This window comes from Kitasatospora sp. NPDC058048 (assembly GCF_042885555.1).
GTDB lineage: Bacteria > Actinomycetota > Actinomycetes > Streptomycetales > Streptomycetaceae > Kitasatospora > Kitasatospora lactacystinica.
In genome coordinates this window covers 170,058-227,728 of sequence record NZ_JBHVRT010000012.1, presented here as the reverse complement: position 1 = coordinate 227,728, position 57,671 = coordinate 170,058, and the positions used below count along the sequence as shown (strand labels likewise).

Sequence of the window (57,671 nt, the reverse complement as noted above, 5' to 3'; positions counted from 1 at the left end):
ATCCGGGTGCGGGGCTCCGCCGACGGTTTCACTACTCGCAACCACTGGTGTGCTGGGCGCACGTCTTTCCTCTCAGCCTCGGTCTCGATGGCACCCCGGGGGCCCGCGGTGCGCGGGCCGGCCTCACCGCGCGGCGGCCGCGGCCTGCTCCCGGACGAAGCCGGCCAGCCGGTCCAGCCCCTCGTCGATCTCCGCGGGGAGCAGGTGGCTGAAGGACAGCCGCATCACCCGGCGCGGCTCGGAGTCCGCGTAGAAGTGGTGCAGCGGCGTCCACAGCACGCGGTGCCCGCCGGCGCTGAGCTCCAGCAGTTCGTCGCTCGTCGCGAAGGGCACGGTGAGCAGCAGGAAGAACCCGCCGCTCGGGGTGTTCCAGGAGACGCCGGGCACCTGTCCGGCGCCGAACCGCGCGGCCAGGCCGTCCAGCATCAGCCGGAGGTTCGCGCGGTACGTCTCCCGCTCGCGCGCGTTGGCCGCCCGCAGGCTGTGCCCGTTCTCCAGCAGCTTCCCGGCGATGACGGCCTGGGCGATCGGCGAGGTGTTCACCGTCGTCATGCTCTTGATCTTCGCCAGCTCGTCGGCCAGCAGGCCGGCCCCGCCCCGCGGGCCGGTGACGGGCTGGTCCGCGACCACGTAGCCGACCCGGGCGCCGGGGAGCCCGGTCTTGGCGAACGAGCCGAGGTAGACGACGCGTCCGTCGGTGTCGAGGGCCTTCATGGTCGGGGGCCCGTCGGGGTCGCCGAGCAGGCCGTACGGGTTGTCCTCCAGCACCAGGAGGTCGAGTTCCGCGGCGGCGCGCAGGGTCCGCAGCCGGTCCTCCCGGCTCATCCGCACCCCGCCGGGGTTGGCGAAGTCCGGTACGAGGTAGAGGGCCCGCGGACGCCGGCCCGCCGCCCTGGCCTCCCGCACCACGGCGGTGAGGTCCGCCAGGTCGACGCCCGCCGCGGACTCCCGGACCGGGAGCAGCGGCATGTCGACGAGCTGGGCGGCCCCGTGCACCCCGACGTAGCTCGGCGTCACCGCGAGCAGCACGTCCTCGGGGGTGGCGCGCAGCGCCCGCAGGGTCAGGTAGAGCGCCTCCTGGCAGCCAACGGTGACCACGACGGCCTCCGGGTCCACCACGATGCCCTCGTCGACGGCCAGGTGGGTCGCGACCAGTTCGTGGATGACGCCCTTGGTGCGGCCGTACTGGAGGACGGTGCGCCGGACCTTCGCCTCGTCACCGTCGAAACGCTCGGAGAGGTGGCGGCGGTAGACGTCGAGGTGGCGGTGGACGTCGTCGAGGTCGAAGTAGCCCTCGAACGGTCGGCCCGCGGCGAAGGACACCGCGTCCGGGTAGTCCTGGGACACCTCGTTGAGAAAGTTCATCGACGCGCTCACCGGGGAGCCCAGCGATTCGTGCAGGTCCCGGACGTCGAGGGGCAGGGACGAGCCTGCCACGGTGCGGTTGCCCAACGGGCCCACTTCCCTTCTGACGGTTCGGCTCGGAGGTTCCGGCTCAGCGCACGGAGGCGACGGCGCGCGGTCGGCTGCCGGTCGCGAAGGCGTCCAGCACGCGCGCCGCGACCTCGTCGGGGGAGTCGCCGCGCGACACCAGCCACGCCCGCGGCGCGGCGGCCGGGGCGTCGGCGTGCAGCCTGCGGCGTCCGCCGCCCGTCACGTTGAGCAGGCAGGTCGCGTCCGGCGCGAGCCGCCCGTCCCGGACGGCGTCGCGCAGCGCCGCCACGGCGACGGCGGCCGCCGGCTCGATGTCGATGCCCTCCAGCTCCTCGAACACCGCCCGGGCCGCCTCCGCCTCCGCGCGGCCGGCGACCAGCATGTCGCCGGAGCCGGCGCGCAGGACGTCCCGGACACCGCCGCCGACGAGGTAGGGGGGCGTCGCGTTGGCCAGCTCCGGGGCGTAGAGGTCGAGCGGTGCCGCGGCCCGTGCCGGGTCCTCCGGCTGCCCCTGCCACGCCCGGCCGAGCGGGGCGAAGTCCGCGTTCTGGCACAGGAGCATCCGCGGGACCGACTGCCCGTCGGCGGCACCGGAGGCGATGAGGCGCTCGGCGGCCTCGTGGACGGCGATCGCCCCGGCGCCGCTTCCCACGGCCTGGACGTAGACCTCGGGAAGGACCCCCATCTCCTCGAAGGCGGCGAGGGCGACCACGCCCAGCCCGTCGCGGCGGCCGACGTTGCGGACCCCGCCCTCGGCGAAGAACCCGGGACCGCAGGCGATCAGCTTCCGGCTGAAGTCGATCGCGTCGTTGTACGTGGCATCTTCGAGCGCGACCACCTGGACGTCCGCCGACCCCGCGTCGGCGGCCGCCACGGTCGGCAGCGCCCGGCTCGGGACCACCAGCAGCCGGGGGACTCCCTCGCTCCCGGCCGCGGCGAAGGCCGCCGCGGTGTTGCCGGCCGAGGCGATGACCATCACACCGGCCTGCTCGGGGGTGCGTCCCAGCACCGCGAAGGCCTCGAGCTCCTTGAAGGAGCCGGAGGTCATCCGGCAGCCGCGTTCGGGCCAGTACCCGCTGAAGGAGATCCACAGGTCGGTCAGGCCGAGGGCCTTCCCGAGCCCCGCGCTCCGGTAGACGGCCGGCCGGTGGGAGCCCTCGACCTCGCGTCGGACCGGCAGCCAGTCGTAGCGGAAGATGCCGGACCGCTCCGGCGTGACGGTGAACCGCTGTTCCGCGTACTCGCTGCGCAGCAGGGTGTCGTCCCCGCATCGCGGGCAGCTCAGGCAGAGCCCGTCGTCGGAGCTCCGCCAGTCGCAGCCGGCGCAAACGAGCAGGTAGGTACAAGCAGGATCCACGAGGGTGCGTTCCTTTCGCGTCGAACGGCGTCCCCGCCGCGGGCGCACCTGTCCGCGGACATCGCGGACCGGCCCCTGCCGCACGGTCGGAGGCATGCGTGTTCAGCCCTTTTCCGGCGCGCACCGGGACCTGCCGGGCACGCCGAAGTGCGACGCGCGACAATCGCGGCGTCGATATCCGGAAAAAGGGAAAAGACTGCCTGATAAACGCCTCGGCGGCCTTCTAAGGAAGGGGACCGATGGGCTTTATGACATGTTCAGGACAGATTTCAGAGGGGCGTGGCCCCGAAAAGAAGGATTGCTGTGGACCCTGTTGGAATGGGTCGAAAACTGTTCATCATACCCCGTTGTCCCCCGACGTGTGCAGCAAGCGTGTTCTGCGGGCTTGCGAGTGACCAGCATAGACGCCGCAATCGCAGTTTTCCTGTGACCGGGCTCACATTGCAGGGCTTCTGAAGATCGACTTTACTGTCCTGACGCCTGCTCAGGAGCCCGTCGGATGTTGGCCGAGTCTGCCATCCGGACGCGGGAGCGGCGATCGCCGCGCATGGTTCATCATGTGCGCTTCGCGTGGCGAAGTGTCGGCAATACGGGGGAAAGTCAATGTGTGAGCGTTGTGGCGGGAATGGTCTCGCCAGATGTACCGAAGAGGGTCCTTCGATTCGCGGGCGGGGCCGTCGGCCCATTCCACGCAGGGGGGGTTCTGCGTCAATGCCCGCCGTTTTCTCCACACTTCTTTCGCCGGCGGTTCACTGACGCGTCGGCCGGTCCGCGCCAGGATTGATCCGAAAAGCGGACAGACCATGACCGGTCGCCCGGGATTCCCGCGGTTCCGGTTTCCCCGAGGGGGCGGCTCGGGCTGCCCGGCGCCGGAGCGGCCGCCGTCCGGCCCGCCCGCGTCCCCCGTCGCCCGCCCGCCCGATTCCGCGCCCGGCCGTCCCTCCTCCGCAGGGTCAGGCCGAGGCCTCGGCCTGCCGTCGCGGCGGCCTCCCGGCGCCGGCACCTCCCCCGGGAGGCCCCTGCCCCGAGGCCGGACGACCCCGGGCCCCGCACGCACGCACGCGTGGAAACACGCTCACAACGGGACGATGGAGTGGTATGAGCACGTCAGAAGTCGGCGTCGCGTACAAGGAGCTCTCTGCCGCGCAGCGAGGCATCTGGAACGCTCAGCAACTCGACCCGGACAACCCCGTCTACAGCGTGGCCCAGTGCCTGGAGATCGAAGGGGACCTGGACCAGCAGCTGTTCGAGCGGGCCGTACGGGAGATCACCGCACGGGTCGAACCCCTCCACGTGCGCTTCACCGGATCGGGCACCTCGCTGCGCCAGTACGTGGCCGCCCCGGACGACTGGCCGCTGCACACCTTCGACGTCAGCGCCGAGCACGACCCGGTCGCCGCCGCCGAGGCCTGGATGCGCGCCGACCTGGCCCGGCCCATGCGGCTGGACCGCGACCGCCTCTTCACCTACGCCCTGTTCCGCGTCGCCGCCGACCGCCACCTCTGGTACCAGCGCGGCCACCACATCGCCGCCGACGGCTTCAGTGGCGCCATCGTCGCCTCCCGGGTGGCCGCCCACTACACCGCCCTCGCGGCCGGCGGCCCGGTGCCCGAGCCGCGGACGGTGCCGCTGGACACCCTCCTGGACAAGGACACCGAGTACCGCGCCTCGGCGAGCTTCGCCGAGGACCGCGCCTACTGGGCCGAAACCCTGGCCGACCGGCCGGACATGCCCAGCCTCAGCGGCGGACGCCCGCCCGTCGACACCCCGCACACCCTGGCCCGGCACGCCGAGACCGTCGACGCCGAGACCTCCGCGCACCTCCGCACGGCCGCACGCGGTCTGCGGACCACCGTCTCCGGCCTGGCCATCGCCGCCTCCGTGCTCTGCTTCCACCGCCTGACCGGCGTCGAGGACGTCGTCATCGGCGTCCCCGTCCTCGGCCGGAGCCGCCAGGAACTCGACGTCCCCGGCATGGCGGCCAACATGCTGCCGATCCGGGTGGCCGTGTCGGACGACCTCACCCTCCAGCAACTCGTCCGGCGGGTCGGGACCGCGATCCGCACCGCGCTGCGCCACCAGCGGTACCGCTACGAGGACATCCTCCGGGACCTCGGGCTGGTCGGCCGCGGCAACCTGTTCAGCCTGGTCATGAGCGCCATGCCGTTCGACTACGACCTCGCCTTCGGCACCTGCTCGGTCCGGCTGAAGCCGCTGGGCGGCGGCCACTTCAACGACTTCTCGCTGTCGCTCTACGACAACTCCACCGACGGCCTCATCGGCATCGCCTCGGACGTCAACCCCGAGCTCTACAGCGACGACACCAACCGCGCCAAGGTGGCGCTCTTCCGCAACACCCTGCTGGCGATGGCCGCCGCCCCCGCCGACACCCCGCTCCGGCGGATCGAGGTGTTGGGCGAGGCGGAGCGGGAGCTGATGCTGTGGGGGTGGAACGACACGGCGCGTGAGGTGCCGGCGGTGACGCTGCCGGAGCTGTTCGAGGCGCAGGTGGTGCGGTCGCCGGGTGCGGTGGCGGTGTCGGACGCGGCGGGTGGTGTGACGTACGGGGAGTTGAACGAGCGGGCGAACCGGTTGGCGCATCTGCTGGTCGCCGAGGGTGTGGGGCCGGAGGACCTGGTCGCGGTGTGCCTGCCGCGCTCGGTGGAGCTGGTGGTGTCGCTGCTGGCGGTGGGGAAGGCGGGGGCGGCGTACCTGCCGCTGGATCCGGAGTACCCGGTCGAGCGGCTGGCGGCGACGGTGGCGGACGCCCGGCCGTCGGTGCTGGTCGCCTCCGGTGCGACGGCGGGGCCGGGCCTGGGCGTCGACGCCGGGGTGCGGCGGATCGACCTGGACGCCGCGGAGAGCGCCGATGCGCTTGGTGTGCTGTCGACTTCGAATCCGGTGCGTGCGGGTCACTGTCCGGAGAGTCCGGCGTATGTCATTTACACCTCGGGGTCGACGGGTCGGCCGAAGGGTGTGGTGGTGACGCAGGCGGGCCTGGTGAATTACGTGGTCCGGTGTGTGGAGGTGTATCCGGAGGTTTCGGGGCTGACGGTGCTGCACGCGTCGGTGTCGTTCGACGCGGGTGTGACGGGTCTGTACGGGGCTCTGGTGTGCGGTGGCGAGGTGGTGGTCGCCGCGTTGGACGACGGGTTGCCGGGTGTGTTGGGTGGTCGGCGTCCGTCGTTCATGAAGGTGACGCCGAGCGCGTTGGCGGTGCTGGACTCGCTGGGCGATCGGGTGAGCCCGTCGGGTCGGCTGATGGTGGGCGGTGAGGCGGTCCAGGCGGCGGCGGTGGCGCAGTGGCGTGAGCGTCATCCGGGTGTCGCGGTGGTGGACCACTACGGTCCGACGGAGGCGACGGTCGGGTGCACCGACTTCCTGCTTCCGGAGGAGCTGGACGGGTCGGAGGTCGTGCCGATCGGCCGGCCGATGTGGAACACCCGGGCGTACGTGCTGGATTCCGGGCTGCGTCCGGTCCCGGTGGGTGCGGCGGGTGAGCTGTACATCGCCGGTGTGCAGCTGGCGCGCGGCTACCTGGGCCGTCCGGGTCTGACGGCGGAGCGTTTCGTGGCCTGCCCGTTCGGCGGGGCAGGTGAGCGGATGTACCGCACCGGTGACCTGGCCCGTTGGCGTGAGGACGGGGCGCTGGAGTACCTGGGGCGCACCGACGACCAGGTGAAGGTGCGCGGTTACCGGATCGAGCTGGGCGAGATCGAGTCCGTCCTGCTCGGTCGGGCGGGTGTGGTCCAGGGTGTGGTGATCGTCCGCGAGGACGTCCCCGGCGACAGGCGGCTGACCGCCTACGCCGTCCCGGACACGGATGCGGACGTGGAGCTGGATGCCGTCGCGCTGCGGGATGCGCTCGCGACGGCGCTTCCCGACTACATGGTCCCATCCGCGGTCGTGCTGCTGGAGGCGCTGCCGCTGACCGTCAACGGCAAGCTGGACCGCCGTGCCCTGCCGGCCCCGGACCGGACCGCCGAACTGGAGGCCTCCTACCGGGCGCCCCGGACGCCCGAGGAGACGCTCCTGTGCGAGGCGTTCGCCGAGGTCCTCGGACTGGAGCGGGTCGGCATCGACGACAACTTCTTCGAACTCGGCGGGCATTCGCTGCTGGCGGTGACGCTGGTGGAGCGGCTGCGGGCGAGCGGTGTGTCGGTGTCGGTGCGGGCGCTGTTCCAGGCGCCGACTCCGGCCGGGCTGGCGGCCGTTGACGCAGGTCAGGCGTTCGTGGTGCCGGAGAGCCGGATCCCGCGGGACGCGACCGCTCTCACCCCGGACATGGTCACGCTGGCCGAGGTCACCGAGGACGATCTCGCGCGGATCGTGGAGCAGGTGCCGGGCGGTGCGGCGAACGTCGCCGACGTCTACCCGCTGGCGCCGCTGCAGGAGGGCATCTTCTTCCACCACCTGCTGGACGCCGACCAGGGTCGTGACGTCTACACGCTGCCGACCGTGCTGGCCTTCGACTCGCGGGAGCGGGTCGACGGATTCGTGTCCGCGCTGCAGTCCGTGGTGGACCGGCACGACATCCTGCGGACGGCCGTGCTCTGGGAGGGACTGTCCCAGCCGCTCCAGGTCGTCCTGCGGCAGGCTCCGCTGGTGGTGTCCGAGATCGCCCCGGCGGCCGATGCCGGTGACGACGCGGTCGCCCGGCTGCTGGCGGCGTGCCCGCCGTCGATGGACATCCGACGGGCACCACTTCTTGACCTGACTGTCACTCAGGGGACCGCTGGTGGCCGATGGTTGGTCGTTCTGCGCAGCCACCACCTGATCCGGGACCACCAAGCGCTGGAAGTCCTGCTGGACGAGGTGCGCGCGCACCTGGACCAGGACGTCGAGCGCCTGCCGGAACCGGCGCCGTACCGCGACTTCGTCGCGCACGCGCGCCTGGCGGTCACCGCCGAGCAGCACCGCGCGTACTTCGAGCGGGCGCTCGGTGACGTCGAGGAGCCGACCGCGCCGTACGGCGTGCTCGACACCCACGGCGACGGCGGCGAGGTCGGTGAGACGATCGTCGAGCTGTCGGACGAATTGGCCGCTCATGTCCGGAAGTTGGCGCGCCTGAACGGTGTGAGTGCGGCGGCGTTCTTCCACCTGGCGTGGGCGCGGGTCGCGGCGGCGACGACCGGGCAGACGCACCCGGTGTTCGGCACCGTGCTGCTCGGCCGGATGGACGCGGGAGGTGCGGCAAGCCGTACGCCGGGTCTGTACATCAACACGCTGCCGATCCGGGTCGACGCCACCCAGCGACTGGGCGAAGGACTGCGGGCGGCGCAGGCGCAGTTGGCCGAACTGCTGAACCATGAGCATGCCCCGCTGTCCCTCGCCCAGCAGGCGACCAGCCTGCCGGCGCAGAGTCCACTGTTCACCTCGCTCATCAACTACCGTCACAGCAAGCCGCGTTCGGAGTCCGGCCAGGGGAACCTGCCGGAGACCGGGATCGCGGGCATCGACATCCTGTACGCCCATGAGGGCAACAACTACCCGCTGACGGTGTCGGTGGACGACACCGGTGTCGGGTTCCGTTTCACCGTGCAGGCGTGTGCTCCGATGGACTCGGGTGTGGTCTGCGGTCTGCTGTGCACGGCGGTGGAGAACCTGGTCGGCGGGCTGGAGCAGGACTCCGCCGCCACGCTCGACCGGATCGCCGTTCTCGACGACAGGCAGCGGGAGTTGGTGCTGCGCGGATGGAACGACACGGCGCGTGAGGTGCCGGTGGGGACGTTGCCGGGGCTTTTCGAGGCGCAGGTGGCGCGGACGCCGGATGCGGTGGCGGTGGTGTTCGGCAGTGGTGCTGCGCGTGAGGTCGTGTCGTACGCGGAGTTGAACGAGCGGGCGAACCGCCTGGCGCACCTGCTGGTCGAGGCCGGCGTTGGGCCGGAGCACCTGGTGGCGGTGTGTCTGCCGCGCTCGGTGGAGCTGGTGGTGTCGTTGCTGGCGATCGGGAAGGCGGGGGCGGCGTATCTGCCGCTGGACCCCGACTATCCGGCGGAGCGTCTGGCCTCGACCTTGGAGGACGGCCGTCCGGCGGTGCTGGTCACCGACAGTGTGACGATGGACGAGGCCTTGGCAGTTGGTGTCCGGCGGATCGATCTGGACAGCCCGGACACTGTCAACGCGCTTGGCATGCGGGCGGTTTCGAACCCGGAGCGTCCGGGCCATGGCCCGCAGAGTCCGGCGTACGTGATCTACACCTCGGGGTCGACGGGTCGTCCGAAGGGTGTGGTGGTTGCGCACGACGGTGTGGTGAACCGTTTGGCGTGGATGCAGGACGACTACGGCCTGACGCCGTCGGATCGGGTGTTGCAGAAGACTCCGGTCGGGTTCGACGTGTCCGTGTGGGAGTTCTTCTGGCCGCTGACCACCGGCGCAACGCTCGTGGTCGCGCGTCCGGACGGGCATCGCGATCCGGCCTACCTGGCGGAGGTGATCCGCGCGGAGGGCGTGACCGTCGCGCACTTCATCCCGTCGATGATGCAGGTGTTCCTGCTGGAGCCGGCCGCGCGGACCTGCACATCTCTGCGGGCGGTGTTCGCGAGTGGCGAGGCGTTGTCGCCGGAGCTGCGGGACGCGTTCCTGCGCGACATGGGCATCCCGCTGCACAACCTGTACGGCCCCACCGAGGCGTCGATCGACGTCACCGCCTGGGAGTGTGTGCCGGGGACGGCGACGGTGCCGATCGGTGGGCCGGTCAGTAACACCCGGGTGTACGTGCTGGACGCGGCGCTGCGGCCGGTTCCGGTCGGTGTCGCAGGCGAGTTGTATCTCGCGGGTGTGCAGTTGGCCCGTGGGTACCTGAACCGTCCGGGTCTGACGGCGGAGCGCTTCGTGGCCTGCCCGTTCGGCGGGCCGGGGGAGCGCATGTACCGCACCGGTGACCTCGCCCGTTGGCGGGAGGACGGCACGCTGGACTACCTGGGTCGTACGGACGACCAGGTGAAGGTGCGTGGCTACCGCATCGAGCTGGGTGAGATCGAGGCCGCCCTGCTGGGCCGTCCCGATGTCGCGCAGGCGGCCGTGATCGTCCGCGAGGACGTCCCGGGCGACAAGCGCATCGCCGCCTACGTGGTGCCCGCCGCCGGCACGGAGGTGGATACCGCCGAGATCAGGGCCGGGCTGGGCGCCGTCCTGCCCGAGTACATGGTCCCGTCCGCGATCACGGCGCTGGACGCACTCCCGCTGACCGTCAACGGCAAGCTCGACCGCCGCGCTCTCCCGGCCCCCGAGATCACCGCGATCCAGGAGGCCTACCGGGCGCCGCGCACGGCGGACGAGGAACTCCTCTGCGAGGTGTTCGCCGAGGTCCTCGGGCTGGAGCAGGTCGGCATCGACGACAACTTCTTCGAGCTCGGCGGGCACTCCCTGTTGGCCGTCACCCTGGTCGAGCGCCTGCGCTCGCGCGGCCTGCAGGTCTCGGTGCGGGCGCTCTTCCAGGCGCCGACTCCGGCCGGACTCGCGGCCGTCGACACCGGCCGGGCCTTCGTGGTGCCGGAGAACCGGATCCCCAGCGACGCGACCGTCCTCACCCCGGACATGGTCACGCTGGCCGAGGTCACCGAGGGCGATCTCGCGCGGATCGTGGAGCAGGTGCCGGGCGGTGCGGCGAACATCGCCGACATCTACCCGCTGGCGCCGCTGCAGGAGGGGATCTTCTTCCACCACCTGCTGGACGCGGACCAGGGCCGCGACGTCTACATCGTCCCGGTTGTTCTGGGCTTCGACTCCCGCGAGCGCGTCGACGCGTTCGTGACCGCGCTCCAGCACGTCGTCGACCGGCACGACATCCTGCGGACGGTCGTGCTGTGGGAGGGCATCTCCCAGCCGCTCCAGGTCGTCCTGCGCCGGGCGCCGTTGGCGGTCGAGGAGGTCGCGCTCACCGGGGACCAGGGCGATGACGCGGTGGCCCGGCTGCTGGCGGCCTGCCCGCCGTCGATGGACATCCGGCAGGCACCGATGCTCGATCTGACGATCACTCGCATCACTTCCGATGGACGCTGGTTGGTCGCTCTGCGCAGCCACCACCTGATCCGCGACCACCAGGCGCTGGAGATCCTGTTGGACGAGGTGCGCGCGCACCTGGACCAGGACGTCGAGCGCCTGTCGGCGCCGGCGCCGTACCGCGACTTCGTCGCCCACGCCCGCCTGGCGGTCACCGCCGACCAGCACCGCGCCTACTTCGAGCGCGCCCTCGGCGAGGTCGAGGAGCCCACCGCGCCCTACGGCGTCCTGGGCACCCGCGGCGACGGCAGTGACACCGGCGAGGCGATCGTCGAGCTGTCGGCCGAACTGGCCGTCCGGATACGGGAGTCGGCGCGTCGTCACGGCGCCAGTGCCGCCGCGCTGTTCCACCTCGCCTGGGCGCGCGTCGCGGCCGCGACGACGGGCCAGACGCACCCCGTGTTCGGCACCGTGCTGCTCGGCCGGATGGATGCCGGTGACACGGCGAGCCGGACCCCGGGCCTGTTCATCAACACCCTGCCGATCCGGATCGACGCCACCCGTCCGCTGGACGCCGGACTGCGGTCGGTCCAGGTCCAGTTGGGCGAGCTGCTGCGGCACGAGCACGCTCCTCTGGCGCTCGCCCAGCAGGTGGCCGGGCTCCCCGCCCAGAGTCCGCTGTTCACCTCGCTCCTCAACTACCGCCACAGCAAGCCGCGTTCGGAGTCCGGTCAGGGCAGCCTGCTGGAAACCGGGATCGCGGGCATCGACATCCTGTACGCCCACGAGCGGAACAACTACCCGGTGACGGCCTCGGTGGACGACACCGGCGTCGGCTTCCGGCTCACGGTGCACGCGGCCGAGCCGATCGATTCCGACACCGTCTGCGGCCTGCTGCACACCGCCGTCGAGAACCTGGTCGGCGCCCTGGAGGCGCACTCCGCCGCCACGCTGGACACGGTCGCCGTCCTGGACGACCGTCGGCAGGACCAGCTGCTGCGCGGCTGGAACGACACCGCGCGGGAGCTGCCGGCCGCGACGCTGCCGGAGCTGTTCGAGGCGCAGGCCGCCCGGACGCCGGACGCGGTCGCGTTGGTGCGCACGCGCGCCATGGACCCGGACACCACGGACACCCCGGACCACGAGACGCTGACCTACGCCGAACTCGACGCACGCGCCGACCGCCTGGCCCGCGTCCTGGCCGGCTACGGGGTCGGGCCGGAGGCGCCGGTCGCTGTCGGCATGCACCGGTCCACGGAGCTGGTCACCACCTTCCTGGCGATCGCCAAGGCGGGCGGCGTGTTCGTCCCGCTGGACCTGCGTTCGCCCGAGGCGCGGACGGCGGCCATCCTGGCGGACGCCCGGCCGCACCTGCTGGTGGCCGACTCCGCCCTGCGGGAGCACGAGGTCGTGCGCACGGCCGAGGCGCAGGGCGCCCGGGTGGTCCTCGTCGACGCCGACGTCCTCGCCGCGCCCGTCTCGCCCGCAGCGGACGGCTCGTACGGCGCGGACGGCTCGTACGGCGCGGACACCATGGAGCCCGTGAGCCCGACGCGGGTGCTGCCGGACCAGGCGGCGTACATCATGTACACCTCCGGCTCCACCGGCACCCCCAAGGGCATCGTCACCACGCACGCCGACGTCGCCGCCCTCGTGCGGGACTCGCGCTGGAACGTCGGCCCGGCCGACCGCGTGCTGTTCCACGCCCCGCACGCCTTCGACGCCTCCACCTACGAGCTGTGGGTCCCGCTCGTCCACGGCGGCAGCGTCTCCATCGCGCCGGAGGTCAAGCTCGACAGCGCCACCCTGCACCGGCTGATCGGCGACACCCGGGCCACCCACGTCCACGTCACGGCCGGGCTCTTCCGCGTCATCAGCGAGGAGAACCCCGAGATCTTCGCCGACGTGACGGAGGTGCTCACGGGCGGCGACGTCGTGCCGCCCACCGCGGTCGCGCGGCTGCTCGACACCCTCCCGCACCTGACCGTCCGCCATCTGTACGGTCCGACCGAGACCACGCTGTGCGCCACCCAGCACCCGATGGCCGCCAGGGCCGAGCTCGGGCACACGCTGCCCATCGGCAGCCCGATGGACGACACCCGGGTGTACGTGCTGGACGCCGCGCTGCGGCCGGTGCCGGTGGGGGTGCCCGGCGAGCTGTACATCGCCGGCACCGGGCTGGCCCGGGGCTACCTGAACCGTCCGGGCCTGACCGCGGAGCGCTTCGTGGCCTGCCCGTTCGGCGAGGCCGGGGAGCGCATGTACCGCACCGGCGACCTCGCCCGCTGGCGCGAGGACGGCACGCTCGACTACCTGGGCCGCACCGACGACCAGGTGAAGATCCGCGGCTTCCGGATCGAGTTGGCGGAGATCGAGTCCGCCCTGCTCGCCCGGCCGGGCGTGGCCCAGGGTGTGGTGATCGTCCGCGAGGACGTCCCCGGCGACAAGCGGCTGACCGCCTACGTGGTGCCCGAGGCGGGCGCGGCGCTGGACGCCGCCGTCCTTCGCGCGGAGCTGGCGGCGGTGCTGCCGGACTACATGGTCCCGTCCGCGGTGCTCGCCCTGGAGGCGCTGCCGCTGACGGCCAACAGCAAGCTGGACCGCCGTGCTCTCCCGGCCCCGGACCACGCGGCGGCGCTGGAGGCGTCCTACCGGGCGCCGCGGACACCGGAGGAGCAGCTGCTGTCCGAGGCGTTCGCGGACGTCCTGGGCCTGCCGCGGGTCGGCGTCGACGACGACTTCTTCGAGTTGGGCGGGCACTCGCTGCTGGCCACCCGGCTGGTCAGCCGGGTCCGTTCGGCGTTGCGGGTGGAACTGCCGCTGCGGGTGGTCTTCGAGAGCCCCACGGTGGCCGCGCTGGCGCCCCGGCTGTCGAAGGCGGAGGAGGCCGCGCCCGCGCTGGTCGCCACCGCCCGTCCGGACGTGGTGCCGCTCTCCCTGGAGCAGCGCCGGATGTGGTTCCTCAACGAGCTGGACGGCGCGAACGCCGCCTACAACATCCCGCTGGCGCTGCGGTTCGAGGGCGCCCTGGACCGGTCGGCGCTGGCGGACGCCCTGCGGGACGTGGTGGCGCGGCACGAGGTGCTGCGGACGGTCTTCCCGGCCCCGGCGGGGGAGCCGCGGCAGCGGGTCCTCGCCGCGGAGAAGTACCGCTGCGAGCTCGCGGTGGTGGAGGCGGCCGCGGCCGATGTCGACGGGCTGCTGGCCCGGGAGGCCGCCCGCCCGTTCGACCTGGCCACGGAGATCCCGATCCGGGCGACCCTGTTCGCGGTCGGGCCCGAGGAGCACGTCCTGCTGGTGGTGATCCACCACATCGCCGGCGACGGCTGGTCGATGCGCCCGCTGGCGCAGGACCTCTCGTCCGCCTACACGGCGCGCAGCACCGGCGGCGCGCCCGACTGGGCCCCGCTCCCGGTGCAGTACGCCGACTACACGGTGTGGCAGCGCGACCTGCTCGGCGCGGACGACGACCCGGGCAGCGTGCTGAACCGTCAGCTCGCCTACTGGGAGAAGACGCTCGACGGCACCCGGCAGCAGCTGGAGCTGCCGGCGGACCGTCCGCGCCCGGCGGCGCTGACCCACCGCGGCGGGGTCGTCGAGCTGACCGTCCCGGCCGGGCTGCACGAGGAGCTGACCAGGCTCGCCCGGGCCGAGGGCGTGACCATGTTCATGGTGCTCCAGGCCGCCCTGGCCACGATGCTGTCCCGGCTCGGCGCGGGGGAGGACATCCCGATCGGTACGGCGGTCGCCGGGCGCACGGACGCGGCCATGGACGACATGGTCGGGTTCTTCGTCAACACCCTGGTCCTGCGGACGGACCTCTCCGGTTCGCCGACGTTCTCCGGCCTGCTCAACCGGGTCCGCGAGGCGGGACTGGAGGCGTTCGCGCACCAGGACGTCCCGTTCGAGCGACTGGTGGAGAGCCTGGCTCCTGCTCGCTCGCTGAACCACCACCCGCTGTTCCAGGTCATGCTGGTCCTCCAGAACAACGAGGGAGCCACGCTCGACCTGCCCGGGCTGGACGTCAGCGGCCTGCCGAACGGCAGTTGGCCGGCCAAGTACGACCTCGACTTCACGTTCGAGGAGTGCTTCACCGCCGACCGGCGCCCGGCCGGCCTGCGGGGCCGCATCGTCTACGCCCGGGACCTCTTCGAGCACGGGACGGCCGAGCAGTTCGGCGCCAGGCTGCACCGGGTGCTCGCGGCGATGGCCGCCGATCAGCGCCAACCGGCCCACCGGGTCGAGGTGTTGGGCGAGGCGGAGCGGGAGCTGGTGCTGTGGGGGTGGAACGACACGGCGCGTGAGGTGCCGGCGGTGACGTTGCCGGAGCTGTTCGAGGCGCAGGTGGTGCGGTCGCCGGGTGCGGTGGCGGTGTCGGATGCGGCGGGTGGTGTGACGTACGGGGAGTTGAACGAGCGGGCGAACCGGTTGGCGCATCTGCTGGTCGCCGAGGGCGTCGGGCCGGAGGATCTGGTGGCGGTGTGCCTGCCGCGCTCGGTGGAGCTGGTGGTGTCGCTGCTGGCGGTGGGGAAGACGGGGGCGGCGTACCTGCCGCTGGACCCGGAGTACCCGGTCGAGCGGCTGGCGGCGACGGTGGCCGACAGCGGTCCCGTGGTGCTGCTGACCGCCGGCGGCGTCGGTGCGGCCGGGGAGGCGGCCGAGGGCGTCCGGCGGATCGATATCGATGCTGTCGAGACCGTCAACGCCCTGAGTGCGCTGTCGACTTCGAACCCGGAGCGTGCGGGCCACCGTCCGGAGAGTCCGGCGTACGTGATCTACACCTCCGGCTCCACCGGTCGCCCCAAGGGTGTGGTGGTGACGCAGGCGGGCCTGGTGAATTACGTGGTCCGGTGTGTGGAGGCGTATCCGGAGGTTTCGGGGCTGACGGTGCTGCACGCGTCGGTGTCGTTCGACGCGGGTGTGACGGGTCTGTACGGGGCTCTGGTGTGCGGTGGCGAGGTGGTGGTCGCCGCGTTGGACGACGGGTTGCCGGGTGTGTTGGGTGGTCGGCGTCCGTCGTTCATGAAGGTGACGCCGAGCGCGTTGGCGGTGCTGGACTCGTTGGGCGATCGGGTGAGTCCGTCGGGTCGGCTGATGGTGGGCGGTGAGGCGGTCCAGGCGGCGGCGGTGGCGCAGTGGCGTGAGCGTCATCCGGGTGTCGCGGTGGTGGACCACTACGGTCCGACGGAGGCGACGGTCGGGTGCACCGACTTCCTGCTCCCGGAGGAGTTGGACGGGTCGGAGGTCGTGCCGATCGGACGGCCGATGTGGAACACCCGGGCGTACGTGCTGGACGGCTCACTGCGACCGGTTCCGGTGGGCGTGCCGGGCGAGTTGTACATCGCGGGTGTGCAGTTGGCGCGCGGCTACCTGGGCCGTCCGGGTCTGACGGCGGAGCGCTTCGTGGCCTGCCCGTTCGGTGAGGCGGGCGCAAGGATGTACCGCACCGGCGACCTGGCGCGGTGGCGCGCCGACGGGACGCTCGAGTACCTGGGCCGCACCGATGACCAGGTGAAGGTGCGCGGTTACCGCATCGAGCTGGGCGAGATCGAGTCCGCCCTGCTCGCCCGACCCGGCATCGCGCAGGGTGTGGTGATCGTCCGCGAGGACGTTTCGGGCGACAAGCGGCTGACCGCCTACGTCGTCCCGGTCACCGGTGCCGAGGTGGACACGGCCGAGGTCAGGACGGCCCTGGCCGCCGTCCTGCCCGACTACATGGTCCCCTCCGCCGTCATCGCCCTGGACGCTCTGCCACTGACCGTCAACGGCAAGCTCGACCGCCGCGCCCTTCCGGCCCCCGACCGCACGGCGGAGCTGGAGGCCTCCTACCGCGCCCCCCGGACGCCCGAGGAGACGCTCCTGTGCGAGGCGTTCGCCGAGGTCCTCGGACTGGAGCGGGTCGGCATCGACGACAGCTTCTTCGAACTCGGCGGGCATTCGCTGCTGGCCACCCGGCTGGTCAGCCGGATCCGTTCCGCCCTGGAGGTCGAACTGCCTCTCAGGGCGATCTTCGAGAGCCCCACCGTGGCGGGCCTTTCGTCCCACATCAACCGTCCCAAGCGCACCAGGCCCGCCCTGCGTCGTCGCACCAGGCAGGAGGAGATCTGATGATCCCGTTGTCCTACGCTCAGCAGCGGCTGTGGTTCCTCGGGCAGTTGGAGGGGCCGAGCGACACGTACAACATCTCGCTCCCCCTGCGCCTGCGGGGAGCCCTGGACCGCGAGGCCCTGCGGGACGCCCTGAGGGACGTGGTGGAGCGCCACGAGGTCCTCCGCACCGTCTTCCCGGCCAAGGACGGCAAGCCGTACCAGAAGGTCCTGGCCGCCGAGTCGGCCCGGATCGACCTGCCGGTGACCGAGGTGGACACCGCGGACCTGCCGGCGGCGCTGGCCGCGGCCGCCCGGCACACCTTCGACCTGGAGCACGACATCCCGTTCCGGGCCCGGCTGTTCGCCACCGCGCCGGACGACCACGCGCTGATCGTCGTGGTGCACCACATCGCGAGCGACGGATGGTCGAGGGGCCCGCTCGCACGGGACCTCTCCGTCGCCTACGCGGCGCGCCGGGACGGGCGGGCGCCCGAGTGGGAGCAGCTGGAGGTCCAGTACGCCGACTACACCTTCTGGCAGCAGGACGTGCTCGGCGCCGACGAGGATCCGGAGAGCCTCCTCAACGAGCAGCTGGCGCACTGGCGCCAGGCGCTCGCGGGCATGCCGCACGAGCTGGAGCTCCCGGTCGACCGGCCGCGTCCCACCCGCGCCTCGCACGTGGGCGGCGTGGTCGACCTGACCGTGCCCGCCGGGCTCCACGAGCGACTGGTGCGGACCGCGAAGGCCGAGGGGGCCACCGTCTTCATGGCGGCGCAGGCGGCCCTCGCCGTCCTGCTGTCGCGGCTCGGGGCCGGGAACGACATCCCGATCGGCGTGCCGATCGCCGGGCGCCTGGACGAGGCCCTGCACGACCTGGTCGGCCTGTTCGTCAACACGCTGGTGCTCCGTGCGCGCGTCGCCGACGAGGCCACCTTCCGGGACCTGCTCCGGCAGGTCCGGGGGACGTCGCTGGAGGCGTTCTCCCACCAGGACCTGCCGTTCGAGCGCCTGGTGGAGGACCTGGCACCGGCCCGCTCGATGTCCCGGCACCCGCTGTTCCAGGTGACCCTGAGCGTCCAGAACAACGCGGACGCGGAGCTGCGGCTGCCCGGCCTGGAGGTCGAGCCGCTGAGCGGCGACCAGCGTCCGGCCAAGTTCGACCTCGACGTCCAGCTCGCCGAGCGTTTCGACGCCCAGGGCCGGCCCGCCGGTCTGGCCGGCAGCATCACCTACGCCGCCGACCTGTTCGACGCGGCGACCGTCGAGGCGATGGCGGAGCGGTTCGTCCAGGTCCTCGACTCGGCGCTCTCGGACCCCGACCGGCCGCTCGGCCTGCTGGAGGTGACGAGCCCGGCCGAGCGCCACCGCCTGCTGGACGCGTGGCACACCCCCGCGCGCAGCACCCGGCCGGCGGCGACCCTGCCGGCGCTCTTCGCGGCGCAGGTCGAGCGGACGCCCGACGCCGTCGCCGCGGTCCTCGGCGACGCCCGGCTCACGTACGCGGAACTCGCCGAGCGCTCGGACGCGCTGGCCGCCCTGCTGGTCCGGCACGGCGTCGGGCCCGAGACCTCCGTCGCGGTCTGCCTGGAACGCTCGCTCGACCTGGTCGTGGCCCTGCTCGCCGTGCTGAAGGCCGGCGGCGCCTACCTGCCGGTCGACCCGGCCTCGCCGTCGGACCGCATCAGCTTCGTGTTCGCGGACTGCGCCCCCACCCTGGTGATCACCTCCACCGCGTCGGCGGGAGCGGTCGCGCACGAGGAGGCCGTCCTCCGGGTGGTCCTGGACGACCCGGAGACCCTCGCGCGGCTGTCCGCCGGCAAGGGCGACGTGCCGCTGCCGGCCGAGGTCCCCGGCGCGCTGTCCCCGGCGAACACCGCGTACATCATCTACACCTCGGGCTCGACGGGCCGCCCCAAGGGCGTCGTCGTCCCGCACGGGAACGTGGTGCGCCTGCTCGACGAGACGCAGCCGTGGTTCGAGTTCGGCGCCGACGACGTGTGGACCTGGTTCCACTCCTTCGCCTTCGACTTCTCGGTGTGGGAGCTGTGGGGCCCGCTGCTCCACGGCGGCCGCCTGGTCGTCGTGCCGGTCGAGGTGTCCAGGTCGCCGGTGGAGTTCCTGCGCCTGCTGGCGGGCGAGGGCGTGACCGTCCTCAACCAGACGCCGTCCGCGTTCTACCAGCTGGCCCAGGCCGAGGCCCAGCACCCGGACCTCGGGTCCGAACTACGGCTGCGCACGGTCGTGTTCGGCGGCGAGGCGCTCGACACCGGCCGCCTGCGCGAGTGGTACGCGCGGCACCGGGACGACGCCCCGCGACTCGTCAACATGTACGGCATCACCGAGACCACCGTGCACGTGAGCCACCTCCGGCTCGACCGGTCGACGGCCGTCGAGGGCTCCCTGGGCAGCCCGATCGGCGAGGGCATCCCCGGACTGCGCGTCTACGTGCTGGACGCCGGACTGCGGCCGGCGCCGGTCGGCGTGCCGGGCGAGATGTACGTCGCGGGCGAGCAGCTGGCCCGTGGGTACCTGAACCGTCCGGGTCTGACGGCGGAGCGCTTCGTGGCCTGCCCGTTCGGCGAGGCGGGGGATGGGCCCCTCCTGCCCGGCGGCGGGCAAGGAGGGAGGATGTACCGCACCGGGGACCTCGCCCGTTGGCGCGCCGACGGCACGCTCGAGTACCTGGGCAGGACCGACGACCAGGTGAAGATCCGCGGCTTCCGCATCGAACTGGGCGAGATCGAGGCCGCCCTGCTCGGTCGGGCGGGTGTCGCCCAGGCGGCGGTGATCGTCCGCGAGGACGCCCCCGGCGACAAGCGGCTGACGGGCTACGTGGTGCCCGACACGGGCGCGGAGATCGACACCTCCGAGCTGCGGGGCGCCCTCGCGACGATGCTGCCGGAGTACATGGTCCCGTCCGCGGTCGTGGTGCTGGAGACGCTGCCGCTGACGGTCAACGGCAAGCTTGACCGCCGTGCCCTGCCGGCGCCGGACCGGGGGGCGCTGCTGGAGGCGTCCTACCGGGCGCCGCGCACCGCGGACGAGGAACTGCTCTGCGAGGTGTTCGCCGATGCGCTCGGGCTGGAGCGGGTCGGCATCGACGACAACTTCTTCGAGCTGGGCGGGCATTCGCTGCTGGCGGTGACGCTGGTCGAGCGGTTGCGCTCGCGCGGGCTGCCGGTGTCGGTGAAGGCGCTGTTCCAGGCGCCGACGCCCGCCGGGCTGTCGGCGGCCGACGAGGCCGCCCGGGCGTTCGTGGTGCCGGAGAACCGGATCCCGGACGGCGCGACCGCGCTGACCCCGGACATGATCACGCTGGCTGAGCTGAGCCCGGCGGACCTCGACCGGATCGTGGAGCAGGTCCCCGGTGGTGCGGCGAACGTCGCGGATGTCTATCCGCTGGCTCCGCTGCAGGAGGGGATCTTCTTCCACCACCTGCTGGACGCGGAGCAGGGGCGTGACGTCTACATCCTGCCGACCGTGCTGGCCTTCGACTCGCGGGAGCGGGTCGACGCGTTCGTGTCCGCTCTGCAGGCGGTGGTGGACCGGCACGGCATCCTGCGGACGGCCGTGCTGTGGGAGAACCTGCCCCAGCCGCTCCAGGTCGTCCTGCGCCGGGCGTCCCTGCCCGTCCACGAGGTCACGCTGTCCGGTGACTCGCATGACTCCGGCGATGACGCGGTGGCCCGGCTGCTGGCGGCCTGCCCGCCCTCGATGGACATCCGCCGTGCCCCGATGGCTGATCTGACGATCACTCAGGACGCGGCCAGTGGGCGTTGGTTGATGGCCCTGCGCAGCCACCACCTCACCCGCGACCACACCGCGCTGGAGATCCTGCTGGACGAGGTGCGCGCGCACCTGGAGCAGGACATCGAGCGGCTGCCGGAGCCGGCGCCGTACCGCGACTTCGTGGCCCACGCGCGCCTTGCCGTCACCGCAGACCAGCACCGCGCCTACTTCGAGCGGGCGCTCGGTGACGTCGAGGAGCCGACCGCGCCGTACGGCGTGCTCGACACCCACGGCGACGGCAGCGGCACCGGCGAGGCGATCGTCGAACTGTCCGACGGGCTGGCGGAGCGCGTTCGCGAGCAGGCCCGCCGCCACGGCGTGAGCGCCGCGGCGTTCTTCCACCTGGCCTGGGCCCGCGTGGCGGCCGCGACGACCGGCCAGACGCACCCCGTGTTCGGCACCGTGCTGCTCGGCCGGATGGACGCCGGGGGCACCGCGCACCGGACCCCGGGCCTGTACATCAACACCCTGCCGATCCGGATCGACGCGACCCGGGCGCTGGACGCCGGACTGCGCGCCGTCCAGGTGCAGTTGGGCGAGCTGCTGCGGCACGAGCACGCCCCGCTGACCCTCGCCCAGCAGGCCACCGGCGTCCCCGCGCAGAGCCCGCTGTTCACCTCGCTCCTCAACTATCGCCACAGCCCCGGCGCCGCGAACGAGGGCACCGGCCTCGCCGGGATCCGGGTGCTGTACGGGCACGAGCGGACCAACTATCCGCTCACCGTGTCGGTGGACGACACCGTCGTCGGCTTCCGGCTCTCCGTGCAGGCCGTTCCCGCGATCGACCCGGAGGTGGTGTGCGGTCTGCTGCACACCGCTGTCGAGAACCTGGCCGGAGAGCTGGAGCAGGACTCCCGGATCCCGCTCGACCGCGTCCCCGTCCTCGACGACCGGCAGCGCGACCGGCTGCTGACCGCCTGGAACGACACCGCCGCCGACGTTCCGGCCGCGACCCTGCCCGAGCTCTTCGAGGCGCAGGCCGCCCGCACCCCGGAGGCCGTCGCCCTGGTCGCCGCGGGCGGGAGCCTGACGTACGCGGAGCTGAACGCGCGGGCCAACCGCCTGGCGCACCTGCTGGCGGCCGACGGCGTCGGCCCGGAGCACCTGGTGGCCGTGTGCCTGCCGCGGTCGGCCGAGCTGGTCGTGTCGCTGCTAGCCGTCTCCAAGGCGGGCGCCGCCTACCTGCCGCTCGACCCGGACTACCCGGTCGAGCGCCTGGCGACGACCCTGGCCGACGGACGTCCCACCGCCCTGGTCACCGACAGCGTGACGACGGACGAGGCCCTGACGGCGGACGCGGGCGTCCGGCGGATCGACCTGGACGCGCCGGAGACCCTCGGCGCCCTGAGCGCGCAGCCGGTGTCGAACCCGGAGCGCCCCGGCCACCGCCCGGAGAACCCGGCCTACGTCATCTTCACCTCCGGCTCCACCGGCCGCCCCAAGGGCGTCGTCCTCCCGCACTCCGCGCTGAACAACTTCCTCGCGGCGATGAACCACCGCCTGCGGGTCACCGAGCACGACCGGCTGCTGGCCGTCACCACCATCGGCTTCGACATCGCCGGACTCGAACTGCACCTTCCGCTGGTGTCCGGCGCCGCCGTGGTCCTCGCCGACCGCGACGAGGTCCGCGACCCGGACGCCCTGCGCGCCCTCCTCGGGCGCGAGGCCGTCACCGTCATGCAGGCCACGCCCAGTCTGTGGCGGGCCCTGGCGGACGACGACGTCCTGCGGTCCGTCCGGGTCCTGGTCGGCGGCGAGGCGCTCCCCGGCGAGCTCGCCCGCACCCTGGCGGGCACCGCCGCCTCCGTCACCAACCTGTACGGCCCGACCGAGACGACCATCTGGTCCACGGCCTCGGAGGTCTCGGCGGACACCCCGGTCTCCATCGGCCGGCCCATCCTCAACACCCGGGTGTACGTGCTGGACGCGGCACTGCGACCGGTGCCGGTGGGCGTGGCGGGCGAGCTGTACATCGCCGGCAGCGGCCTGGCGCGCGGCTACCTGAACCGCGCCGGCCTGACCGCGGAGCGCTTCGTGGCCTGCCCGTTCGGTTCGACCGGGGATGGGCCCCTCCTGCCCGGTGGCGGGCAAGGAGGGCGCATGTACCGCACCGGCGACCTGGTGCGCTGGCGCGAGGACGGGACGCTGGAGTACCTGCGCCGTACGGACGACCAGGTGAAGGTGCGCGGCTACCGCATCGAGCTGGGCGAGATCGAGTCCGCCCTGCTCGGCCGGGTGGGCGTCGCCCAGGCCGTCGCGGTCGTGCGCGAGGACGTACCGGGTGACAAGCGCATCGTCGCCTATGTCGTCCCGGCGGTCGACGCGGAGGTGGATGCCGCCGTGCTGCGGGACGCGCTCGCGGTGACGCTCCCCGACTACATGGTCCCGTCCGCCGTGGTCGTGCTGGACGAGCTGCCGCTGACCGCGAACGGAAAGATCAACCGCCGGGGTCTGCCGGCACCGGACCGGTCGGCGCTGCCGGAGGCGACCTACCGGGCGCCGCGCACGGCGGACGAGGAACTCCTCTGCGAGGTGTTCGCCGAGGTCCTCGGGCTGGAGCGGGTCGGCATCGACGACAACTTCTTCGAGCTGGGCGGGCATTCGCTGCTGGCGGTGACGCTGGTCGAGCGGCTGCGCCCCCGCGGCCTGCAGGTGTCGGTGAAGGCGCTGTTCCAGACGCCGACCCCGCTCGGACTGGCGGCCGTGGACGCGGGTCAGGCGTTCGTGGTGCCGGAGAACCGGATCCCGCGGGACGCGACCGCTCTCACCCCGGACATGATCACGCTGGCCGAGGTCACCGAGGACGATCTCGCGCGGATCGTGGAGCAGGTGCCGGGCGGTGCGGCGAACGTCGCCGACGTCTACCCGCTGGCGCCGCTGCAGGAGGGCATCTTCTTCCACCACCTGCTGGACGCCGACCAGGGCCGTGACATCTACGTCTTCCCGACGGTGCTGGCCTTCGACTCGCGGGAGCGGGTCGACGGATTCGTGTCCGCGCTGCAGTCCGTGGTGGACCGGCACGACATCCTGCGGACGGCCGTGCTCTGGGAGGGGCTCTCCCAGCCGCTCCAGGTCGTGCTGCGGCAGGCTCCGCTGGCCGTCTCCGAGATTGCCCTTCCGGTCAGTGCCGACGCCGGTGCCGGTGACGATGTCGTGGCGCAGCTGCTGGCGGCCTGCCCGTCCGCGATGGACGTCCGACGGGCACCCCTGATCGACCTGACGATCACTCAGGATTCCGCCGGTGGAAGGTGGTTGGTCGCTCTGCGCAGCCACCACCTGATCCGGGACCACCAGGCGCTGGAGATCCTGCTGGACGAGGTGCGGGCGCACCTGGAGCAGGAGGAGGACCGGCTGCCGGAGCCGGCGCCGTACCGCGACTTCGTCGCGCACGCGCGCCTGGCGGTCACCGCAGACCAGCACCGCGCCTACTTCGAGCGGGCGCTCGGTGACGTCGAGGAGCCGACCGCGCCGTACGGCGTGCTCGACACCCACGGCGACGGCAGCGGCACCGGCGAGTCGATCGTCGCGCTGTCGGACGAGCTGGCCGGCCGGGTCCGTGAGCAGGCGCGCCGTCACGGCGTGAGCGCGGCGGCGTTCTTCCACCTGGCGTGGGCGCGGGTCGCGGCCGCGACGACCGGGCAGACGCACCCCGTGTTCGGCACGGTGCTGCTCGGCCGGATGGATGCCGGGGACACGGCGAGCCGGACGCCGGGTCTGTACATCAACACGCTGCCGATCCGGGTCGACGCCACCCAGCGGTTGAGCACCGGACTGCGGGCGGCACAGGTGCAGTTGGGCGAGCTGCTGACCCATGAGCACGCCCCGCTGACCCTGGCACGGCAGGCGACCGCCCTGCCGGCGCAGAGCCCGCTGTTCACCTCGCTCCTCAACTACCGTCGCACCGCCGCCACCGGCGGGGTCGGCGGTGGAACCGCGCGGACGATCGCCGGGATCCAGCTGCTCCGCGCTCAGGAGCGGACGAACTACCCGTTGACGGTGTCGGTGGACGACACCGGTGTCGGGTTCCGGTTCACGGTGCAGGCGTGCACTCCGATGGACTCGGACGTGGTCTGCGGTCTGCTGTGCACGGCGGTGGAGAACCTGGTCGGCGGGCTGGAGCAGAACTCCGCCGCCACGCTCGACCGGATTGCCGTTCTTGACGACGGGCAGCGGGAGTTGGTGCTGCGCGGGTGGAACGACACGGCGCGTGAGGTGCCGGCGGGGACGTTGCCGGGGCTTTTCGAGGCGCAGGTGGCGCGGACGCCGGATGCGGTGGCGGTGGTGTTCGGCAGTGGTGCGGCGCGTGAGGTCGTGTCGTACGCGGAGCTGAACGAGCGGGCGAACCGCTTGGCGCACCTGCTGGTCGAGGCCGGCGTTGGGCCGGAGCACCTGGTGGCGGTGTGTCTGCCGCGCTCGACCGAGCTGGTGGTGTCGCTGCTGGCGATCGAGAAGGCGGGGGCGGCGTATCTGCCGCTGGACCCGGACTATCCGGCGGAGCGTCTGGCCTCCACCCTGGAAGACGGTCGCCCGACCGCCCTGGTCACCGACAGTGTGACGATGGGCGGAGAGCTGACGGCTGGTGTCCGGCGGATCGACCTGGACAGCCCGGACACTGTCAACGCGCTTGGCATGCAGGTGGTTTCGAACCCGGAGCGCCCGGGCCATGGCCCGCAGAGTCCGGCGTACGTGATCTACACCTCGGGGTCGACGGGTCGTCCGAAGGGTGTGGTGGTTGCGCACGACGGTGTGGTGAACCGTTTGGCGTGGATGCAGGACGACTACCGGCTGACCTCGTCGGACCGGGTGTTGCAGAAGACTCCGGTCGGGTTCGACGTCTCCGTGTGGGAGTTCTTCTGGCCGCTGACCACTGGCGCGACCCTGGTCGTGGCGCGTCCGGACGGTCACCGTGATCCGGCCTACCTGGCGGAGGTGATCCGTGCGGAGGGTGTGACCGTCGCGCACTTCATCCCGTCGATGATGCAGGTGTTCCTGCTGGAGCCGGCCGCGCGGACCTGTACTTCTCTGCGGGCGGTGTTCGCCAGCGGTGAGGCGTTGTCGCCGGAGCTGCGGGATGCCTTCCTGCGGGATGTGGGTGTTCCGCTGCACAACCTGTACGGCCCCACCGAGGCGTCGATCGACGTCACCGCCTGGGAGTGTGTGCCGGGGACGGCGACGGTGCCGATCGGCGGCCCGGTCGGCAACACCCGGGTGTACGTCCTGGACGCGGCGCTGCGGCCGGTTCCGGTCGGTGTGGCAGGCGAGTTGTATCTCGCGGGTGTGCAGCTGGCGCGTGGGTATCTGAACCGTCCGGGTCTGACGGCGGACCGCTTCGTTGCCTGCCCGTTCGGCGAGGTGGGCGCAAGGATGTACCGCACCGGTGACCTGGCGCGGTGGCGGGAGGATGGCACGCTGGACTACCTGGGCCGGACCGACGACCAGGTGAAGGTGCGTGGCTACCGCATCGAGCTGGGTGAGATCGAGGCCGCCCTGCTGGGCCGTCCCGGCGTCGCGCAGGCCGCGGTGATCGTCCGCGAGGACGTCCCGGGCGACAAGCGCATCGCCGCCTATGTCGTACCGGCCGTGGACGCGGAGGTGGATGCCGCCGCCCTGCGGGATGCGCTCGCGACGACGCTTCCCGACTACATGGTCCCGTCCGCGGTCGTGGTGCTGGAGACGCTGCCGCTGACGGTCAACGGCAAGCTGGACCGTCGTGCCCTGCCGGCGCCGGACCGGGGGGCGCTGCTGGAAGCGTCCTACCGGGCGCCGCGCACGGCGGACGAGGAACTCCTCTGCGAGGTGTTCGCCGAGGTCCTGGGTCTGCCCCAGGTCGGCATCGACGACAACTTCTTCGAGCTGGGCGGTCACTCCCTGCTGGCGGTCACCCTGGTCGAGCGGCTGCGCTCGCGCGGCCTCCAGGTCTCGGTGCGGGCGCTCTTCCAGGCCCCGACGGCGGCCGGACTGGCGGCCGTTGACGCGGGTCAGGCGTTCGTGGTGCCGGAGAACCGGATCCCGGACGGCGCGACCGCGCTGACCCCGGACATGATCACGCTGGCCGAGCTGAGCCCGGCGGACCTCGACCGGATCGTGGAGCAGGTCCCCGGTGGTGCGGCGAATGTCGCGGACGTCTATCCGCTGGCGCCGCTGCAGGAGGGGATCTTCTTCCACCACCTGCTGGACGCGGAGCAGGGGCGTGACGTCTACATCCTGCCGACCGTGCTGGCCTTCGACTCGCGGGAGCGGGTCGACGCGTTCGTGTCCGCTCTGCAGGCGGTGGTGGACCGCCACGGCATCCTGCGGACGGCCGTCCTCTGGGAGAACCTGCCCCAGCCGCTCCAGATCGTCCTGCGCCGGGCGACCCTGCCCGTCCACGAGGTCACGCTGTCCGGTGACTCCCGTGACTCCCGTGACTCCCGTGGCTCCGGCGAGGACGCGGTGGCCCGGCTGCTGGCGGCCTGCCCGCCCTCGATGGACATCCGCCGTGCACCCATGGTCGATCTCACGATTGCCCAGGACAACGTTGGCGAACGATGGTTGATGGCTCTGCGCAGTCACCACCTCACCCGCGACCACCAGGCCCTGGAGATCCTCTTCGACGAGGTGCGGGCGCACCTGGAGCACGAGGAGGACCGCCTGCCGGAGCCGGCGCCGTACCGCGACTTCGTCGCGCACGCGCGCCTGGCGGTCACCGCCGAGCAGCACCGCGCGTACTTCGAGCGGACGCTCGGTGACGTCGAGGAGCCGACCGCGCCCTACGGCGTGCTCGACACCCACGGCGACGGCAGCGGCACCGGCGAGGCGATCGTCGAGCTGTCGGCCGAACTGGCCGAGCGCGTCCGCGAACAGGCGCGCCGTCACGGCGTCAGTGCCGCCGCGTTCTTCCACCTGGCCTGGGCCCGTGTCGCGGCCGCGACGACCGGCCAGACGCACCCCGTGTTCGGCACCGTGCTGCTCGGCCGGATGGACGCCGGGGACACGGCGAGCCGGACGCCGGGCCTGTACATCAACACCCTGCCGATCCGGATCGACGCCACCCGGCCGCTGGTGGCGGGTCTGAAGGTGGCGCAGCAGCAGCTGGGTGAGCTGCTGCGGCACGAGCACGCCCCGCTGACCCTCGCCCAGCAGGTGACCGGTGTCCCCGCCCAGAGCCCGCTGTTCACCTCGCTCCTCAACTACCGTCACAGTCTGCCCACTTCTCACCCCGACCAGCAGGGCGTGCCCGGAAGCGGGCCCACGGGCATCGACATCGTGTACGCCTCGGAGCGGACGAACTACCCGTTGACGGTGTCGGTGGACGACACCGGTGTCGGGTTCCGGTTCACGGTTCAGGCGTGTGCGCCGATGGACTCCGACGTGGTCTGCGGTCTGCTGTGTACGGCGGTGGAGAATCTGGTCGGCGGGCTGGAGCAGGACTCCGCCGCCACGCTCGACCGGATCGCCGTTCTCGGCGACGGGCAGCGGGAGTTGGTGCTGCGCGGGTGGAACGACACCGTGCGTGAGGTGCCGGTGGGGACGTTGCCGGGGCTGTTCGAGGCGCAGGTGGCGCGGACGCCGGACGCCACGGCGGTGGTGTTCGGCAGTGGTGCGGCCCGCGAGGTCGTGTCGTACGCGGAGCTGAACGAGCGGGCGAACCGCTTGGCGCACCTGCTGCTTGAGGGCGGTGTCGGCCCCGAGCACCTGGTGGCCGTCTGCCTGCCGCGCTCGGTCGAGCTGGTGGTGTCGCTGCTGGCGATCGGGAAGGCCGGGGCGGCGTATCTGCCGCTGGACCCGGACTACCCGGACGACCGTCTGGCCTCCACCCTGGAGGACGGTCGTCCGACCGCCCTGGTCACCGACAGCGTGACGATGGACGGGGCCCCGGCAGCGGAGGCGGGTGTCCGGCGGATCGACCTGGACGCGCCGGGCACCGCCAACGCCCTTGGTGTGCAGCCTGTTTCGAACCCGGGGCGTCCGGGCCACCGCCCGGAGAGCCCGGCGTACGTCATCTACACCTCCGGTTCCACCGGTCGCCCCAAGGGCGTGGTGATCTCCCACCAGGGGATCGTCAACCGCCTTTCCTGGGGGCAGCAGGACTACCGGCTGACGCCGTCGGACCGGGTGCTGCAGAAGACCCCGGTCGGGTTCGACGTCTCCGTCTGGGAGTTCTTCTGGCCGCTGACCGCCGGCGCGACGCTCGTCGTCGCACGCCCGGACGGCCACCGTGACCCCGCGTACCTCGCCGAGGTGATCCGCGCGGAGGGTGTGACCGTCGCGCACTTCATCCCGTCGATGATGCAGGTGTTCCTGCTGGAGCCGGCCGCGCGGACCTGCTCTTCTCTGCGGGCGGTGTTCGCCAGCGGTGAGGCGTTGTCGCCGGAGCTGCGGGACGCGTTCCTGCGGGACATGGGCATCCCGCTGCACAACCTGTACGGCCCCACCGAGGTGTCCATCGAGGTCACCGCCTGGGACTGCGTGCCCGGGACGGCGACGGTGCCGATCGGCGGCCCGGTCGGCAACACCCGGGCCTACGTGCTGGACGCCGCCCTGCGTCCGGTGCCGGCCGGTGTGGCGGGCGAGCTGTACATCGCCGGTGTGCAGCTGGCGCGCGGGTACCTGAACCGTCCGGGTCTGACGGCGGAGCGTTTCGTCGCCTGTCCGTTCGGCGGTGCGGGGGACCGGATGTACCGCACGGGTGACCTCGCCCGCTGGCGCGAGGACGGCACGATCGACTACCTGGGTCGTACGGACGACCAGGTGAAGGTGCGCGGTTACCGGATCGAGCTGGGCGAGATCGAAGCCGGCCTGCTCGGTCAGCCGGGTGTCGCCCAGGCCGCCGTGATCGTCCGCGAGGACGTCCCCGGTGACAAGCGCATCGCCGCCTACGTGGTGCCCGCCGCCGGTGCGGAGATCGACACCACCGAGATCCGGGCCGGGCTGGGCGCCGTCCTGCCCGAGTACATGGTCCCGTCCGCGATCATGGTGCTGGACGCGCTCCCGCTGACGGTCAACGGCAAGCTGGACCGCCGGGCACTTCCGGTGCCGGACCGGACGGAGCTGCTGGAGTCGTCCTACCGGGCGCCGCGCACGGCGGACGAGCAGCTGCTCAGCGAGGTGTTCGCCGAGGTCCTGGGCCTGCCCCAGGTCGGCATCGACGACAACTTCTTCGAGCTGGGCGGCCACTCCCTGCTGGCGGTGACGCTGGTGGAGCGACTGCGGGCGAGCGGTCTGCCGGTGTCGGTGAAGGCGCTGTTCCAGGCCCCGACGCCGGCGGCGCTGGCCGCCGTCGACGCCGGTCAGGCCTTCGTGGTGCCGGAGAACCGGATCCCGGACGGCGCGACCGTCCTCACCCCGGACATGATCACGCTGGCCGAGCTGAGCCCGGCGGACCTCGACCGCCTGGTGGAGCAGGTCCCCGGCGGTGCGGCGAACGTCGCGGACGTCTATCCGCTGGCACCGCTGCAGGAGGGGATCTTCTTCCACCACCTGCTGGACGCGGACCAGGGGCGCGACGTCTACATCGTTCCGGTCGTTCTGGGCTTCGATTCGCGCGGGCGCCTGGACGACTTCGCCGCCGCGCTCCAGCACGTCGTCGACCGGCACGACATCCTGCGGACGGCCGTGCTGTGGGAGAACCTGCCCCAGCCGCTCCAGGTCGTCCTGCGGCAGGCCCCGGTGGCGGTCGAGGAGACCGCCCTCACCGGGGGCCCGGGCGAGGACGCGGTGGCCCGGCTGCTGGCGGCGTGCCCGCCCTCGATGGACATCCGCCGTGCCCCGATGATGCGGCTCGTCGTCGCGGCCGATCCGGGCCGGGACCGCTGGCTGATGGCCCTGCAGAGCCACCACCTGATCCGGGACCACCAGGCGCTGGAGATCCTCTTCGACGAGGTGCGCGCACACCTGGAGCAGGAGGAGGACCGCCTGTCGGAGCCGGCGCCGTACCGCGACTTCGTGGCGCACGCCCGGCTGGCCGTCACGGCCGACCAGCACCGTGCGTTCTTCGAGCGGGCACTCGGGGAGGTGGAGGAGCCGACGGCGCCGTACGGTGTGCTGGACACGCACGGCGACGGCAGCGAGGCCGGGGAGGCCGTGGTCGATCTTTCGGGTGAACTGGCCGACCGGGTGCGCGAGTTGGCGCGTCGGCACGGTGTGAGTGCGGCGGCGTTCTTCCACCTGGCGTGGGCGCGGGTCGCGGCGGCGACGACGGGGCAGACGCATCCGGTGTTCGGCACCGTGCTGTTCGGCCGGATGGATGCCGGGGACACGGCGAGCCGGACGCCGGGTCTGTACATCAACACGCTGCCGATCCGGATCGACGCGACCCAGTCGCTGCTGGCGGGCCTGAAGGTGACCCAGCAGCAGCTGGGTGAGCTGCTGCGGCACGAGCACGCCCCGCTGACCCTCGCCCAGCAGGCAACCGGCGTCCCGGCGCAGAGCCCGCTGTTCACCTCGCTCCTCAACTACCGCCACAGCCGGACGGCCGACACGCACCAGACCGTCCTTGCCGGCGTCACCCCGCTGTTCGGGCAGGAGCGGACGAACTACCCGTTGACGGTGTCGGTGGACGACACCGGTGTCGGGTTCCGGCTCACGGTGCAGGCGTGCGCTCCGATGGACTCGGACGTGGTCTGCGGCCTGTTCGAGGCTCTGGTGGAGCGGCTCGCCGACGGACTGGAGCGGGAGCCCGACCTGAAGCTCGACCAGGTCTCGGTGCTGGACGCGGGGCAGCGGGAGTTGGTGCTGCGCGGGTGGAACGACACCGCGCGTGAGGTGCCGGTGGGGACGTTGCCGGGGCTGTTCGAGGCGCAGGTGGCGCGGACGCCGGATGCGGTGGCGGTGGTGTTCGGCAGTGGTGCGGCGCGTGAGGTCGTGTCGTACGCGGAGTTGAACGAGCGGGCGAACCGCTTGGCGCACCTGCTGGTCGAGGCCGGCGTTGGGCCGGAGCACCTGGTGGCGGTGTGTCTTCCGCGTTCGGTCGAGCTGGTGGTGTCGTTGCTGGCGATCGGGAAGGCGGGGGCGGCGTATCTGCCGCTGGACCCGGACTATCCGGCGGAGCGTCTGGCCTCCACGTTGGAGGACGGTCGTCCGACGGTGCTGGTCACCGACAGTGTGACGATGGGCGGAGAGCTGACGGCTGGTGTCCGACGGGTCGACCTTGACGCACCGGAGGTCGCCAACCGCATTGCCTTGCAGGCGGTTTCGAACCCGGAGCGCCCGGGCCATGGCCCGCAGAGTCCGGCGTACGTGATCTACACGTCCGGTTCCACCGGCCGCCCGAAGGGTGTGGTGGTCGCGCACGACGGTGTGGTGAACCGCCTGGCGTGGATGCAGGACGACTACGGCCTGACGCCGTCGGACCGGGTGTTGCAGAAGACTCCGGTCGGGTTCGACGTGTCCGTGTGGGAGTTCTTCTGGCCGCTGACCACCGGCGCGACGCTCGTGGTCGCGCGTCCGGACGGGCATCGCGATCCGGCCTACCTGGCGGAGGTGATCCGTGCGGAGGGCGTGACGGTCGCGCACTTCATTCCGTCGATGATGCAGGTGTTCCTGCTGGAGCCGGCCGCGCGGACCTGTACTTCTCTGCGGGCGGTGTTCGCCAGTGGTGAGGCGTTGTCGCCGGAGCTGCGGGACGCCTTCCTGCGGGATGTGGGTGTTCCGCTGCACAACCTGTACGGCCCCACCGAGGCGTCGATCGACGTCACCGCCTGGGAGTGTGTGCCGGGGACGGCGACGGTGCCGATCGGCGGCCCTGTCGGCAATACCCGGGTGTACGTGCTGGATGCCTGGCTCAGGCCGGTTCCGGTCGGTGTGGCAGGCGAGTTGTACCTCGCCGGTGTGCAGCTGGCGCGCGGGTATCTGAACCGTCCGGGTCTGACGGCGGAGCGCTTCGTTGCCTGCCCGTTCGGCGACGCGGGCGCAAGGATGTACCGCACCGGTGACCTCGCCCGTTGGCGCGAGGACGGGACCCTGGACTATCTGGGCCGCACCGATGACCAGGTGAAGGTGCGTGGTTACCGCATCGAGCTGGGCGAGATCGAGGCCGCCCTGCTGGGCCGTCCCGGCGTCGCGCAGGCCGCGGTGATCGTCCGTGAGGACGTCCCGGGCGACAAGCGCATCGCCGCCTACCTCGTCCCCGCCGCCGGTGCGGAGATGGACACCGCCGAGATCAGGGCCGGGCTGGGCGCCGTCCTGCCCGAGTACATGGTCCCGTCCGCGATCACGGCGCTGGACGCACTCCCGCTGACCGTCAACGGCAAGCTCGACCGCCGCGCCCTGCCGGCCCCCGAGATCACCGCGATCCAGGAGGCCTACCGGGCGCCGCGCACGGCGGACGAGGAACTGCTCTGCGAGGTGTTCGCCGAGGTCCTCGGGCTGGAGCAGGTCGGCATCGACGACAACTTCTTCGAGCTCGGCGGGCACTCCCTGTTGGCCGTCACCCTGGTCGAGCGCCTGCGCTCGCGCGGCCTGCACGTCTCGGTGCGTGGACTGTTCCAGGCGCCGACTCCGGCCGGACTGGCGGCCGTCGACACCGGCCGGGCCTTCGTGGTGCCGGAGAACCGGATCCCGAGCGACGCGACCGTCCTGACCCCGGACATGGTCACGCTGGCCGAGCTGAGCCAGGCGGACCTCGACCGGATCAGTGCGGCGGTCCCGGGCGGTGCGGCGAACGTCGCGGATGTCTATCCGCTGGCGCCGCTGCAGGAGGGGATCTTTTTCCACCACCTGCTGGACGCGGACCAGGGCCGCGACGTCTACATTGTCCCGGTCGTTCTGGGCTTCGACTCCCGCGAGCGCCTGGACGACTTCGTTGCCGCGCTCCAGCACGTCGTCGACCGGCACGGCATCCTGCGGACGGCCGTGCTGTGGGAGAACCTGCCCCAGCCGCTCCAGGTCGTCCTGCGCCGGGCGACCCTGCCCGTCCACGAGGTCACACTGTCCGGTGACTCCCGTGACTCCCGTGACTCCGGTGGCTCCGGCGAGGACGCGGTGGCCCGGCTGCTGGCGGCGTGCCCGCCCTCGATGGACATCCGCCGTGCACCCATGGTCGATCTGACGATTGCTCAGAACGGTGAATCCGGGCAATGGTTGATGGCTCTGCGCAGCCATCACCTCACCCGCGACCACCAGGCCCTGGAGATCCTCTTCGACGAGGTGCGGGCGCACCTGGAGCAGGAGGAGGACCGCCTGCCGGAGCCGGCGCCGTACCGCGACTTCGTCGCGCACGCGCGCCTGGCGGTCAGCACCGAGCAGCACCGCGCCTACTTCGAGCGGGCGCTCGGTGACGTCGAGGAGCCGACCGCGCCGTACGGCGTGCTCGACACCCACGGCGACGGCAGCGGCACCGGTGAGTCGATCGTCGAGCTGTCGGACGAGCTGGCCGGCCGGGTCCGTGAGCAGGCGCGCCGTCACGGCGTCAGCGCGGCGGCGTTCTTCCACCTGGCCTGGGCCCGCGTGGCGGCCGCGACGACCGGCCAGACGCACCCCGTGTTCGGCACTGTGTTCCTGGGCCGAATGGACGCGGGGGGCACCGCGCACCGGACGCCGGGCCTGTACATCAACACCCTGCCGATCCGGATCGACGCGACCCGTCCGCTGGACGCCGGACTGCGGGCCGCACAGGTCCAGTTGGGCGAGCTGCTGCGGCACGAGCACGCCCCGCTGACCCTCGCCCAGCAGGCCACCGGCGTCCCCGCGCAGAGCCCGCTGTTCACCTCGCTCCTCAACTACCGCCACAGCCCCGCCGCGACGGGCGAGGGCACCGGTCTCGCCGGGATCCGGGTGCTGTACGGGCACGAGCGGACCAACTACCCGCTGACGGCCTCGGTGGACGACACCGGTGCCGGCTTCCGGCTCTCGGTGCAGGCGGGTTCGCCGATCGACCCGGACGTGGTGTGCGGTCTGCTGCACACGGCGGTCGAGAACATGGTCGGCGCGCTGGAGCGGGACGCCGGTACGTCGCTGGAGCGGATTCCCGTCCTCGGCGACCGGCAGCGCGACCGGTTGCTGACCGCGTGGAACGACACCGCCTCCGACGTTCCGGCCGCGACGGTCGGCGCGCTCTTCGAGGCCCAGGTGGCGCGGCTGCCGGAGGCGGTCGCGGTGGCCGCCGACGGGGCCGAGGTGTCCTACCGGGAGCTGGACGCCCGGGCGAACCGTCTGGCCAGGCTGCTGGTGTCGCGGGGCGTGGGCGCGGAGTCCGTGGTCGGTGTCTGCCTGGAGCGCGGGGTCGGGCTGATGGTCGCGCTGCTGGCAGTCGTCAAGGCCGGCGGTGCGTACATGCCGATCGACCCGGCGTACCCGGCGGACCGGATCGGCTACATGCTGGAGGACGCGAGGCCGGTGACGGTGCTGGCCTCGGCGGGCACGGTGTCGGCTCTGCCCGGTTCCGGCGCGCTGGTCCTGGACGCGCCGGAGACGGTGGCGGAGCTGGCCGGCCTGGACGGCGGCGCGCTGGTGGACCGCGTGGTGCGGACCGCGGACGCGGCGTACGTGATCTACACCTCCGGGTCGACCGGTCGCCCCAAGGGCGTTCTGGTCTCCCACGCGGGTGTGGCGAGCCTGGTGGCCGGTCAGGTGCGGTACCTGGGGGTCGGCTCCGGGTCGAGGGTCGGGCAGTTCGCCTCGGCGGGCTTCGACACCTTCGGCTGGGAGTGGTTCATGGCCCTGCTGACCGGCGCGGCCCTGGTGGTGATCCCGCAGGACCGCCGCCTGGGCGAGGCCCTGCCGCACTTCCTGGCGGAGCAGCGGGTCACCCATGTGACGCTGCCGCCGGCCGTACTGGCGACGCTGGACGAGCGGTCGATCGCCGACGACGTCATCCTGGTGACCGCCGGTGAGGCCTGTCCGCCGGACGTGATGGCCCGCTGGATGCGCGACCACCGGGTGTTCAACTCGTACGGCCCGACCGAGACGACGGTGGACGCCACGATGTGGCCGTGCGATCCGTCGGCGGGCGAGGTGTCGATCGGCTCGCCGGTGGTCGACACCCGGGTGTTCGTGCTGGACGGGTTCCTCGCGCCGGTTCCGGTCGGGGTGCCCGGTGAGATGTACGTGGCGGGTGCCGGCCTGGCCCGGGGCTACCTGGGCCGCCGGGGTCTGACGGCGGAGCGCTTCGTGGCCTGCCCGTTCGGTTCGGCCGGGGAGCGCATGTACCGCACCGGCGACCTGGCGCGCTGGCGCGAGGACGGGACGCTGGAGTACCTGGGCCGCACCGACGACCAGGTGAAGATCCGAGGCCACCGCATCGAGCTCGGCGAGATCGAGGCCGCCCTGCTCGGCCGGCCCGGGATCGCGCAGGCCACCGTGATCGTCCGCGAGGACGTCCCCGGTGACCGGCGCATCGCCGCCTACGTCGTCCCGGCCGTGGACGCGGCCGGTGCGGAGATCGACACCACCGAGATCCGGGCCGGGCTGGGCGCCGTCCTGCCCGAGTACATGGTCCCGTCCGCGATCACGGTGCTGGACGCGCTGCCGCTGACGGTCAACGGCAAGCTGGACCGCCGTGCGCTGCCGGTGCCGGACCGGGCGGAGCTGCTGGAGTCGTCCTACCGGGCGCCGCGCACGGCGGACGAGCGGCTGGTCTGCGAGGTGTTCGCCGAGGTCCTGGGCCTGCCCCGGGTGGGCATCGACGACAACTTCTTCGAGCTGGGCGGGCATTCGCTGCTGGCGGTGACGCTGGTCGACCGGCTGCGGTCGACGCTCGGGGTCACGGTGGGGGTCCGGAACCTCTTCGAGGGCCCCACGGTCGAGTCCCTGGTCCGGGGGCTGCGCCGGCCGGTGGGCGCGGAGGGGCTCAAGGTCCTGCTCCCGCTGCGCGCGGGTGGCGAGCGGCCGCCGTTCTTCGCGGTGCACCCGGCCGGTGGTCTCAGCTGGTGCTACGCCTCGCTGACCGGGATCATGCCCGAGGAATGGCCGCTGTACGGCCTCCAGGCGCGTGGCCTGAGCGAGCCGGGCGCGCTGCCGGGTTCGGTCAAGGAGATGGCGGCGGACTACGTCGAGCAGGTCCGGGCGGTGCAGCCGAGCGGCCCGTACCACCTGCTGGGCTGGTCGCTGGGCGGTGTCGTCGCGCACGAGATGGCGGTGCAGCTGCAGGCCGTCGGCGAGGAGGTCGGCGCGCTGGTCGTGCTCGACGCCTACCCGTCGGCCACCGTGGACCAGGGCGTGGACGAGCCCGGGATCGAGGAGGTCGACTGGACCGACGCCGTCCTGCGGGTCGGCGAGCGCTTCGGCCTCGACCTCTCCGACGAGGAGCTGGCCGTGGCCGAGGGCGTCCGGGCGAACAACGTCGGGATCGCGACGGCGCACGTTCCGGGGACGTTCCAGGGCGACCTGATCCATGTGGCGGCACTGCTGGGCAAGCCGGCCGGGACGCCGCTCGGGGTCCGGTGGAAGCCGTACGTCACCGGCGAGGTGGTGCAGACGGCCCTGCCGTGCGGGCACCACGAGCTGGCCGGGCCGGAGGCGCTGCGGGCGGCCTGGGGCGCGACGAGCCGGTGGCTGGAGGGCCCGGAGGGTTTGGAGGCTCTGGAGGGTTAGGACCCCGGTAGGAAGCACCGGGAGGAGCAGGGGACACCGAGGGGCCCGCCGGACGACCGGCGGGCCCCTCGGTCCGGTCCGGTCCGGGCGGGGACGGGCGGGGACGGGGCAGACAGGGGGGCGGCGGCGCGGAGGCTTATGACAACGCCATTGACGTGTGACGGGGCCGCCGGTTTCATGGCTCGCACTTCCCGCCCGCGTCACCCTCTGCGACCGGTGCCGGGATTCCCCCACACGCGCACCCCACGACCAAGGCGGTGATCCGTTGGCATCGACGGTGAAGGACACGGGCGGCGGCCCGAGAGCGGACGCGCGAGGCTCCCACGTCACGATGCGCAAGTCGCTCGGCCTGGTGGACGGAGCGGTGATCGCCGCCTCCAGCACGGCCGCCACCAGCAGCATCGGGATCGGCCTGGGCCTGATGGCCGGGGTGGTCGGCCTGCACCTTCCGGCGATCATGCTGCTGGCCTTCCTGCCGGTGCTCGCCATCGCCGGAGGGTACGGGCGCCTGAACGCCGTCGAGCCGGACGCGGGCAGCAGCTACCGGTGGGTCGGGCGCATCCTCAGCCCCTGGCTGGGCTTCCTGACCGGGTGGGTGAACACCGTGGGGACCGTGGTCTTCATGGCGTACACCACGACCGTCACCGGCTCCTCGATCGTCCAGCTGCTGGACCAGGCCCACGTCCGCAGCGTCGCCGGGCTGCGGCTCGACGCCGACTCGACCGTCCAGTGCACCCTGATCGGCCTGGTGGTGCTGGTGGGCGCCGCACTGGTCGCGGTGCGCGGGCTGGACCTGGCGGCCAGGCTGCAGAAGGCGCTGCTGGTCTTCGAGTACGCCGTGCTGCTCGGCTTCTGCGGCTACGGGCTGTTCGCCGGCGACCAGCCGTTCTCGCTCCAGTGGTACAACCCCTTCGACATCCCGTCCTTCGACGCGGTCGCCCAGGGCATGGTGCTCGCGGTGTTCTGCTACTGGGGCTTCGAGTCGGTGTTCAGCGTCGGCGAGGAGGTGCGCGACCCGCGGGACGCCTCCCGGGGCGGTCTGCTGGCCCTGGTGGTGATGCTGGCGCTGTTCCTGCTCGCCGGAACGGCCTTCCAACGGGTGCTGCCGATCGACGAGTTGGCCGACAACGGCGCCCACGGGCTGACCTACTTCGGCACCAAGCTCGCCGAACAGCCGCTGGCGGCACTGCCGTTGATCGCGCTGATGTTCTCCGCCGTGGCCTCGCTGCAGTCCTCGGTGATCCCGACCGCCCGCGGGATGTACGCGATGGGACGCGACCGGGTGCTCGGCCCGGTCTGGACCCGGCTGCACCCCCGGCACGCCACGCCCGCCGTCGGCACCCTGCTGATCACCGGCGTCGCGGTCGTGCTGGCGCTGGCCTCGATCGCCATCCCGACCGTCAACGACCTGATCTCGGCCGCGGTCAACGCGATCGGCATCGTCGTCGCGCTCTACTACGCGCTGACCGCCGTCGCCGCCGCCGTCCGGTTCCGCGGGCTGCTGCGCACCGACCTGCCGGAGGGGCTGCGCGCGGTCGTCGGGCCGCTGCTGGGCGCGGCGGCGCTGCTGGCCGTCGGCGGGTACCTGGCCTGGAGCTTCTACGACTCCACGGACCACTTCGAACTCGCCGCGGACAACGGGTGGTTCGAGCTGTCCGTGGTGATCATGATGGTGGTCAGCGGGCTGCCGGCGGCGGCCTGGGCCCGCTGGCGGCGGCGCTCGCCGTACTTCCTGCGGGAGGGCGCCGTGGCCGAGTGACCCAGCAGCACGGCAGGACGAATCACGAGGACGCGAGAACGGAGCACCACCCATGACCGAGGCCGATCTGGTCTTCACCCACGGCCCCGTCCACACCGGCGACGCGGCCCGCACCCGGGCGAGCGGCCTGGCGGTCGTCGGCGAACGGATCACCGCCGTCGGGCACGACGAGGTCCGGGAGCTGATCGGGCCGAGGACGGAGGTCGTCGACCTCACCGGCAAGCTGCTGCTGCCCGGCTTCCAGGACGCGCACATCCACGCGGTGTTCGGCGGCGCCGAGCTGGCCTCCTGCGACCTCACCGGGACGGTCGGCGTCGCCGACTACCTGGAGCGCGTCCGGGCCTACGCCGACGCCAACCCGGAGCAGGAGTGGATCACCGGCAGCGGGTGGTCGATGGAGAGCTTCGAGGGCGGCCTGCCCACCCGGCAGCTGCTCGACTCCGTCGTGCCCGACCGGCCCGTCTACCTGACCAACCGGGACCACCACGGCGCCTGGGCCAACACCAGGGCGCTGGAACTCGCCGGGATCACCGCCGACACCCCCGACCCGGCCGACGGACGGATCGAGCGCGAGGCCGACGGCACCCCCGGCGGCACCCTCCAGGAGGGCGCCACCGCCCTGGTCGCCCGGCTGGTGCCGCCCTCGACCGCCGCCGACCGGCTCGACGGGCTGCTGCGCGCCCAGCGGCTGCTGCACTCGCTCGGCATCACCGGCTGGCAGGACGCGCTGCTCGGCGCGTTCAACGGCCAGCCGGACCCGTCGGACGCCTACCTGGCCGCCGCCCGCTCCGGCGCGCTGACCGCCCGGGTGACCGGCGCACTGTGGTGGGAGCGGGACCGGGGCGCCGAACAGATCCCCGAACTCGTGCGGCGACGCGCGGAGTTGAGCCACGGACGGTTCCGGGCCGGCTCGGTGAAGATCATGCAGGACGGCATCGCGGAGAACTTCACCGCCGCGATGACCAGCCCCTACCTGGACGGCTGCGGCTGCGCCACCGCCAACTCCGGCCTCAGCTTCGTCGATCCGGCGGCGCTGCGCGGCCACGTCACCGCACTGGACGCGCTCGACTTCCAGGTCCACTTCCACGCGCTCGGCGACCGGGCCGTGCGCGAGGCGCTGGACGCCGTCGAGGCCGCCCGCACCGCCAACGGCCGGCGCGGCGCCCGGCACCACCTCGCCCACCTCCAGGTGGTCCACCCGGACGACCTCCCGCGCTTCGCCCGGCTCGGCGCCGTCGCCAACATCCAGCCGCTCTGGGCCGCGCACGAGCCGCAGATGGACGAGCTGACCATCCCCTTCCTCGGGCCCGAACGGGCCGCCTGGCAGTACCCGTTCGGAGCCCTCCAGCGGGCCGGCGCCACCCTGGCGGCGGGCAGCGACTGGCCGGTGAGCAGCCCGGACCCGCTGGCGGGGCTGCACGTGGCGGTCAACCGGATGGAGCCGGAGGCCACCGACGGGCGGGTCTTCCTGCCCGAGCAGCGGCTCGACCTGGGCTCGGCCATCGCCGCGTACACGGCCGGCAGCGCGTACCTCAACGGGCACGACGACGCCGGCGTGCTGGCGGCCGGGCGGCTCGCGGACCTGGTCGTGCTCGACCGGGACATCCTCACCGGGCCGCCGGAGGAGATCGCGCGGGCGCGGGTCCTGCGGACGTACGTCGGCGGGGAGCTGGTGCACGCGGCGGACTGAGCCGGGCAGGGGCCGGACCGGCCGTCGGCGGTGGGCGTACGGGGGCTCACCGCCGGCGGCCGGCGGCGTGCCCGGGCCCGGGCGGTGCCGCGCCGTCCGGCCCGCCGGCCTCAGCCGCCCGCCGCGCGCAGCCGGGCCTCGGCGGCCTCCAGGAGCAGGTCCAGGGCGTACGGGTAGCCGCTGCGGCGCATGTCGGTGGTGAGCAGGTGGGCGGTGGCCGCGATGTGGGGGTGGCCGGCGGCGTCGAGCCGGGCGTAGGAGGCCTGCCAGACCTGGAGGTCGGCGTTCTGGGCGGGGGCCGGGAGGGCGAGCGTCGCGGCGTCCAGGGCGGCGAAGCCGAGGCTCTGGTCGACGAAGGCGTGGTAGATCCGGACGGCCTCCGGGTCCGGGAAGCCCGCCGTGCGCAGGACGCCGAGGATCGTCTCGACGGCGGCGATCTCGTGGGTGCGGCCGGTGGTGCGGTGGGCGGCGAGGATGGCGGCCTGCGGGTGGGCCAGGTAGCTGGCGTGGATGCGCAGGCCGATGGCGCGCAGGTCGGCGCGCCAGTCGCCGGTGGGCCGCCAGCCGTGCTGGGCGCGGCCGATCAGCTCGTCGGCGACGGCGAGCAGCAGGTCGTCGGTGCTGTGGAAGTAGCGGTAGACCGCGCTCGGGTCGGCGCCGAGCGCCGCGCCGAGCCGCCGCACCGTGAGCGCCTCGGAGCCGTGGCTGCCGATCAGCCGGATCGCGGTCCCGACGATCAGCTCGGCGGACAGCACCACGCCCTGCTTGGTGGGGCGACGCCGACGGCGCAGCGGTTCGGGGACTACGCGGTCGGTCATCCCCCGAGGTTATGCCCGCACCGTTGACGTAGGCCAGGGGTCGGGCGCTCCCGGCCCCGGCCGTCGGCCGGACTCAGCCCTCGTTGTGGTCCGGGGCCCAGGAGGTGCCGTTGTGGAAGTAGTTCGGCGCGCCGTGCATGCCCACGGTGCGGAACGGCTGCTGGTCACCGAGGTCCACCCGCATCGTGCCCCTGCGGCCGTCCTTGCCGGTCCACACCAGTTCGAGGAACCAGCTGACGTCCTGGGAACGGGTGGCGGCGTCCACGTCGATCACCTGCGGGTCGGTGGCCGAGATCCGGTACGGGAAGTCCGTCGTGCCGGTCTTCCGTTCGCCCTCCCGGCCCGGGACGGGGACGACGCGCGGCGTGGCCGCGTCGAGGTCGACCGCGAAGGCCGCCGGTTCGAGCCCGCCGCCGCAGCCGGACCCGGGCGTGTAGGCGTTCCACTTGGGGGCGGGCCGGGTGCTGACCACCTGCACGGACATGGAGTTCAGCACGACGGCGTCCGAGTTCGAGCCCAGGGCGGTCAGCTCGATGCGCAGGTGCCCGGCCGGGACCAGGCGCTGGGAGGCCGCCCAGCTGTCGATCCGGCCGGTGGACGACGGGGGCGGGGTCACCTGGGCGGGGGCGCGGGCGGAGAGGAACCACTGGTCGCAGAGCCTGCCCCAGTTGTTGCTGAGGACACTGACGTGGAAGGGCGCGGGGAGGTCCTCGGGGGGCGCCGAGGCGGTGGCGGACGGGGTGTCCGCGGCGTCCGAGCCCGCGGGGGCCGAGCTCACGGGGGCCGGCGGCGTCGGGGCACCGGTGGGCGCGGTACCGGCCGCCGCGGTGGCGGCGACGGACGGTGCGGCGGGCGGGGAGGCGGCGGCGTTCGCGGTGGCACCAGTGCCACCGGTGTCGCGCAGGAGGAGGCCGGAGACCACGGCGGCCAGCGCGACCACGGCGGTCGCGCTCAGCAGCACCCGGGTGCGGATGCGGCGGCGCGGCCCGGCGGGCGGGGGCACGGGGTGGGTGGTCGTCACCTCCTGTTCCTCCTCCGGCGCGGCGGCGGACTGCGGGTCGGGTGCGGCTTCCGGCCGGAGCTGCGGCTCCGCTTCCGGCTGCGGCTGCGGTGCGGGCGTCGGCGCGGGCGTCGGCGCGGGCGCCGGTGCGGCGGAGGCCGGGGTGCCCGGGGAGGAGGCCTCCCGGCGGCGGGCCGCGTCGGCCAGGATCCAGCGGCGGTGCAGTTCGACCAGTTCCTCGCCGCCGGCCCCGCAGACCCGGGCCAGCCGCTCCACCGGCGCGTACTCGGTCGGTACGGCGGCGCCGTTGCAGTAGCGGTGCAGGGTGGAGGTGCTGACGTGCAGCCGGGTGGCCAGGGCCCCGTAGCTGCGGCCCGAACGCTCCTTGAGTTCGCGCAGCATCGCCGCGAACTCCTCGGTCTCCACACTCATCCGCTGCCCTTCCCCCATCCCGGTCCGGGATGCCGTCGATCCGCGGATCACGGTACCGGCAGGCCGGGGCGGGGACCGGGGCAGGGGAGGGCGAAGCGGCAGGTCAGCCCCTGCCGGCCGTCTCCGTGGAGGCCGCCGCGTCGGCGACGCTCTCCCGGTACAGGCCGAGCTTCGGCTGCTTGCCCGCCTTCGCGCCGGCGCCGAGTGGGAAGTTCCGGGTGTCGGCGTTGGGCATCTGGTCGTCGGGCAGGACGTTCAGCTGGTCCACGTCGGCCACCCCGCCGCTGCCGGGGTTGAGGTCCACCACCGCGTAGGTGCTCCGGCCGGGAGCCAGCGCGTAGGCCGGCGGGCCGCCCAGCCCGCCCGGAACCAGCGGGGTGAGGTCGGCGCCGTGCTGGGGGGCCTTCGAGCTGCCGAGACCGATGAGCGGGTAGTAGCTCAGTCCGCAGTAGGCGGTGCCCTGGTTGTGCACCTCGATCACCCGCTGGTCGGGCGACCCGGCCCGGGCGGACACCTTGACCGTCAGCTTGTCGGCCTTGCAGGGGTGGGTGTAGGCGTACGCCTCGTCGCCGCCGGTCACGGCCCCGCCGCCCGTGGCGGGGACCACGGGGGTCTTCGGGCGGGCGGAGCCGCCTGCGGCGGGCGCCGCGGTGGCCGGGGCCGCCGGGGCCGGAGCGCCGGCGGTCGGCCGGTCGGCGGGCGCGGCGGGTGCCGCGGCACCGGGGGCGGTGCCGGCCGCGATGGTCCCGGCGGGCTTCGCGGGCCGGCCCGCGTCGCCGCCGTCCGGCCCGCAGGCGGTCAGGGTGAGGGCGGCGCCCAGGGCGAGGGCGGCCGGGACGAACAGGGCACGGCGAGCGGACATGGAGGTTCCCCCGTGAGGTTGCGGATGAAGGAGGCGAGGAAGGCGGCGGGCCGTCGGCGCCGACCGCTGGGCAGCACTCTGGTCCGTCGCCCGGCCGGCCCGCCAGACCTCCCCGCCGAGCCGGGACGCTGGAACGGTTCCACCCCCTCTGACCTGCGGTTCCACACCCGCCTGGAACGGCCTCCCGGAACGCCGCGAGGCCCTTCGGGGCGCCGGCGGCGGAGCCGGGGCGTGTCCTGCGGACCTTCGCCGGGTGCGCGGCGCGCTCCCGGCCCGGCGGCCTGGAGGCGCCCCACCTCCACCTCGCGACGCCCGCGCCCCGACGCCGCGCCCCGACGCCGCTCCCTGATCCGACAGGGCCCATCGGACACGCCCCCGGCCCGTCCGGTGCCATCGTTCGAGGGGCAGGTCGGCGGGCCGGCGGGCGTCGGTACGATCCCTGTATGGGTGGTGCGCGGGAAGAGGCCTGGGACGCCGAGGCGGCGGAGCGGGCGGTGGCGGTGCTGAAGGCGGTGGCGGACCCGTCGCGGTACCGGCTGCTGTGGGCGCTGAGCCACCGGGAGCTGCCGGTGAGCGAGCTGGCCGAACTGCTGGGGGCGCACGTGTCGGCGACCTCGCAGCACCTGGCGAAGCTGCGCGCGGCCGGGCTGGTGGTGGCGCGCCGGGAGGGGACGCGGATCTTCTACCGGGCCACCGAGGTGCGCGGGCTGCTCACCGAGGCCGCGCTGATCGCCCACGACCTGCCCGCCCGCCGCGACGGCGACGACGACGGCGCCGCCCCGGCCGGTGCCACCGCGCCCCAGCCCTTCGCCCGCGCGGCCCGCGCGGTGCGCCGCCGCCCGGCGACCGGCTGAGCCCTCCCCGGCCGCCTCGCCCGGGGGCGTCGGCGTGCGGCCGGGCCGGTCAGCGGCCCGGCGCCGCCAGCCGGTACTCCTGCCGGTCGGCGTCGTACGCGAAGAGCCCCGCGTAGCGGCCCCAGTCGGTGGCGGTCTCCAGCTGCCGGTCGGTCTGTTCGTCGGTGTAGTGGCGGCCGAGCAGGTCGCGCAGGAAGCCGGTGCGGACGGTGGCGCCGGGCCGGCCGCCGAGGCTGTTGGCGATCAGCTTGATCAGCGGGACCTCCAGGGCGGCGGCGGCGAAGACGGCGCGGGCCTCCTGGGCGTCGGCCCCGGTGTAGGCGGCGCCCGTCCCGGTGAGCAGCAGGTCGTCGCCGTGGACCTCGGCGAAGCCCAGCAGGTCGAGGGCGTCGACCTGGGGGAGCAGGTCGTCGATGTCCAGGCCGAGTTCGTCGGCGAGGCCGGCCAGGTCGCAGCTCCCGCCCCGGTGGGCGATCGTCTCGGCGAGACCGGAGAGGCCGTCCACGCCGGCGGTGGGCAGCGGGGTGGCGGCGACGGTGCGCCGCTCGGGGTCGGGTTCGGTGCGGCCGGACGGGCGGGTGTCCTTGGGCCGGCCGGTCATGATCCGGTACACCCGGTCCACCAGCTCGTCGAAGGCGGCCGAGTCGCGGTCGCGCGGCCGCTCCAGGGCGACCTCCACGGTCTCCCGGATCGTCCCGTACGGGCGGGCGCCGAGGACCACGATGCGGTCCGCCATCAGCACCGCCTCCTCGATGTTGTGGGTGACCAGGACGACGGCCCGGGTGGGGAACTGGCCGGACTCCCACAGCTCCATCAGCTCGCCGCGCAGGTTCTCGGCGGTGAGCACGTCGAGGGCGGAGAACGGCTCGTCCATCATCAGCACGTCCGGTTCGACGACCAGTGCCCGGGCGAAGCCGACCCGCTGGCGCATGCCGCCGGAGAGCTCCTTGGGGTAGGCGGAGGCGAAGCCGGTCAGGCCGATCAGGTCGATGGCCTGGTCGGCGGCCCGGGCGCGTTCCCGGGGCGGGACACCGCGGGCCTCCAGGCCGAGTTCGACGTTCTGCCGCACGGTCAGCCAGGGCAGCAGCGCGAAGGTCTGGAAGACCAGCGCGGTGCCGGGGTTGGCGCCGGTGAGCGGGGTGCCGCGGTAGCGGATGGTGCCGGAGCTGGGCGGGACCAGGCCGGCCAGGCAGCGCAGCAGGGTGGACTTGCCGGAGCCCGAGCGTCCGAGCACGGCGACGACCTCGCCGGCCCGGACGGTGAGGTCGATGCCGGAGAGCACCGGCAGTTCGCCGGCGGCCCCGGCGTAGGACTTGGTCAGACCGGTGGTCTCCAGCAGCGCCTCCCCGTCCCTGTCCTCGTGGGGGGCGGGGGCGGGTGCGGGCTCGGCGGCACGGTTGCGGAACGGGAAGCGCATCGGCGGACTCCGGACTACAGCGAGTAGCGGCGCTCGGCCAGCCGGTACAGCCGGCGCCAGAGCAGACGGTTGAGGGCGACGACGTACAGGCTCATCACCGCGACCCCGGCGAGCAGGTGGGGGTGGTCGCCGCGCTCGGCGGCCCGGGCGATGTAAGCGCCGAGGCCGGTCGCGGTCAGCGTGGTGGAGCCGAAGGTGACCACCTCGGCGACGATGGAGGCGTTCCAGGCGCCGCCGGAGGCGGTGATGCCGCCGGTGACGTACGCCGGGAAGACGCCGGGGAGGATCAGCCGCCGCCAGCGCTGCCACCCGCGTACGCCGAGGTCGTCCATGGCCTCGCGCAGGTCGGCGGGGACGGCCATGGCACCGGCGATGGCGTTGAACAGGATGTACCACTGGGAGCCGAGGGCCATCAGCAGGATGCCGCCGAGGTCGATCGACACCCCGGTGCGCAGCAGCAGCCAGACCACCAGGGGGAAGAGGAAGTTGGCGGGGAAGCCGGCCAGCACCTGGACGACGGGCTGGGCGATCCTGGTCAGCCGGGGCGAGAAGCCGATCTTCACGCCGATCGGCACCCAGACCGCGGTGGCCACCGCGACCAGCACCACCACCCGGGCGAGGGTGGCGAGCCCGAGCAGCAGCGGCTCGCCGAAGACGCCGAGGCCGGTGCGGTCGGCCAGGTAGCGGCCGAGGTCGACGAGGCCCCACAGCACGATGCCGCCCGCGACGAGGGCGAAGGCCACGTCCCCGGCCCGCCGCCGGCCGGGGTGGACGGCCGGCGGGCGGTCGGCGGTGCCGAACACCCGCCCGGCCCGGTTCAGGGCCCGTCCGGCGGGGCGCAGCGCGCGGCCGAGCGCGGCGGGCAGCCGGGAGCGGCGCAGCAGGTCCAGCACGACCGAGCGCTGCACCTCGGTGGCCTCGGACTGCTCGTTCTTGAAGCGTTCGGCCCAGGCGGTGAGCGGCCGCCAGAACAGGAAGTTCACGCCGACCACCAGGACCACCATGGTGGCGATGGCCCAGCCGACCCGGCCGAGGTCCCCGGCGGCGATGGCCGCGCCCGCGTACGAGCCGACCCCGGGCAGCGCGTACCGCCGGCCGTCCACGGTGATCGCCTCGGAGGCGACCAGGAAGAACCAGCCGCCGCCGAAGCCGAGCATGCCGTTCCAGACCAGGCCGATCATGCCCGAGGGCAGCTCGACCTTCCAGAACCGCGTCCACCGGCTGAACCCGAAGGAGCGGGACAGCTCGTCGAGTTCGCGGGGCAGCGAGACCAGCGCCTGGTAGAAGGCGAAGGTCATGTTCCACGCCTGGGAGGTGAAGATGGCGAACACGGCGGCGCATTCGAGGCCGAGCACCGAGCCGGGGAAGAGGGCGAGGAAACCGGAGACCGCGAGGCTCAGGAAGGCGAGCACTGGCACCGACTGGAGGATGTCCAGCGCCGGGATCAGCACCCGTTCCAGCCGGCGGCTGCGGGCGGCGGCGTAGGCGTAGCAGAAGGTGAAGACGATCGAGAGGGCGAGCGCGGCGAACATCCGCAGCAGCGAGCGCGCCGCGTCGTACGGCAGCCGGGCCGGGTCGGTGTCGACGGCCGCGTCCCGGGTGGTGGAGAAGCGGACGGCGCCGCCCTGGCCGAGCCGCAGCACGAGGTAGAGCAGGACCAGGACGGCGGCCGCGACGACCAGGTCCGTCCAGACCCGCCCGCCGAGCCGGTGCGCGGTCCGGGTGGGCAGTGAGCCCCGGGACAGGCCCGGCAGCGGGCTCCGGGACCGGCCCGGGGCGGGCTTCGTCAGGGTCATGGCGGTACCTCCGGGGCAAACCCGGGCAGTCTGCTCCCTCGGGACGTCCGTACGCAAACCCGCCCCGCCCCCCACGGGGCCACCGGGTGCGCCCGGCCCCGGGCGGGGCGCCGTGTCCCGTCCCGGGGGCGCGCCGTCCCGGGCCGGGGTCAGGCGGTCCGGGCCAGCCGGGGGTCGTACTTGTAGCCGATCTGCCGGACGGTGGCGATCGCCTCCCGGTGCCCGGGGCCGAGCTTGCGCCGGATCCGGGCGATGTGGGTGGCGACGGTGCGGGAGTCGCCGGTGTCCGGGCGGCCCCAGACGTTCTCCATCAGCTGGCGCCGGGAGTGCACCCGCAGCGGGTTGCCGACCAGGTGCGCGAGCAGTTCGAACTCCAGGTACGGCATGGTGACGTGCCGGCCCTCGACGGTGACGGTGCGCTGGTCGGTGTCCACCACCAGGCCGGGCGCGGGCGCGGGTCGCGGGGCCGGGCGCCGGCCCGGGGCGGGGTGGTGCGAGAAGACGGCGTCGAGCCTGGGGCGGTGCGGGACCATGGCGCGGGGGCTCCTTCGTGGTCGGCTCAGTGGTTCAGCGCGGTCTGGACGATCTTGACGACGACCATGGCCGTCGCGATCAGCAGATAGGCGCGCAGCGCGCCCATGCCGACCTTGCGGGCGGTGGACAGCACCGGCTTGTCGAGGGTCTCCAGCGGGGGCATCCGCCAGTTCTCCCGGCCGGTGCGGTCGACGGGGTCCTCCTTGGTGCCGCGGCGCCCGAAGGTGAAGGAGTACCCGGCGACGAGCACGCCCGCCACGCCGCAGCCGGCCATGATCCGGAGGATCGCCCCGGAGCCGATGCCGGGCCAGACCACGGCGGCGGTGAGGATCAGGGAGAGCATCACCAGGACGCCGACCACCAGCGAGGTGAAGGCGTTGGTCCGCGGCCCGTTCGTCCAGGGGCCCAGCACCGCGCGGTCGTTGCAGAGCAGCAGCAGGAAGACGGTCGCGGAGGGCAGCAGCACCCCGGCCAGCACCTGGACGAACTGGGTCATCAGGCCCTGGGTGTAGTCGGTGGAGAGCAGCGTGATCGCCGCCGCCGCGGCCACCAGGCCCGCGTAGATCCCGTAGAAGCCCTTGGCGCCCTTCACCCCGCGGTGCAGCGAGTGCCTGATGCCGAAGACGTCGCCGATCGCGTAGGCGGTGGACAGGGACACCGCGAAGGCGCCGATGATCGAGGCGTCCAGCAGGGCGATGGCGAACAGCACGCCGGCCAGGTGCCCGGCCTTGTCCTCGATGCCCCGGGCGACGGCGGCCGCGTCGGAGAAGTGCCCGAAGCCGTCGGTGCCCGCGAAGGCGGCGGCGGTGAGGCCCATCATGGCGGCGGCGCCGACGATCACGATCACGATGCCGATCCAGAGGTCGGCCTTCTCGTACGCCATGAAGCGCGGGGTGATCCGCTTGTCGATGACGTACGACTGCTGGAAGAACAGCTGCCAGGGCGCCACGGTGGTGCCGACGATGGAGATGATCACCAGCATCACGGCCGCCAGTCCGCCCGAGCCGCCGGGCATGGCGGGCACCACGAAGTCGTGCGCCATCCGCGAGGTCTTCGGGTGGACCATGAAGTAGATCGGCACCAGCAGCAGCGAGCCCAGGCACAGTGTCACGGCGACCCGCTCGAAGCGCTGGAACGAGCCGGTGAAGGCCGAGGCGATGATGATCCCGGCGGCGAGCACCACCGAGGCCGCCTTCGGCAGGCCCAGGTACCCGGCCGCGAGCGTGACCCCGATGAACTCGGTGACCAGCGTCAGCGCGTTCAGCAGGAACAGGTCGATCACGCTGAACGCGCCCCAGAACTTGCCGAAGCGCTCCAGGATCAGCCGGGCGTGGCCGACGCCGGTGACGGCGCCCAGCCGCAGCACCATCTCCTGGTTGACGTACAGCACCGGGACCAGCATCAGCAGCGTCCACAGCAGTTGGGTGCCGTAGTTCTGCCCGGCCTGGCCGTAGGTGGAGAAGGCGCCGGCGTCGTTGTCGCCGACCATCACGATCAGGCCGGGCCCGACGATCGCGAGCAGGGTCTTCAGTCTCGCCGACAGGCCGTGCCTGGGCGTGGTGTCGTCGAGCCGGATGGTGCCGAGCGCGCCCTTGATGTCGCCGACGTGCGCGTCGTCGAGGACGGCCGAACGCGGCTCGGGCGGAGCGGAGTCGAGCGTGGCGTGGGTGGTCATGGGTTTCCTCCCTGGGCCCCGGAGGGGCGGTTCGGAGGCAGGCGGCGGCTCTCCCCGCGGGCGGGCACGGCGCATCGGCGCGCGGCTGCGCGGCCCGTACGGTGGCGTGCGGGCACGGCGGAGCCGCGTGCGGACATGGCGTGCCGTCGTCGCTGATGACTTCCGAAGAATGGTGACGGATCGTCAGGACGTGCTGCGGGGAAAGGTGTTACCGCATGCCGGAGGTGTGCGAGGGCAGGCGGGGGCAGGGGCAACTGTGGCCCGGACTACTGCAATCCATGTCTCTCGCCTCCTCCCGGCCGGCGCACCCCGTGGTGCGTGTCATCGACGCGGCAAGGAGCTCACCGGCCCGCGCGACGCGACCGCCGGTTCACCCCAACTCGTCAGAGCTTAGTCCCGCCCGGGAGCGATACTTGCGCACTTGGTAAAATCTTTACCTTTCTGTCGGCGTACGCCGGTGCCTGCCGTCGCTGCCCGCCGCTTCCCGCCCGCGCCCGCCGCTGTCCGCGGCTGCCCGTCCGCGCCCCGGGGCGGGCGGCGGCCGGCCGGGTGACGGGGGTTTGGCCGCCGGGCCGCCACGGAACGACTTCCCGCCGTACCGGCACCGGCACCAGGTCGTGCCCGAACCCGAGGGGTGGCATGGCGACCGCAGACTCCCAGGGGCCTCCCCGGCAGGCGCGGGCGCTGACGCTCGCACGGAACCCGAAACTGTGGCTCTTCCCGGGCGTCCTGTGCTGCCTGCTGGCCGTCCTCCTCTCCCTGCTCTACATGGGCGGCATCCTCAACCCGAGCGGGCACCTGCACCATTTGCCGATCGCCCTGGTGAACGAGGACCAGGGCCCGCCGCCGCCCGGGCAGGCGGAGCCCCTCGGCGCCCGGCTGGCCGCCGCCGTGGTGGCCGGCACTCCCGACAGCACCGTCCAGTGGCGGCAGGTGGACGCGGCCGGACTGAGCGAACAGCTCGCCGCCGGCAAGGTCTACGGCGCGCTGGTCGTGCCGAAGGACTTCAGCGCCGCCGTCACCGCGCTGGTCACCGGCGGCGCCACCGAGCGGCCGACCATCACCGTGCTGACCAACCCCGGCATGGGCAGCCTCGGCTCCTCGATCGCCGCGCAGATCGCCCAGAACGCCGCCCACCAGGCCTCGTCGGCGCTCGGCGGGCAGCTGCTGGCCGCCGTACCGGCCTCCGGTGCCCCGGGTCCGGACACCGGAGCCACCGCCCGGCTGCTGCTCGCCGACCCGATCGCCGTCACCACCCGGGTCGGCCACCCGATCGGCGGCCACAGCGGGCTCGGCCTGAGCGCCTTCTACTTCACCCTGCTGGCCGTGCTGACCGGCTTCATCGGCGGCAACATCGTCCACAGCGGCGTCGACGGCGCGCTCGGCTACAGCGACAGCGAGATCGGCCCCTGGCACACCCGCCGCCCGACCGTCCCGATCAACCGCACCCAGACCCTGCTGCTCAAGATGGTCATGACGGCCGGGATCATGCTGCTCACCACCTCGCTCGTGGTGCTCTGCTCGGTCGGCGTCCTGGGCATGGACGCCCCGCACCTGGCACAGCTGTGGATCTTCGCCTACTGCGCCAGCCTCGCCGTGGGCCTCGGGGTGCAGGCGATCAACGCCGCGTTCGGCGGGATCGGGCAGCTGGTGTCGATGTTCGTCTTCATCGCGCTGGCGCTGCCCTCCTCCGGTGCCACCATCCCGCTCCAGGCGGTCCCCGGCTTCTACCGCTTCCTGAGCCTCTTCGAGCCGATGCGCCAGCTCAGCGACGGCATCCGGGCGATCCTCTTCTTCGACGCCAGGGCCGACGCCGGGCTCGCCCGCGGCTGGGTCATGATCGGAATCGGCGCGGCGCTGGCCCTGCTGTTCGGCTTCGGGATGACCCGCTACTACGACCGCAAGGGCCTGCACCGCTGGACGCCCCAGCCCTCCGGCCAGGACGCCTGACCGCCGGGGCCGGGCGGCCGGGGCGGTCGGGTGTCCTGGCCGGTCAGGACGCCTTGGCGACGGTCACCTTGAGGTGCTTCATGATCGGCTGGTCGCTCTGGGTGCTGTAGTCGCCGATCGCGCACAGCACGTTCAGCTCCGGCATGTACCCGGCCGCGCAGCCGCGCGGGATGTCGTACGGGACGGCCAGGTAGCCGTGCACCGAGCGGGTGGACCCGTCCCGGGCGGTGCTGGTGACGTCCACCCGGTCGAACTCCTCCAGGCCGCGCTCGCGCATGTCGTCCCGGTTCATGAACACCAGGGTGCGCAGGTTCCGCACGCCCCGGTAGCGGTCGTTGTCCGAGTAGATGGTGGTGTTCCACTGGTCGTGCGAGCGCATCGTGCCCAGCGCCAGGATGCCCGGTTCGGGAACGACGTCGGGCAGCGGGGCGGCGGAGAACTCGGCCTTGCCGGAGCGGGTGTCGAAGACCAGCTCGCGGGCCGGCTGCTTGATCCGGAAGCCCAGCGGCAGCCGCACCCGGCGGTTGAAGTCCTCGAAGCCGTCGAGGACCTGGGCCATGGTGTCGCGGATGCGGTCGTAGTCCTCGATGTACCACTCCCAGGGGGTGGAGCTGTCCGGCAGCGCCGCGCGGGCCATCCCGGCGACGATCGCGGGCTCGGAGAGCAGGTGCGGCGAGGCCGGGCGCTTCATGCCGACCGACAGGTGCACCATGCTCATCGAGTCCTCGACCGAGGTGGACTGCACCCCGGCCCGCTGGTGGTCCTTCTCGGTCCGGCCCAGGCACGGCAGGATCAGCGCGGCCCGCCCGTGCACCAGGTGGCTGCGGTTCAGCTTGGTGCTCACCTGGACGGTCAACTCGCAGGACTCCAGGGCCTGGTAGGTGTACGGGGTGTCCGGGGCGGCGAGCGCGAAGTTGCCGCCCATGCCGACGAACACCGTGATGTCGCCGCGCCGCATCGCCTCGATCGTGCCGACGGTGTCCAGCCCGTGCTCGCGCGGCGGCTCGATCCCGCACACCTCGGCGAGCCGGTCCAGGAACGTGCCGTCGGGGCGGTGGTCGATGCCGCAGGTGCGGTTGCCCTGGACGTTGCTGTGCCCGCGCACCGGGGAGGGGCCGGCCCCCTCCCGGCCCAGATTGCCGCGCAGCAGCAGGAGGTTGACGATCTCCCGGACGGTGTCCACCCCGTGCTCGTGCTGGGTGACGCCCAGGCACCAGCTGAAGATCGAGCGGTCGGCCTCCCGGTAGACCCGCGCCGCCTTGAGGATCTCGGCCCGGTCCAGCCCGCTCTGCCGCTCGATCTCCTCCCAGGGCGTGGCCAGGCAGACCTCGCGGTACGCCTCGAACCCGCTGGTGTGGCGGTCGATGAACAGCCGGTCCAGCGCCCGGTCGTCGGACGCGGACTGCTCCAGGATCGCCTTCGCCATGCCGCGCAGCAGCGCCATGTCGCCGCCGATCCGCGGCTGGAGGTTCAGGGTGCTGGTGCGGGTGGCCCGGTTCAGCGCCATGTCGGTGAAGTCGTGCGGGATGATCGTCCGGGTCGCCGCCGCCTCGACCAGCGGATTGACGTGCACGATCTGCGCGCCCCGCTTGTACGCCTCGGCCAGCGAGGTGAGCATCCGGGGCGCGTTGGAGGCCGCGTTGACGCCCAGGATGAACAGGGCGTCGGTGACCTCCCAGTCCTTGAGGTCGACCGTCCCCTTCCCGGTGCCGAGCGAGGCCTGCAGGGCCCGGCCGCTGGCCTCGTGGCACATGTTGGAGCAGTCGGGCAGGTTGTTGGTGCCCAGCTCGCGGGCCATCAGCTGGTAGAGGAAGGTCGCCTCGTTGCCGAGCCGGCCGGAGGTGTAGAACGCGGCCCGGTTGGGGTCGTCCAGCCCGCGCAGGGTGCGGCCGACCAGGGCGAACGCGTCCTTCCAGCCGATCGGGACGTAGCGGTCGCTGTCCGGGTCGTAGACCATCGGCTCGGTGAGCCGCCCCTGGTCCTCCAGCGCGAAATCGCTCCACCCGGACAGCTCGGTCACCGTGTGGGCGGCGAAGAACTCCCGGCCGACCCGCTTGCGGGTCATCTCCCAGGTGACGTGCTTGATGCCGTTCTCGCAGATGTCCAGGTGCAGGCCCTTGGTGTCGTCGGGCCAGGCGCAGCCGGGGCAGTCGAAGCCGCTTTTCTCGTGGTTCATCCGCATCACCGCCCGCGGCCCGTCCAGGTACGCGCCCTCGCGCACCAGGAAGCGGGTGACGCTCTTGGCGGCGCCCCAGCCGGCGGCCGGGTGGTGGTACGGCTGGGCGTGGGGCGGGCCGGCGGGGGAGGGGCCGACCTCCTCCTGCCCCGGGGGCTCCTGCGGGGGAGTGGTGACGGCGTCGTCGGAGGTGGTCACGGGCCTCGCCTTCCGTCGCACGGGGGTCGGACACCCGGCGTTGCAGTCGACGCTACGTCCGGAGGCCGGACCCCGCGCGTCGGGCGGTCCCGGCTCGGGCGGACCCCGCGCGTCGGGCGGTAGCGGCTCGGGCGGTCATGCCCCGGTCCCGGCCCGGACGGTCATGCCCCGGTCCCCGGCCTCGGGCCCGGGCGATCACGCCGCCGGCAGGCTGCCGAGCACGGTGGCCACCTCGGTGCGCCGGGCGACCTCCAGCAGTGCGCGGGCCATCACCGAGCCGGGCTCCCGGGCGGCGATCACCAGTCCGATCGGCGCGCTGTGCGCCGGTTCCGTCAGCGGGACCGCCCGCATCCCGCGCGGCACGCCGAACACGTGCAGCCACGCGTACGGCACGACGCTCGCCCAGTGCCCGGTGCGGACGTGGGCGAAGAGCGAGGCCACCGAGTCCGTCTCGACCCGGGGCGTCGGCGCCAGCCCGAGCCCCGCGAACACCTCGTCCAGCACCCGGCGGCCCTGCATGCCCGGGTGCAGCAGGCACAGCGGCAGCCGGGAGGCCTGCTCCCAGGTCGCCCGCGGGTGCTGGGCCGGCTCGTCGGCCAGACCGGTCAGCAGGACGTACCGCTCCTCGTACAGCGGGAGTGCGCGCAGATCGTCCTCGCCCGGTCCGGGCAGGTAGGTGACGCCCGCGTCGATCTCGAAGTTCCGTACCTGGCGCAGGAGTTCATCGGACCGAAGGTCGGTGGACAGCTCCACGGCCGCCAGCGGGTGGGCGGTGCAGAACGGCCCGGTGAGCAGCGACACGGCGCCCGAGGCGGTCGGCACCGAGCCGATCCGCAGCCGTCCGCTCAGGCCGGTGCGCAGCGCGTCCACCTCGTCCCGGAGGGCGTCCCGGTCGGCCAGGATGCGCTGCGCCCACAGCACGATCCGCTCGCCCTCGGGAGTCAGGCCCTCGTAGGCGCGGCCGCGCCGCACCAGCAGCACCTTCAGCTCGTCCTCCAGCTTGCGCAGCGCCTCGGAGAGGGCGGGCTGGGAGACGTGGCAGGCCTGGGCGGCGCGGGCGAAGTGGCGCTCCCGGGCGAGCGCGACGAGGTACTCGAGCTGGCGGAACAGCATCGCCTACTCGACTCCGGTGGTGGCGGGGGCGGCGTCGGCCGTGGTGGCCGGAGCGGTGGTGTCGACGCGGTCGGTGCGGGTGTAGACGTTCATCGAGTCGCCGCGCAGGAAGCCGACCAGGGTCAGCCCGCTCTCCTCCGCGAGGTCCACGGCCAGCGAGGACGGCGCGGAGACCGCCGCGAGCACCGGGATGCCCGCCATCACCGCCTTCTGCACCAGCTCGAAGGAGGCCCGCCCGCTGACCATCAGCACCGTGCCGCGGGCCGGCAGCAGGCCCTCGCGCAGCGCGTGGCCGACCACCTTGTCCACCGCGTTGTGCCGGCCCACGTCCTCGCGCAGGCAGAGCAGCTGCCCGTCGGAGTCGAACAGCCCGGCCGCGTGCAGGCCACCGGTGCTGTCGAAGACCTTCTGGGCGGCGCGCAGCCGGTCGGGCAGCGCGGAGAGCAGCGCGGGGGTCACGCGCAGCCCGTCCCCGGCGACGCTCCACGGCGCGGTGGTGCGCACCGCGTCCAGGCTCGCCTTGCCGCACAGGCCGCAGGAGGAGGTGGTGTAGAAGTTGCGTTCCAGCGAGGCGTCGGGCGCCGGCACACCGGGGGCGAGCAGGACGTCCACCACGTTGTAGGTGTTGCCCCCGTCGGCGGTGGCGCCGGCGCAGTAGCGGATGCCGGCCACCTGCTCGGCGGCGTGCACCACGCCCTCGCTGACCAGGAACCCGGCCGCCAGGTCGAAGTCGCTGCCCGGGGTGCGCATGGTCACCGTCAGCGCGCGCCCGCCGACCCGGATCTCCATCGGCTCCTCGGCGGCCAGGGTGTCGGGACGGTACGAGGGCGCGCCCTGGCGCAGGCGCAGCACTCTGCGGGGGACGGTCACTCGGCCCATGGTCGTCGGCTCCTCGATGGTCTCCGTCAGGTCTGTACGGATGAATCCTCCCTCCTGGCGGCGGCGTACGGGTCCGGCGGGTCGGGCAGGTGGCGGCGGCTGTGCGCGGCGGTGACCGCCAGGCAGAGCAGGCCGACGGCCGCCATGCCCGCCAGCAGCGCCGGGTAGGAGGCGTGGCCGGCGGTGCCGGCGAGCAGCAGCGGGGTGAGGAAGCCGCTGGAGGTGATGCTCTGGTAGAGGGAGGCGGAGCTCGGCCCGGAGGCGCGCGGGGTCAGCCGCTCCACCTCGTGCAGCCCCGCGCCGAGCGTCAGCCCGTACCCGGTGCCGAGGACGAGGGCGGCGGCCACCACCAGGCCCACCGAGTCGAGGGCGGCGGCGAGGGCGCCGAGCAGCAGCCCGGCGATCACCGTGGCCATCGCGGTGAGGGTGGCCCGGGCACTGTCCGCGTCGTCCAGCCGGGCGGCGAAGGGCTGGGCGACCACGCCCGTGGCCAGGGTCAGCGCCGCGACCAGGCCGCTGAACAGCGGCGCGTAGCCGGGCACCCGGTCGGCGACCAGCGGCGGCAGCACCACGTACGCCACCGTGGCGGCGCCGAGCACGGCCGGGCTGGCGGGCAGGACCACGTAGCGGAACCGGGGGTGGTGGACGGCGCGGAACCGGGGGTGGCGGACGGCGCGGAACCGGGGGTGGCGGACGGCCGCCGGTCCGCTGCCGTTGTCGCTCCCGCCATTGCCGCTGCCGCCGAGGCCGTGGCTCCGGGCGGTCTCCGGCAGTCCGCGGGTGGCCCGCAGCACCAGCAGGCAGCCCAGCGCATGGGCGAGGGCGGGCAGCACCGTCGGGCCGGGCAGCCACTCGGCGATCACCCCGGAGGCCAGCGCGCCCGCCGCGAAGCCCGTACCGGTGGCGTACATCGCCCGGCGGGCGCTCCGCTCGGGCGGGACGGCGGGCCCGGAGAGCTCGCGCAGCCAGGCCGTCCCGGCCAGGAAGACCAGCCCGGCCGCGAAGCCGGTGGCCAGCCGGGCGGCGTACACCGAGGGCTCGTCCGGCAGCGCCAGCACCACGCTGGCGGCGGCGGACAGACCCAGCGCGCCGCGCACCGTCCGCCGCCGGCCGTACCGGTCCGCGGCGGGCCCGCCCAGCAGCAGTCCGGGCAGCAGGCCGAGCAGGTAGACCGAGAACATCGCGGCCAGCGAGAGCGCCGACCAGTCGGTGCGCGCCCGGTACACGGTGGCCAGTGCGGTGAACTGGTTGGCGCCCCAGGCGGCGACGGCGACGGCGGCGGCCGCCGGGAGCCAGCGGGCGGTACCGGGCACGGGCATTTCCTCAGTGCTGCCCATGCGCTTTCCTGCCCCGTTTCCGGCTTTTCGGCCATTCCTGGATTTCCGCAGTCCAGTGT

Annotated in this window: 20 protein-coding genes (1 of these 20 only partly in view); 6 read left to right on the top strand and 14 right to left on the bottom strand. The window is 73.2% G+C overall.

Annotated features, from left to right (window positions below; translation table 11 throughout):
* The 3 genes from ACFVVA_RS16175 to ACFVVA_RS16165 form a co-directional block, all read right to left on the bottom strand.
* Positions 1–62, bottom strand: the 5' portion of a protein-coding gene (locus tag ACFVVA_RS16175) for a thioesterase II family protein (protein WP_387689930.1). Its footprint begins 700 nt before the window's first position; only the first 62 of its 762 coding nucleotides appear in the window; the start codon lies at positions 60–62; its stop codon lies off the left edge, out of view.
* 61 nt (positions 63–123) lie between these two features.
* On the bottom strand, positions 124–1,452 hold the full coding sequence (locus ACFVVA_RS16170; protein ID WP_387689928.1) for a PLP-dependent aminotransferase family protein: 1,329 nt from the start codon (positions 1,450–1,452) through the stop codon (positions 124–126).
* 43 nt (positions 1,453–1,495) lie between these two features.
* Entirely contained in the window at positions 1,496–2,791 is a 1,296-nt protein-coding gene (locus ACFVVA_RS16165) for a cysteate synthase (protein WP_387689926.1), read from the bottom strand.
* 1,098 nt (positions 2,792–3,889) lie between these two features.
* Between ACFVVA_RS16165 and ACFVVA_RS16160 the strand changes: the two genes are divergently transcribed.
* The 4 genes from ACFVVA_RS16160 to ACFVVA_RS16145 all read left to right on the top strand — a co-directional run bounded on the left by ACFVVA_RS16160 (position 3,890) and on the right by ACFVVA_RS16145 (position 40,571).
* Entirely contained in the window at positions 3,890–16,843 is a 12,954-nt protein-coding gene (locus tag ACFVVA_RS16160; RefSeq protein ID WP_387689924.1) for an amino acid adenylation domain-containing protein, read from the top strand.
* Positions 16,843–37,122 (top strand): non-ribosomal peptide synthase/polyketide synthase, encoded by a 20,280-nt coding sequence (locus ACFVVA_RS16155; protein ID WP_387689922.1) that lies wholly within the window; start codon positions 16,843–16,845, stop codon positions 37,120–37,122. Before ACFVVA_RS16160 ends, ACFVVA_RS16155 begins: the two co-directional genes overlap by 1 nt.
* A 331-nt stretch (positions 37,123–37,453) precedes the next feature.
* Complete coding sequence (locus tag ACFVVA_RS16150; protein WP_387689920.1) at positions 37,454–38,881, top strand: APC family permease; 1,428 nt, start codon at positions 37,454–37,456, stop codon at positions 38,879–38,881.
* Positions 38,882–38,933: 52 nt separating this feature from the next.
* Complete coding sequence (locus ACFVVA_RS16145; RefSeq protein ID WP_387689918.1) at positions 38,934–40,571, top strand: amidohydrolase; 1,638 nt, start codon at positions 38,934–38,936, stop codon at positions 40,569–40,571.
* A gap of 110 nt (positions 40,572–40,681) precedes the next feature.
* Here ACFVVA_RS16145 and ACFVVA_RS16140 read toward each other — a convergent pair whose 3' ends face one another.
* From ACFVVA_RS16140 to ACFVVA_RS16130, 3 genes are all read right to left on the bottom strand, one after another.
* Entirely contained in the window at positions 40,682–41,389 is a 708-nt protein-coding gene (locus tag ACFVVA_RS16140; RefSeq protein ID WP_387689917.1) for a TetR/AcrR family transcriptional regulator, read from the bottom strand.
* Positions 41,390–41,462: 73 nt separating this feature from the next.
* Positions 41,463–42,821, bottom strand: coding sequence for a helix-turn-helix domain-containing protein (locus tag ACFVVA_RS16135; RefSeq protein ID WP_387689915.1), 1,359 nt, complete (start codon positions 42,819–42,821; stop codon positions 41,463–41,465).
* A 103-nt stretch (positions 42,822–42,924) separates the two neighbouring features.
* Positions 42,925–43,683 carry a DUF4232 domain-containing protein gene (locus ACFVVA_RS16130; RefSeq protein ID WP_387689913.1) on the bottom strand — a complete coding sequence of 253 codons (759 nt, stop codon included), beginning with the start codon at positions 43,681–43,683 and terminating at the stop codon, positions 42,925–42,927.
* 443 nt (positions 43,684–44,126) lie between these two features.
* On the opposite strand from ACFVVA_RS16130, the gene ACFVVA_RS16125 reads away from it, so the two are divergent.
* Positions 44,127–44,537, top strand: a complete 411-nt coding sequence (locus tag ACFVVA_RS16125; protein ID WP_359897608.1) for a metalloregulator ArsR/SmtB family transcription factor — start codon at positions 44,127–44,129, stop codon at positions 44,535–44,537.
* 49 nt (positions 44,538–44,586) lie between these two features.
* Here the strand turns inward: ACFVVA_RS16125 and ACFVVA_RS16120 are convergent, their stop codons facing one another.
* The 4 genes from ACFVVA_RS16120 to ACFVVA_RS16105 form a co-directional block, all read right to left on the bottom strand.
* Positions 44,587–45,954: a nitrate/sulfonate/bicarbonate ABC transporter ATP-binding protein gene (locus tag ACFVVA_RS16120; RefSeq protein WP_387689910.1), complete on the bottom strand. Its 1,368-nt coding sequence runs from the start codon at positions 45,952–45,954 to the stop codon at positions 44,587–44,589.
* Positions 45,955–45,968: 14 nt separating this feature from the next.
* The gene (locus tag ACFVVA_RS16115) at positions 45,969–47,750 is read right to left on the bottom strand and encodes an ABC transporter permease (RefSeq protein WP_387689908.1); all 1,782 of its coding nucleotides are present in this window, start codon (positions 47,748–47,750) and stop codon (positions 45,969–45,971) included.
* 149 nt (positions 47,751–47,899) lie between these two features.
* Positions 47,900–48,283: a winged helix-turn-helix domain-containing protein gene (locus ACFVVA_RS16110; RefSeq protein WP_359897612.1), complete on the bottom strand. Its 384-nt coding sequence runs from the start codon at positions 48,281–48,283 to the stop codon at positions 47,900–47,902.
* Between the two features lie 26 nt (positions 48,284–48,309).
* Entirely contained in the window at positions 48,310–49,959 is a 1,650-nt protein-coding gene (locus ACFVVA_RS16105) for an NRAMP family divalent metal transporter (RefSeq protein ID WP_387689906.1), read from the bottom strand.
* Positions 49,960–50,598: 639 nt separating this feature from the next.
* Here ACFVVA_RS16105 and ACFVVA_RS16100 point away from each other — a divergent pair.
* Positions 50,599–51,909, top strand: coding sequence for a YhgE/Pip domain-containing protein (locus ACFVVA_RS16100; RefSeq protein ID WP_387689904.1), 1,311 nt, complete (start codon positions 50,599–50,601; stop codon positions 51,907–51,909).
* A 43-nt stretch (positions 51,910–51,952) separates the two neighbouring features.
* Here the strand turns inward: ACFVVA_RS16100 and ACFVVA_RS16095 are convergent, their stop codons facing one another.
* From ACFVVA_RS16095 to ACFVVA_RS16080, 4 genes are all read right to left on the bottom strand, one after another.
* Positions 51,953–54,283, bottom strand: coding sequence for an FdhF/YdeP family oxidoreductase (locus ACFVVA_RS16095; protein ID WP_387689902.1), 2,331 nt, complete (start codon positions 54,281–54,283; stop codon positions 51,953–51,955).
* A gap of 195 nt (positions 54,284–54,478) precedes the next feature.
* A complete protein-coding gene (locus ACFVVA_RS16090) occupies positions 54,479–55,396 on the bottom strand; it encodes a LysR family transcriptional regulator (RefSeq protein WP_387689901.1) in 918 nt (305 codons plus the stop codon).
* Positions 55,397–55,399: 3 nt separating this feature from the next.
* Positions 55,400–56,275 carry a formate dehydrogenase accessory sulfurtransferase FdhD gene (gene fdhD, locus ACFVVA_RS16085; RefSeq protein WP_387689899.1) on the bottom strand — a complete coding sequence of 292 codons (876 nt, stop codon included), beginning with the start codon at positions 56,273–56,275 and terminating at the stop codon, positions 55,400–55,402.
* A 26-nt stretch (positions 56,276–56,301) separates the two neighbouring features.
* Positions 56,302–57,612: an MFS transporter gene (locus ACFVVA_RS16080; protein WP_387689897.1), complete on the bottom strand. Its 1,311-nt coding sequence runs from the start codon at positions 57,610–57,612 to the stop codon at positions 56,302–56,304.
* Positions 57,613–57,671: the final 59 nt, after the last annotated feature.

Bases quoted from the DNA above. Each gene is read 5' to 3' on its own strand.
- ACFVVA_RS16105 (WP_387689906.1), bottom strand. From the start codon at position 49,959: ATGACCACCCACGCCACGCTCGACTCCGCTCCGCCCGAGCCGCGTTCG.
- ACFVVA_RS16160 (WP_387689924.1), top strand. From the start codon at position 3,890: ATGAGCACGTCAGAAGTCGGCGTCGCGTACAAGGAGCTCTCTGCCGCG.
- ACFVVA_RS16120 (WP_387689910.1), bottom strand. From the start codon at position 45,954: ATGCGCTTCCCGTTCCGCAACCGTGCCGCCGAGCCCGCACCCGCCCCC.
- ACFVVA_RS16115 (WP_387689908.1), bottom strand. From the start codon at position 47,750: ATGACCCTGACGAAGCCCGCCCCGGGCCGGTCCCGGAGCCCGCTGCCG.
- ACFVVA_RS16110 (WP_359897612.1), bottom strand. From the start codon at position 48,283: ATGGTCCCGCACCGCCCCAGGCTCGACGCCGTCTTCTCGCACCACCCC.
- ACFVVA_RS16135 (WP_387689915.1), bottom strand. From the start codon at position 42,821: ATGAGTGTGGAGACCGAGGAGTTCGCGGCGATGCTGCGCGAACTCAAG.
- ACFVVA_RS16145 (WP_387689918.1), top strand. From the start codon at position 38,934: ATGACCGAGGCCGATCTGGTCTTCACCCACGGCCCCGTCCACACCGGC.
- ACFVVA_RS16140 (WP_387689917.1), bottom strand. From the start codon at position 41,389: ATGACCGACCGCGTAGTCCCCGAACCGCTGCGCCGTCGGCGTCGCCCC.
- ACFVVA_RS16100 (WP_387689904.1), top strand. From the start codon at position 50,599: ATGGCGACCGCAGACTCCCAGGGGCCTCCCCGGCAGGCGCGGGCGCTG.
- ACFVVA_RS16125 (WP_359897608.1), top strand. From the start codon at position 44,127: ATGGGTGGTGCGCGGGAAGAGGCCTGGGACGCCGAGGCGGCGGAGCGG.
- ACFVVA_RS16090 (WP_387689901.1), bottom strand. From the start codon at position 55,396: ATGCTGTTCCGCCAGCTCGAGTACCTCGTCGCGCTCGCCCGGGAGCGC.
- ACFVVA_RS16155 (WP_387689922.1), top strand. From the start codon at position 16,843: ATGATCCCGTTGTCCTACGCTCAGCAGCGGCTGTGGTTCCTCGGGCAG.
- ACFVVA_RS16150 (WP_387689920.1), top strand. From the start codon at position 37,454: ATGCGCAAGTCGCTCGGCCTGGTGGACGGAGCGGTGATCGCCGCCTCC.
- ACFVVA_RS16080 (WP_387689897.1), bottom strand. From the start codon at position 57,612: ATGGGCAGCACTGAGGAAATGCCCGTGCCCGGTACCGCCCGCTGGCTC.
- fdhD (WP_387689899.1), bottom strand. From the start codon at position 56,275: ATGGGCCGAGTGACCGTCCCCCGCAGAGTGCTGCGCCTGCGCCAGGGC.
- ACFVVA_RS16130 (WP_387689913.1), bottom strand. From the start codon at position 43,683: ATGTCCGCTCGCCGTGCCCTGTTCGTCCCGGCCGCCCTCGCCCTGGGC.